Source organism: Filifactor alocis ATCC 35896 (assembly GCF_000163895.2).
GTDB classification, from domain to species: domain Bacteria; phylum Bacillota; class Clostridia; order Peptostreptococcales; family Filifactoraceae; genus Filifactor; species Filifactor alocis.
Window position 1 is genome coordinate 230,687 of sequence record NC_016630.1, and the last position, 57,671, is coordinate 288,357.

Here is a 57,671-nt window from a genome sequence, read left to right on the forward strand (position 1 = left end):
TAGATTTCATCCAAGGTGCGGTACTAATTTTATCTTTTTGATTTTGATTGTGTCTGTTTTGCTGTTTTCGTTTATTAATGTAAGAGTTGTGTTGGTCAGAAGTATCATCAAACTGAGTTTATTTCCGGTTGTTTCCGGCATTTCTTATGAACTTCTCAGAATAGCAGGAAAAAAAGATATCTTTGCTATCAAATTGTTTGTTTATCCCGGAATGTTATTGCAACGCATTACAACTCAAGAACCGGATGATAGTCAAATTGAAGTGGCAATTTCAGCTCTTTTGGCAGCAGTGGAAGAATCATAATCATGATAGTAAAATCATAAAAAATAGTAAGGAAGTTTAATGAATATTCAAGAATTATTAAAAGAGGGACAACAGTTATTACAAAGTAGTTCATCCAGTGCTTTGTTGGATGCACAATTGTTACTTATGTATGTATTACAAGTGGATAAGTTATATCTAATGATTCATTTGAACGAGGAAGTTCCGCTTGAAAAAATTGGAATATATTATGAACTGTTAGCAGAGAGAAAGCAATCTGTTCCTATTGCGTATCTCATTCATAAGAAACCTTTTTATGGAAGAGACTTTTTTGTTTCACCGGGAGTTTTAATACCAAGACCGGATACGGAAATTTTGATTGAAAAAACCTTAGATGTCATACCTGATAACAAACAAGTATCCGGAATAGAAATAGGTTGTGGAAGCGGAGCAATTTCAATCACTTTACTTTTAGAAAATCGCTTATTAAATATGGTTGCTACTGATATTGAAGCAATTCCTATTGAAATCACATCAAAAAATGCGAATTTAAACAATGTGCAGAACCGACTAAGATTAATCAAAACGGATTTGTTTAATGGGATTCCTTCAAAACAATTTGATTTTATCATATCAAACCCACCATATATTCCGTATGATGATTCAACTAAACTTATGAAAGATGTGATAGACTATGAACCGAAAGTTGCTTTGTTTGCAGAAGAAAACGGAATCTTTTTTTTTCGAAAAATACTGGAAGATGGGAAAAAATTTTTGAAAGAAGATGGTTTTGTTGCATTTGAAATTGGATGTTCTCAAGCGAAACAGATAAGAGAACTATGTTTGAAAGAAGGTTTTCATAAGGTTCTGATTCACCGAGACTTGCATGGATTAGATCGTGTTGTGATAGCGTTTAGATAAAAACTAATCAAAATGGAGGAGAATAACAAATGTTTGACAATTTAAAAGCGTTAGAAGAAAAATATGAAGAGTTAAATAAAATTGTAGCAGATCCAAGTACCATGAATGATATGGATAAATGGAAAGCGTATATGAAAGAAATATCAGATACAGAGCCAATTATTCAAAAGTATAGAGAATTTAAACAGACAAGAGATGATATTGAAGGATCTAAACAAATATTGGAAGAAGAAAAGGATGAGGAATTAAGAGAATTGGCGAAAATGGAATTGTCCGAAAAAGAAGAGCTGATGGAAAAAGTTCAAAATGAACTAAAACTACTTTTAATTCCAAAAGATCCAAATGATGAAAAGAATGTTATTGTTGAAATTCGCGGAGGAGCCGGTGGTGATGAAGCTGCACTGTTTGCAGGAGTTTTATTTAGAATGTATTCCATGTATGCATCGGCGCGTAATTGGAAAGTAGAGATGATGTCTGCGAACGAAACAGGAATTGGCGGATATAAAGAAGTTGTGTTTATGATTACAGGAAAAGGAGCCTATTCTAGATTAAAGTATGAATCCGGAGTGCACAGGGTACAACGTGTGCCTGAAACAGAATCCAGCGGAAGAATTCATACATCCACATCAACGGTTGCTGTTCTGCCTGAGGTAGATGATGTAGAAGTAGAACTTGATATGAACGATGTTAGAGTAGATGTGTTCCGTTCTTCCGGAAACGGTGGACAATCCGTTAATACTACTGACTCTGCAGTTCGTTTAACACATAAACCTACAGGAATTGTAATTTCTATGCAAGATGAAAAATCTCAGTTGAAAAACAAAGAAAAAGCGTTCAAAATTTTGAAGGCAAAGTTATATGATTTAGAGTTAGAAAAAGCACAAAAAGAATTGGCGCAAGAAAGAAAAAGTCAGGTAGGTTCCGGGGACCGTTCTGAAAGAATTAGAACATATAATTATCCTCAAGGACGAGTAACAGACCATCGTATTGGACTCACTTTATATAAATTGGAAAACTTCCTGAATGGAGACATCGATGAGATATTAGATGCATTGATTACCACTGATCAGGCAGAAAAATTGCAATCGATTTAATTGTTGGTAAATTGTGTTTTTTTGAAAGGTAAATTTATGAAGGCAAAATTGTATACAATAAAAGATGTGCATGCAGATGATGATAAAATAAAAAAAGCATCTAATATTATTCAAAATGGAGGACTTGTCATATTCCCTACAGAAACAGTATATGGACTGGGAGCAGATGCATTCAATCCGGTTGCATCAGAAAAAATATATTCCGCAAAGGGTCGTCCTTCAGACAATCCCTTAATTTTACACATATCAGATTTAGATATGTTGAACAAAATCGTAAAAAATGTTCCGGAAAAAGCCAACAAATTGATAAATCAATTTTGGCCCGGGCCACTTACCATTATCTTTGAAAAGAAAGATATTGTTTCTGATAAGATTACAGGAGGTTTAAATACGGTTGCAGTAAGAATGCCTTCAAATCCAATAGCTCTATCGTTTATTCGAAATGCAAACACGCCTATTGCCGCGCCATCCGCAAACATATCAGGAAAACCTTCGATTACTCGATGGGAAGATGCAGTTGAAGAAATGGGAAATCGTGTGGATGCAATCTTGTTGTCAGAGCCCAGCGAGATTGGTTTGGAATCAACAATTATCGATTTAACGCAAGATGTTCCTATGATTTTGAGAGTAGGAAAAATTAGCAAAACAGAGATTGAAAAAGCGATAGGATTTACCGAAATTGACAAAACTATTTTTGGAGAAAAAGATATTCCAAAAGCTCCGGGAATGAAATATAAACACTATAGTCCAAACGCGGAAGTGTTTATTGCTTCTAAAGAGAATTTTGTGGAAAAAGTAAAACAAAAATACAAAGCATCTCCTTCTTGTAATACTGTTATTTTTACAATGAATCAGAACAAATCTTATTTCAAGGATGAAAAAGTGTATCTTTTGGGAGAAACTACATTGCAAGCAGCAAAGTTTTTTTTTCATTTTTTAAGGAAAGCGGATAAAGAGGGTTATGATACGATTATTATGGAAGATATCTCTTTCGATGAAATTGGAGAAGCTGTGATGAATCGTGCTCGTAAGTCAGCCGGTAATAAATATTTATAACAAACTCAGGCTGGATAGTTTGAGTTTTATTTTTCGACATGATAATTTTTTATTTTTTCACATAGTTTCTAATTTTCAAAATAATAGAGGATTGATAAAAAATATTTTAGGAATCCTTGATAAATATATTGTATTCTTAGCTTGATATCGTTAAAATGAATAGAGGGACATATTATAGAAGTCGATTAGAGGAGGAGTGTAATGAGAATTGCTTTAGGTTCAGATCATGGAGGATACCGCTTGAAAGAGGCTATCAAAGAACACCTAACAAAGAAAGGTCACTTCGTTACAGACTATGGAACGGACAGTATAGAATCAGTTGATTATCCTGATTATGCAGAAAAACTTTGTCATGGAATTTTGAATGGAGAAGCTGACAGAGGTATTTTAATTTGTGGAACCGGGATTGGTATTGCAATAGCCGCAAACAAAGTCAAAGGAATTCGTTGTGCTACTGTATCAGATGTTTTTTCTGCAAAAAAATGTGTAGAACATAATAATTGTCAAGTTATGTCGCTTGGAGAAAGAACGATAGGATTCGGCTTAGCATTGGAATTGGCGGAAGCTTTTTTAACAGCAACATTTGAAGGAGACAGACATCAAAGACGAGTAGATAAGATTATGGAAATTGAAAATCAAAAATAATTATTCAAGGAGAGGAAAACTAATGTCTAAAGGAAATGTAATTGTAGTAAATCATCCTATGGTACAACACAAACTAACCATATTGAGAGACAAAAAAACAGGTTCTAAAGAATTTAGAGAGCTCGTAAAAGAAATCGGAATGTTTATGGTCTATGAAACAACACGAGATCTGCCTATGCAAGAGATTGAAATTGACACACCTATTTGCAAAACAAAGTCTAAAGTATTAGCAGGTAAAAAGTTAGGAGTAGTGCCCATTTTAAGAGCTGGATTAGGTATGATGGAAGGTGTTCTACAGTTGATTCCTGCTGCTAAGGTAGGGCATGTCGGATTATATAGAGATCCTAAAACACTAAAACCGGTAGAGTACTATTGTAAATTGCCACAAGATGTGGAAGAAAGAGAGTTGTTGTTAGTAGATCCTATGCTTGCAACGGGAGGCTCAGCAAGTGCAGCTATCGAACTTCTAAAACAAAAAGGCGCAAAATCTATCAAATTAGTTTGTATTGTAGGATGTCCTGAAGGGATAGAGGAAGTACACAAATATCATCCTGAAATTGATATTTATTTAGCATCTATTGACGAAAAACTAAATGATCATGGATACATTGTTCCCGGATTGGGAGATGCAGGGGATCGTATTTTTGGAACAAAATAATAGATTTGTCAATTTGAGTTATGATAAATGCTTGACATTAGTAGTGTATAACTGATATACTTATGTAGTTAATGCCGCATAGCTATGGTTTGATAAATTTGTTTCAGACAAATACCTAAGTTAGCGAGACCGTTATGAGGAGGTGCAGTATGTACGCAGTTGTAGAAACAGGTGGAAAACAATACAGAGTGCAAGAAGGCGATGTAATCCAAGTTGAAAAATTAGCTGTAAACGAAGGTGAAGTAGTTTCTTTGGATGTGATTGCTCTTGGAAAAGATGGAAAAGTTTTCGTTGGAGAAGAACTTGCAAATGTAAAAGTAAATGCAAAAGTAGTTTCTCACGGAAAAGGAAAAAAAGTTATCGTTTTCAAATATAAACCTAAAAAGGATTATAGAAGAAAACAAGGACACAGACAACCATATACGGAATTAGTGATTGAAACTGTTGAAGGTTAGGAAATATGACAAAAATTTCAATCATTGATAACCATGTATCTAAGAAATTACAAATTTCTTTAGAAGGACATTCAGGATATGCAGATGCCGGAGAGGATATTGTTTGTTCGGCAATTTCTGTTTTATCTCAGGCTATTTTCAATGGAATAACAGAAGTTCTTAAGTATGATATTTCATATAAAGTGCAAGACGGTTATTTTTATTTTGAGATTCCTGATAGCATGTTGAAACAAGACAGTCGAGTAAAAGCTTTGCTTGATACATTTGTTTTGAATTTGAAAGATTTGGAAATACAGTATAAAGACTATATTAAGCTATGTATAGAGGAGGTGCACTGATGCTTCGTATCAATCTTCAACTTTTTGCGAGTAAAAAAGGGGTAGGTTCTTCAAAGAACGGTAGAGACTCTGCTGCAAAAAGATTGGGCGTAAAGGCAGGAGATGGACAATTAGTGACAGCGGGATCTATTTTGGTTCGTCAAAGAGGAACTAAGATTCATCCGGGAACTAATGTTGGAATCGGTGGAGATGACACTTTGTTTGCAATGGTGGAAGGACATGTTAAGTTCGAAAGAAAAGACAAAAAGCGCAAACAAGTAAGTATTATTCCAGCGTAAATTAACGATAAAGAACCGAAATGTTTCGGTTCTTTTTTATATTTCATTGAGAAAATTCTTCCTATTTAAAGTGCTATGTTGTATTTGGTAAATGGAAAAAAGATAACCATTAATAGCGTGATAATGTAAAAAAATTGCGCTTATGACTATAAAATCGTGTACTCTTACAAAAAAATTCATTATCAGCGATAAAGAAACTTAGGTGTGGAAAATCATATCATAAAATTTTTGGAGAAGAAAATATCTCAATACAAAAACGGTTGGACATTGAAACAGGGAAAATAAACTTTTTATTCAAAAAATTGAGAATAAAATACTTGTTATTTTTTGATATATGTAATATCATGATAAATATATAATTTAGAATTATCTATCAATAATATTTTTGGTAAATAAACAGTGGTATTCTCTTTTAAAAGCCTGATGTTTGGTATAATAGGAGAGAGGTATTAATTTATAGAAAAGCATCGTAGTGGAAGGGGTAATCAAAATGTACAATTATTATCATTTAATGAAAACAGATTCAGATGTGTACAATATTTTGGAGGGAGAATTACAAAGACAGAAACAAAATTTGGAACTAATTGCTTCTGAAAATATTGTAAGTAAAGCGGTAATGGAAGCAATGGGCAGTTGTTTTACTAATAAATATGCAGAGGGCTATCCATTCAAACGATATTATGGTGGATGTGAATTTATCGATAAATTGGAAGTATTAGCCATTGAAAGAGCAAAAAAAATATTCGGAGCAGAGCATGCCAATGTTCAACCTCATTCAGGTTCGCAAGCAAATATGGGAGTTTACTTTGCTATGTTGGAATATGGAGATAAAGTGTTAGGTATGGATTTATCACAAGGAGGACATCTAACACACGGTTCGCCGGTAAATATTTCCGGAAAATATTTTCAATTCTTTGATTATGGGGTAGAGAAAGACACCGAAAAAATTAACTATGATGTTGTGCTACAGCGTGCAAAGGAAGTACAACCGAAACTGATTGTTGCAGGTGCAAGTGCATATTCCAGAGAATTGGATTTTAAGAAATTTAGAGAAATTGCAGATGAAGTAGGAGCATATCTTATGGTAGATATGGCACATATTGCAGGATTAGTTGCAGCAGGATTACATTCAAATCCTTGTGAATACGCCGACTTTGTGACTACGACAACGCATAAAACATTACGCGGTCCAAGAGGTGGGTTAATTTTGTGTAAAGAAGAATATGCTGCCAAAATAGACAAGGCGATTTTTCCGGGAATACAAGGCGGACCGTTGGAACATATTGTTGCTGCAAAGGCAGTTTGTTTCAAAGAAGCTATGGAACCTGAGTTTAAAAACTATCAAAAACAAATTATTTTGAATGCGAAGGCATTGGCAGGCGCTTTGGAACAAAAAGGTTATCATCTTGTATCCGGAGGAACTGACAACCATTTGATTCTTGTTAGTTTAATTGAAAAAAATATGACCGGGAAAGAAGCAGAAACAAAATTGGATGAGGCAAGAATTACTGTTAACAAAAATTCAATTCCGTTTGATCCTCAAAACTTCTTCAAAACATCCGGAATTCGTATCGGAACAGCCGCGGTAACAACGAGAGGAATGAAAGAGTTGGAAATGGAACAAATTGCAGATGCAATTGATTTGGTATTAACAAAAGATGATATCGTTTCTGCAAAACAAATTGTAGAAGAATTGACAAAAAAATACCCTATTTACGAAGAGCACGACGAAAAAATTCTTCATTGGGGACAAAATATTTGGGATAAAACAAGAAAATAATAGCATTGGAGTTTATAGATGACTATGAATAAATTGATAAAAACAGTAGCGGCAATCCATGATTTGTCGGGAAGCGGTCGTGGTTCTTTGACAACGGTTATTCCGATATTATCTTCTATGGGTGTTAGAGTTTGTCCTATGCCGACGGCTATTTTGTCAGCCACAACCGAATTTGAACATTATAGTTTTTTAGACCTTACTGATTATCTACCGGAATATATTTCCAATTGGGAAAAGAACCATATAACATTTGATTGTATCTATTCAGGATTTTTAGGTTCTTCAAAACAAATTGAAATTGTATCAAACTTCATAGACACTTTCAAAAAAGAAGATACATTGGTAGTGATTGATCCGGTTCTGGGTGACAACGGAACCTTGTACGAAACTATGGATGAACAAATGGTTTGTTTAATGAAAACATTGATAAAACAAGCACATATTATTACTCCTAATTTTACAGAAGCAAGATATTTACTGGGAGAGTCATGTAACCGGAATAGTTCTAACAAAATTTCTTTTTTTGAAATCAAAGAACGACTTACAGAACTGTCTGATATGGGTCCTGAAATTGTTGTTATAACAGGTGTTCCTGATGAAGACGATAGAAAAACGAACACAGTCGCCTATGATAAGAAGACAAATCGTTTTTGGAAAGTTTCCTGTCAATATATTCCTGCTTCTTTTCCCGGCACAGGAGATGCTTATACCAGTGTTATGATTGGAAGCTTGTTGCAAGGAGATAGCTTGCCCATTGCTTTAGAGAGGGGAGTGCAATTTATCACACAGTGTATTCGTACCAGTTATGGATTCCATTATCCTCATATTGAAGGTGTACTGTTAGAGAAAGTCTTACATTTGTTAAATCTTCCTATTATTTCGGAAAATTATGAAGAAATGTAATTCCTTTTATAAGACAGCATAGCGAAAATGTAATAGGACAGATATAATCTGAAAAATATTCTTCTTCAAATGTACTATGTATTCCATCTTCGCTTTACAAAAAAAGAGTATTTTTGAAAAAAATATTTTAGTGAGATTGCCCCTTTGAAAGAATCTAAATCGGCTTTGAAATGATGGTTTTTATATAGAAGATATACTTTCGCTTCGAAACCTTTCAAAATATTAGTTATCGCGATAACTAAAAATAAATATAAGAATTGAATTATATATTATCCCATTTTCATTATTGAAAAACATCAAAATAATAGATGTCGAAAACAAAAGGTAATAAAGTGCTATATCAAAATGCTATATCCATGAAATTATTGCTCATAATAATATATTAAATTATTATAGAAATACTTTGATTAAATAAAAAAATAAATATTTTATTGTAATATTATAAACAATATGTTATATTTGAATTCGTTACCCCATAATTTGATATGATTACAGCATTGAAATCCTTCTTTAAGTTAAGAAAGGATTAGCGTGAAAATATTGGAGGTGTAATGTGACATGTTAATCAGCGGATTCCCGGGAGTGGGAAAGACAAGAGCAAGTCAAATATTTAAGACCATGATCGATTTGGATAGTATGCAGTATACGAACAGAGAGAAATATCCATACTGTTATATTTATGATGCTATTCAGTTGAGTAAAGAGGGATATATTGTTTTGATGTCACAAGAGCTTGAGATTGTCGAATTAATATCATTGTCCGGAGAAGAATATATGATTGTATGTCCTGATATTTCGTTAAAAAATGAGTACATGATACGATATCTCAAAAGAGGTAATGTTAATAATTGGATTGATGCTGTTATGAAAAATTGGGAAACATATCTCAATAAGTTAAAAGAATATCCGAAAGAAAATGTTGTGATTCTGCAATCAGGTCAATATTTGTCGGATGTTATGATGAGCATCAGATGGAATCGTAAGTAAATTGAGATTTTATAAAATGATTTTTCAATCAGAAAATATGTAAATTTTTACATGCTTTCTGTTTAAAGACAAGCTTTTAAGGGAAATATTGGAAATAGTGAGATTTTTGTGGATTGTAACAACAATTATAAATACAAGTTTTTGATACAAATTCTATTTTGTATTGCAAAAATGGAATTTATTTGGTATAGTGGTGTGGTTAAAAATTACATAAAGGAAAGTATATATAATAATTTTTGGTATTAATTTCAGTTTCAAACATTAGTCAGAGTAAGAATTTTAGGTTTTAGATACAATTAGAAAATTTAGATGAAACAAAAATAAACTACATTATAAGAGATTCGAATAAGAGACTCGAGCAAGTGTCAAAAGGAATGAGGGTATTATGAAAGTAGGAAATATTTTAGTAAAGAAAGGCATTTTGAAACAAGAAGATATAGATTATGCAAAAGAGGTTGCTGTCGATAGAGGTATCAGTTTCAAAAATGCTCTATTGCAGGAAAATATGATAGATGAGTCACAATATCTTTCTGCTCAAGCGGAAGAGTACGGTGTAGAGTTTGTAGATTTAAGTACTTATGCTATTAATAATGCAGCTTGTAGATATCTTTCCGAAAAAATGGTACGGAAACATCATTTGATACCGATAGATATTAATTTGTCAAACAAATCTTTAATTGTAGCAATGGAAAATCCGTTCGATATTTTGGCGATTGATGATGCAAAAATTTCTTCAGGCATGAATATTGAAGTGATGCTTGCTTCAAAGAAAGAAATTATGAACGCCATCAAAAATAATTATACATCTTCCGAAGATGTTGAAAAAGCGATTGCTGAATACAACGAATCTGATGTTAGTGTAGATGTATTTCAAGAGTTTGAGTCTGCCGATGTAAGCAATGCGCCCGTTGTTCGTTTGGTAAAGTCAATTATATCCGATGCTGTTAAGAGTGGAACAAGCGATATCCATATTGAACCTTTTGAGGATAGAGTTAGAGTACGAAATCGTATTGACGGAGATTTGAAAGAAGTGCTCACCTTAGAAAAAAGCGTATCCTCTGCCATGATTACTCGGATTAAAATTATCGGAAGAATGGACATCTCTGAAAAGAGAATCCCACAAGATGGTCGTGTAGAAACCGTTGTTGATGACAGACCGGTAGATATGCGTATCTCTATCCTGCCTACTGTATATGGCGAAAAAGCCGTTATTCGTCTTTTGGATAGAGGAGGTTTAGTTGTCGGGAAAGAGCAGTTGGGATTTACTCCGAAAAATTTGGAGTTATTTGAAAAAATCATCAAGGCTCCCGAAGGGATGATTCTGCTGACAGGACCGACCGGAAGCGGTAAGACAACAACGTTATATGCAGTTCTGAAAGAATTGAACAATATCAAGAAAAATATTATCACATTGGAAGATCCGGTAGAATATCGACTGGACGGGGTAAATCAAGTTCAAATGAATGCAAAAGCAGGAATGACTTTTGCAAGCGGGCTCCGTTCCGTTCTTCGTCAAGACCCTGACGTTGTTATGCTTGGAGAGATTCGTGACGAAGAAACAGCACAAATTGCAGTTCGTGCAGCTATCACGGGTCACGTAGTATTATCCACATTGCACACCAACGATACTGTAAGTACAATTTCCCGTTTGGTTGATATGGGTATTGAATCTTATATGGTAACTTCTGCAGTTGTAGGAGTTGTTGCGCAACGTTTAATTAAGAAAATATGTCCGAAATGTAAAGAGTATTATATCCCGAGTATGGAAGAAATGATATTGCTCGGAATGGAAAAACCGGATTATCTTTGTAGAGGAAAGGGATGTAACTTCTGTGGTGGAACCGGATATTCGGGAAGAACGGCAATTCACGAAATATTAGTAATAGACAAAGAAGTTCGTACCATGGTTAACCGTGGTGAAGAAGCGGACAAAATTAAGAATGCCGCAAGAGCAAAAGGAATGATGACCTTGAGTGAGTCCGCAAAACAATTGGTAATTTCCGGAGCGACTACTGTAGAACAAATGATAAGAGTAGCGTATAGTGTGGATGAATAACAACCGATATGATAAGCAGTATCGAAAAATAAGGGTAATATTAACGTGATATTTATAAAAAAGAATTGTTTTTATAGAAAAAACAGATAATTAACAAATATATTTAAATTAAAAAAGTGGCTATTTGATTCGCTCAATTGATTAGAGATAACATCGTAACCAAGGTACAACTCATATAAACGAATAAACAAATGATGTTGCAAGGTCATAACTATATCCGGACAGATATATGAAGAACAATCAAAAGTTACATCACAATTCGAAAGGAAAGCATAGATATGATGACATTGGAACCTATTATCAGAGAAAGTATCCGAACAGGCGCTTCAGATATCCATCTTTCGGTCGGAATTCCTCCTGTTTTAAGGATTCACGGGAAGTTGGAAAAGGTAGGAAATTACAGTCTGACAGCAGAAGATACCGAAAGTTTGGCAAACGAACTTCTCAATGAAGAAGAAATGGAATTTTTTGAAGAAGAAGGTGAAATTGACGTTGCCTACACTTTTTTGGAAGTTTGTCGTTATCGGGTAAATGTTTACAGGGAACAGGGAAATTTCTGTATTGCACTTCGTACTATCACTTCTGCTATTCCTAAGATGGAGGATTTGAAACTTCCACCTGTGTTTAAGGAATTTTGCAAAAAGAAAAGAGGATTAATTTTGGTAACAGGACCGACCGGAAGCGGAAAATCGACCACTTTAGCATCCATGGTTGGATATATCAACCAAATTCGAAAAGAACATATTATCTTGATTGAAGATCCGATTGAGTATGTTCATACTCATGGAAACAGTGTCATCAATCAAAGAGAGCTCGGACGAGATACCAAGAGCTTCGCCAACGCACTTCGTGCATCACTTCGGGAAGATCCGGATGTTATTCTGGTAGGGGAAATGCGTGACTTAGAGACGATTTCGACAGCGATTACCGCTGCCGAAACAGGTCACTTGGTAATGTCCACCTTGCATACCATTGGAGCAGCGAAAACTATCGACCGTATTATTGATATTTTCCCGCCACACCAACAGTTGCAAGTTCGTTCACAATTGTCTTCTGTGCTTGAAGCCGTTATCTCACAACAATTGCTGCCAATTGCAAACAACAGAGGTCGAGTGGTAGGGTTGGAAATTATGTCTTCCACTCCGGCGCTACGCAATTTGATTCGTGAAGGAAAAACACATCAAATTCAAAATGTTATCCAAACAAATTACGGAATCGGTATGAGAACGATGGATGGTTCGTTAGTAGATTTGTTCAGAAAAGGAATTATCACAAAAGAAACACTTTTTGAATATGCAGTAGACAAAGAGTCCGTCAAAGGCTTATTGTCAAAATAAAATGATAGAATAAAGAAGGTGAAATGATGGATAAAACATTCAATTACCGTGCTGTAGATTCTGCAGGAATAGTGGTAGAAGATGTAGCGAATGCAGAAAATGAAGATGCGGTTTTGTTGATGCTTCGCGGGAAAGGATATACTCCTATCAGCATTGATGAAAAGTTACAAAGTAAAGAAATTTCTTTCGGTAATAGCGGAAAGTTAAATTTCTTAAATTGCAATATCAAATTGAACTAATTCCTCATTATCATCTAAAAGTCCTAAGTTATTTAGTTCTTCTATAAAAACTTCTATAGGAGTGCGGTAATTTAGGATTTTTCTTGGCAAATTGTTCATCCAATTCATTATCTTTATATAGTGTTCTTCTTCATAATCATTTAATGATTTTCCTTTCGGTAGAAATCTTCTGATTAGGCTATTGTGCTTTTCATTTGTTCCTCTTTCCTGGGGATTATTGGGATGACAGTAATAGATGTTTCCTATATATGTTTTTTCAAGTTCACATAATTTCGCAAACTCTAAGCCGTTATCACTTGTTATGCTTCTAAATATTTTTTGTGGTTCCTTCAATCTGTTCAATGTGTTCTTTAATGTTTCATTTACTATGGATGCTTTTCTTCTGTTTAATTTTAAGATTAGTTCCATTCGACTTTTTCTTTCTGTTATGGTTATTAATGATGCTTCTTCTTTGTTTTTCTTTGGTATTACTGTATCTATTTCCCAATTTCCAAATGTTTTTCTTGTTTCTATTTCTTGCGGTCTTTCTTCTATACTTTTTCCAAGTTTTCTTTTGTTTTCTTTTACTCGTTTTTTAGCCGGTTTTCTTTTCACTCTTAAGGGCAAATCAATAGATTTTATTCCTATTAGACCTATATCTACATAATTGTATAATGTCTTGGTGCAGACTCTTTGACCTTCATATAGCTTATTTAACTTTGCATATCCACAAATTGCATCTAACGACCATTTTTCTTCATTAAACTTTTGCTTTACAAAGTCTAAATATTTGCTACATTTCAAGGCTTTAAATTTCTTTTTGCAATTTTTTCGATTCTTCTCATATACTAACTTACCTGTATCCGGATAATATACTTGTACATCATGTATTCCTTTTATTTGAGTTACTGTACCTCTTTTTAACTCATTTCTTATGGTGTTGGATGCTCTACGAAGTTCTTTTGCTATTTTGTATGCTGAATATCCTTTATTATGCAGAAGTTGAATTTGTCCTCTTTCGAAATCGTTTAAATGTTTATTTTTTCTTGAATTTGCTGTAGTATTATTATATTCCATAGTCATCACCTTTGGTTTTTTTGTTTTGTGGTGATTCAATTATACCAAACGTGATTTTCTATGGAATTTTTTTAGTTCATTTTCATTTTACAATTAACCGAAAGTTAAATTTGAAAGATGTTATTTCATTTTGTCGACAGGAGTCAATTATGTTGAAATCAGGAATGGATTTAAATCGTTCTTTGGATGTACTGGCAAAACAATCTAAAAGCAAAAAATTAAAAAAGAATCTTTTTCATCTTTCGGATTCTGTAAAAAAAGGAACGGAGCTTTCAAAATCTATGGAAAACCAGGGCAATGCCTTTCCATACCTTCTAAAAAGAACTGTTCAAGCCGGAGAAATGTCAGGGCAGATGGCAGAAATTATTGAAAAAATGGCAGTCCATTACGAAAAAGATATGAAACTTCGTCGCAAAATCAGAGGAGCAATGATGTATCCTATCATCTTAGCATTTATCGTTGTAGCGGCGGTAGCTATCCTGTTAACACAGGTAATGCCGAATTTTGTTAAGATGTTTGAAGGTGCAGATATGGAATTACCTGCATTGACGAGATTTGTAATGAATTTAAGTGATTTGTTGGTGCACAATTGGATTTGGATTCTTCTCGTTCTGTTTGCAATTGTCTTTTTGATTAGGGTCGCACTGAAACAAAAAGAAATTCGTATTTCATGGGACAAAATCAAATTGAAACTTCCGCTTATCGGTCCGAATGTCAGTAAAATTGCAACCGCAAGATTTACCCGTACATTGTCCACGATGCTTTATAGCGGGATTCCGATGATACAAGCGCTAAGAGCTGCTGGAGAAACAACGGGTAACAAATTCGTAGAATCCAAAATTGAAGAGACGGTAGAAGGAATTGAAAAAGGGATGGGAATGACCGCGCAGCTTGCAGCTACGAATATCTTTCCACCTATGATGCTCTCTATGATAGGAATCGGAGAAGAATCGGGGAGATTGGATGAAATGCTGGAAAAGACAGCAGAATACTATGATGAGGAGATGGAAGCGGCATTAGAAGCTCTCGTTACCATGTTAGAACCTTTGTTAATTGTAATTATGGGAGTAGTAATCGGTACAATTGTTATTGCGATGTATCTTCCGATGTTTGATGTTATTAATACAATACAATAAAATAGTATAAAAACAAGCAACATGCTTATTTTTATAAATGGAACTGTAGTAACCCAATCTTATTACAGCTCGAAATAATGAAAATAAAAAGGAGAAAATTATGAAACTAAACAAAAAAAGAAAAGGATTTACTCTTGTAGAGTTAATCGTAGTAGTTGTTATTTTAGGAATCTTAATGGGTCTTGGAGCAGTTAGATATGCTGATACCAGAAAAAGTGCAAATACAAGTGTATTGCAAACAAACTACAAAACCTGCATATCTGTTATTAACCTGGAAATGGCAAAAAAACAAGGAGTACTACCAAGCAAGGATGATGGAATGAAAGCTATTAGAGCTGCCGGTATTGTAGATGGGCAACCTGTAGGGTCAAAGTATGTGTATGACGGTAAGAAACTTACGGTAACCACTACTTCTCCAAATGAATACTCAAGTCCTTTGCCAACGTTAGAATACGATTTTACTAATTAAGAAAAAGGATTGTGGATATTGTCTTAATTTATATGAGATAACATAATTTTGAGCTTAGATAAAAAATATTCAAGAGTGTATAAAGTGGGTTATGGATTGGGATAACTCACTTTTTATACTACTTGTGAAATTTGATAAATTTTAGAAATAAATTAATTATATTAAAATTTAACAAAAAAAACGGATAGAGACTCTGTATATTATTTTGAAAAATTCACATATTAAATTATAATTTTAAGTGTAATTTATGAAATATAATATATAATTTGTTAATTGTTCTATTAGATATTTGGTATTAATTTGTAAAATATTTATTCCGCAGTCAAAGATAAAAAAGAATATACAAATTTATTTGTTTATCATAATAAAAGCATAGTAGCGAGTGTAGAATCTGAAAGTTATAGTGAAACGTTACAAGTGCTGGAATATTAAAAAGATTATATCTATATGTTTATCAATAGATATGGTAACTATATACATATAATTTTAGAGAATACTATCATTATATTGTTATGAAAATATATTATAAAAAATATTATATGAAGTGTAAGGAAGTGATTGTATTGAAAATGGCAGAAAAATTCAACATTGCATTTATTGAGAAAACACAATATTTTGGAATGTGGACAGCTATACAAAAAGAAAGGAACAGTCTACTTGGCAGCATAGAACAAGGGATGAAAAAATTAAGAGCGGAACATTGTATGAATAGAAAAAAGCATAGTGGTGTGCTGTATGTATATGTTTTGGTAGTTATGTTGATGGTTGTTACATTGTCATTGATTACAGCAAGTTTGTTTGATGCAAACTTGGCCGGTGCTGCTTCTCAAAGAGACGATTTGCAACTTTATTACTATTCCAAGGCGGGTGCAGATTGGGCAGTTGATTTGATTAATACAAATAAAGAGGGATTAGATATTACCGGCGGTTCAGGGAGGAGTCTTTTGGAAGAGATTAAGACTATGTCTTATTCCGTCGGAGGTTCTACTCCTGTATGGACAGGTGCAAGTGATTTGGTGGTAGGTGGAGAAAAAGTAGGTCACTTTGAAGTGGAAGTTGACAAGGTAAAACGAAAGGTAAATAAAAATAATGAACTTGATCCTTCCGGAACAATAGAAAGAGAATATGCAAGAGTCATTTCAACCGGAAGTTATGCAGTTGGAACTAAAGTATCAAAGGAAACTTATACGATGACGGTATTGGTGCCGCTTGAAGCACCAACGGAAATTTTATACTTAGTCGGAAGAAAATAGAGGAGGAGCAGAAATGAAGCAAAAAGGTCTTACGCTTACGGAGCTGATTATTGCGTTAACCTTAGGAGTTTTGGTTATGGGAATTGGAGTACAGTTGCTTTTTGGTGCCACAAACAATTCGGTTTTTGCAACAAAAGAAAAGCAGTTGCAAGACGCTAACCGCATATTTTTGAGCTATACGGATAACGCAATAAAATATTCTACTGCAACCTTTACAGTAGCAGATAGTACATTTAATGCACCGAACAATGAGAAATTAACTCCTGATTGGAATTATATCGGATTGAAAAAGAATATTAAGGTTCCGGGTAAAATGACTCAGAGTGGGAAGGATTTAGATGTAAAAACAGCGTTGGTAGCAATCGACTACAAAGGGAAGAGCAAACCGGATGAAAGTAAATTGAAAGAAGAGGAAACTCTTATTACAATATCAGATGGCGGCTCGGAACATTATTTTGTGCAGAAAATCATTGCATTTTCCGATTTATCGAACGGAAAGGAGTTTTTGTATGATTTGAGGTTTTTCAAACCTACAATAAAAGAAGGCGGGGGATCACGAGAAAATAATAGTTTAAATTATGAGATGAAGTTAACCTTAAGCGACGGAACATCTCAAACAATTGATTACGGAACTATTGAATCCAAACTTAGTTCGTTAAATGCATTGCAAGTTGTTGACCGTGGTTCACCGAGTGATCCGGCCACTGCAATTGCTTATCGTACAGATAATGTATATCTCAAAAAAGAAGGCGCACACGGAGTAATCTCCTTGGTGTTGGATAACTCGGGAAGTATGCATACGAGAGACTTAAAGGATTCCCATGGCAATAAAGAGAGTAGGATTAATATTTTAAAAGTAGAGACTGGAAAATTGTTAAAGCTTTTAAGTACAAATAAGGCTGCTGACGTTGAACTTGTTCCTTTTGATAACAACGTGTTGGTAAGATCAGATAGAAAAGGAGGATATATTAAACCTACATTTTATTCCGCTAGTAAAGAATATCGCGAAAAAATTATTGGTTCGAATGTATATGAAGGAAAGCTGAAAGAATCGATGGATAGCTTGGGAGCTTACAGCGGCACCAATACAGGAGAAGGTTTAAGATATGCTTTTTATAGTATAGATGAAAAAAACAATGATTTATTGAGAGAACGACCTGAAGAACATTTTCGGGATTATTTGATTATTTTAGTAGATGGAGAATCAAATGCTGCAACAATTATTCCTACTTTAGAAGGAAATTATATCAGTAAAAACAAAAGTGATTTTTCTAAAAAAAAGAATACCAATCCTATTTATAGAGATAAAAATTATGACATGGATGCATTTCAAAAGCGTCAATTTAAACATTTTACAAATGTGACATATGAACATAGATTAGACAATTCATTTAATTTTAAGGAGCCAGAATTAAGAAAATATTATCAAGAAGGAAATGCTTGCGAGGTGAAAATTATTAAGCCTACAAATACAATCTATGATTCTGTAACGCAGGAACTTTCTTTGGATTATGAACATATTGTGACACAACAAAACGGCAAAGAAGAAAGCATACAAGAGGCTTATGCAAGTCAAAAAGGAAGCGGTGCATGGCTACACAATAATTGGTCTGCAGCTACAGGTAACACATATGTATCAAAAGTCGGGAAATTATATAATACTCCAGATAATTATTTGAAAAACTCTTCTCCGCAAAGTAGAAAAGCAATCAAAGATATGGTAACAAAAAAAAGAGTGTATATAATTGCTTTTTCAAGAAGTGTTTCTACTTCTGGGTTAAATGCGATTGCCGATGAGTTTTCTATCAAAGGAGATAGCAAGCGAGTATTTAGAGCAAATTCAGGTGAAGATTTATCCAAAATTTTTCAAGAGATTGGAGAATCAATCAATAACGATTTATGGATGGTCAATGGACCGAAATGGTAGGTGAGTATATGAAGAAAAACAAAGGGATGACAATTGTCGAGGTAATAATCAGTCTTGTGATTCTTGTAATTATTTCGTCAATGGTGCTTTCTGTTTCAAAGAGTTATCTTGTACAATTTAGCACAGTGAGACGGGATATTACTGCAGAAGGCTTTGGGCGTCGTGGAAATACAGAAAAAACAATAGAAGAGATTGAAAATCTGATAGCTGTCAGAAATGAAATATCTGATATTGTTTCATCGTCAGAACAACAAATAAAGTATATTGACTTAGAATTAAAAAAACCTTCTTTATCCGCAGCTGACAAGGATAAGCTTAATGATGAAAAATCACATTTAGTAGCGTTAATGGGACAAAAGAAAAAAGAAGAGCAGAATGCAAAAAAGAACTTAGAACCTTATCTGGACAAAAAGAATTCTTGGACCTACGTTAAACTGAAATTGGATTCTACAGAAATATCTAAAAAAGAAGATCCAAATGTTGATTTTGTTTATATTACATCTCCGAATACAATTACAAAGCACTCTATAACTGGTTGGGTATTTGGAACTACCTCTAGTCAAAAAATTCCTATTCTATCAGATATTGTTCGATATCTTCACTCTGACACAACGGCAAATCGAGAGCAACAGGTTGCGGATAACGTAACAGGGCAAACGTTATATGCAAAGTCAGAGTATGTACCCGGTTTTGAGAATCGAGATAACCTTGAACAGGTTGCTTGGTATCAGAGTCGACCGGGATATCATATTTTTCCATTGGATTTGAACAAATTGTCTTTGAACGATAGCGAAAAAGAAAAATTGCAAAAATTATTGGAGGGCAATGAGTTTTATCCGGTATTTCCAACAGATTATAACTATATTTCTAAGAAAGGTGTGTCAGGTCCGGGATATACAGACAAAAAAATACAAATTGCTAATACTATGGAGAACGGTTTTGTCGTATGTGGAATTCGTCCATATACCAAGCAAGGTATACTTGGTCGTTTAGTAGGCAGTACACCGATTTATATTTCGAAGTTGCCTTTTGGTAAAGATGACTATTTGTTTAGAGAAGATATCTCAATCATTAATCCGAATAAATTACTTAAAAAATACCCTCCTGATACGGCGAGCAATATTAAAGTAAAGGAATTGTATGCTTGGAACAATGAGGAAGCTTCTTCTACACAAGGGCAATTCAGTGTTCCGTTAGGGAAAGAAGGGGTACCGTATTTGCTTCAACCGGAACAGACGGGGATTATCAAAGAAAACGGAACAGAATTTGAAACAAAGTCAAGATATCTTTCTTTTGCAGGAGACACGGTCGGTGTCGTGTCACCTTTACGCGAAAAACAATTTAATTTTTTTGTAGTGTTTGGTAGAGGCTCTACTGTCAATCAGGAAGGAAATATCATCAGTATTCCGTTCTTGCGAGACAATGTTAAAGCAACTGAAATAACAGCTACAGGAAGTGGCAACGAGGTGCGAATAGATAAGGTAACGGTATTAGCAAAAATAGGATTTGATAAAATACAGTTGATTCAGCCGGAACAAGTTCTTGTGTCAAAAACCGGAAAACAATGTAAGGTAGAAGAAGAGATGCTTGCTACAAAGGATATTTCTAATGATATGAAGAAGGTTGAGTTTGGTAAAAAAGCCGGCATTTTTATGGTTGATAAGAAAAAAAATAATCTGAGTGTTGAATTGAACGGAGAGAATCTTGGAAATTTCAATGTATCGAAATGGAATCTGTATGATAATATGAATTCTTCGGTTTATTTTGGTAGTTTAGCTCAAATAGATGATGTTAAATTGTCAACGGAAGCAGCGGAAAAAAATGAATATAAGTCTGCCGAAGTCCATGTTTATGAGATGGTAGCAACAAAACCGAAAACATCCGGCGGTATAAAAGATCAGACAGATGCGTTGAAGGACAAATATGGAATTGAGTAAGTAATAAAGAGTATGAAAATAAAAATGATATTATGGAGGAATTTTGATGTTCGGAAAATCAAAAAGCATGAAAAAAAATAAAGAAACCGGTCCTCTTGAACAAGAACAAAAAAATAATCGTTCACAAGAGAAGAAGAAGCCGTTTTCTAAAAACAAAGCGAGCAAAAAGACAAAAAATAGTAAAATCAAAAACAGAACTGTTCTTTCTTTAGATTTTGGAAGTCACGAAATAAAAGGTGTCTACGGAAAAGTAGAAAACAACAAAGTGCTGGTAAATTCCATATTTAAGGGAAGTGTAGAGAACAGTTGGTATCGGGATGGCAGAGTTGAAAATATGGATGCTGCCAAGAATAATATGATTGATATCCTAAAAAAGAATAAAATAAAAAATACAGATGCTGTTTGTACGGTAGAAAGTACAGATATTATTAAGCGTGAGATTACAATCCCTAAAGTAGAAGAAAAAGATATTTTACCTCTTATCAATTATGAAATTGGTCAATATCTTCCTATTGACATTGATTCTTATGTCATACAATACAAAGTGTTGAGCGAGTTTGTTGAAAATGATTTGAATAAGTTGCAAGTGTTGGTAACTGCAATGCCAAAACCGATTGTAGAAAATTTGTTACAGCTTGTTCAAAGTTGTCAGTTAACGCCGTATGTATTAGATGTACACTTTAATTCGTTGGAAAAATTAATCCAAATGGAGATTGCTTCCGGAACAGACGGACGAAATAATTGGGATAAAAATGTAGCGTTGGTAGATTTCGGAGTACAAAAAACTAATATTACACTATTTAGCAACGGGAAATATGCTTTCAACTCTATTATTGATTACGGAGAAAAAGATTTGTATGATATTGTGAAAAGCAAATGTAATGAACCGAATCGTTTGTCTTTAGATGAAATTCACCATATCATGGATGGGATGTTTGTTTCTTTTGAACCTGAAAAAACAGAGAACATAGGAGAATCTGATGTTGAAGCAGGTCATGAAAACCTATCTCAAGAATATCCTTACTTAAATACGGAAACACCGGTTGCTCCATACGGAAATTCGGAACAAGGGATAAACAACTTTGAAATGACAAGTCAAAATACATTAACGAACGAAGTTGATAAAATTGTTCAAGAAACAGGAATTGAATCGTTAAGACAGACCTATATGAATTTCAGCAACGTGGCAGATTTGAACCAAAGTATGGTAAGAAGCATTTCACAACTTGCAGATGAAATTAATAAGACCATTCGTTATTTTGCAATGAAAAAGGTGCAGAATCAAGTGGATAAAATCTATTTGTATGGCGGAAGTTCTAAGATTAAAGGTTTGGAAGCTTTTTTGGAAAATTATTGTGATATTTCTGCAGAGAATGTACCGAGATTGTATTGTGTACAATTAAATAAAAATAGCGATTTTGATGTTTCTCAATATTTGAATGCACTTGGTGCGATTATTCGATTATAGGAGGTGGAATATATGAGAGATTTTAACTTTTTTGCCCCATATCTGAAAAAGAATAAGAAACAGTTTGATGTCGGTGCTTTTTTGAAAACGGCATTGGCGATTGTTTTGGCAGCAATTCTTGTATTGACCGCCTTTCTATATATGAGATTAAATCAACAAAAGAAGAGATTGGATCAGTTGCAAACAGAGATTGAAAATGCGGAATATCAAGCACAATACCAAGAAGCACAAAAAGCATTTTCAGAAGTAGAAGAACTGAAATTGGAAAAAGAGTTTTTTGTGCGTTTGCAAGGTGCTATGATGGAAGTACACAGGGTAAATGAGCACTTTATGCAATTCCTTGGAAAGGAAGTAATCAAGGACTTATATTTAAATGATATTGCGATCCAAAATAGACAAATTACTCTTAACGGGACAGCGCTCAGCAAACATGCGATTGCTCAATTTGAACGCGATTTAAGAAAGACAGACACCTTTGATGATGTAAAAATTACAGAAATTCATAAAAAAGGCGATTCAGAAAATTATTATATGTTCAATATGGTGGTAAAATCAAAGTTCGGAGAACATTCGGGAAATGCTACACAAGTAAATCAAACAGATACAAACTCAATGACAAAAAATGCAGGAGGTGAAAACGATGAAGTCAAAGACAAAGAAAAAGACACAAAAGAAAATAAGTAAGAGAGAAGAAAATTTATTGTTAGGATTGGCTATTGTCGTTATTGTTGCACTGTATTACTATACGGTTGCAGGAAATTTAATGGGAAAAACCTCTGCATTGGGCAATGAAATCCAACAATTTCAGGAAACCAAAGAACAAATGGATACTGTAATTGCACAATCAGAAATAAAACAAACGGAAGCTGAAGAGCTTAAGACGGAAATTTTTCCGATTGCAAAAAAATATTTTGGAAAAACGGAACAAGAAGAGTTTATTATGCAAATCAACCGCTTGAATCAAGCGAGCGGATTGGATATTGTTTCTATTCAATTCTCTGAATATGCATCTATTTCTCTAGACGGAGAGACGCAAGATGCAAGTTCAGAAGAAGCAAATACTGATGAAACAAACACAGAAGAAACAGATTCTACTTCAGGGGAGACTGTTTCAACAGAAGGTGCAGATACTGCAGAAGGACAAGCGAATACAGAAAAACCAAATGAACAATTAAGTGTTGATGTAAATCATTTGATGGACAATAAGGAAAGTTCTGAATCAGAAGAAGAAGTTGTAGACAGTAATATTAAATTAATGCAAGCTCAAATAGAGTTCAAAGGAACCTATGCTCAGGTTTTGAAATTATTGCACGAAATTGACAACAATCCTAAAAATATTATTTCCAGTGAGTTGACAATGGCAAGAGAGGGAGATGCAATTCACGGGGAAAAAGAAACTAAAATGACAGGAAATATTCGTTTGAGCTTTTATCAGGTAACAGATGTCGATAAATATGTGCAGGCGGTTCCGGGAGTATTAGATACGCTTCCGCTACCAAAATCCGGACGCATCAATCCATATCTATCTTATTCATGGGCTTGGAAAAAAGATGTTCCGGCTTCATCTGATCCGTTAAACATTATTCCAAGCGGAGTAAGACCACCAAGCGACACAGTTCCAAATAAAAAGTCAAACAAAAAACAAACTATACCGTCCGGCAAAAAATGGGGTTCGAAGGTAAGTTTGAAAAATAAAGAAATTTTCGGATTTGAAAACGGAGATATTGTCGTAAAAGGAAGCGGTCCTCAAATAGCAGTACAGGGAGAAATTACAGATGGTAATTTTGCAAAAGGAAGTAAAGCAGGAAGATTAACTTATGCATTTACAGGAAATACAGATGGAGAAAAGGCATATATTGATTTGACTTCTTCTAATATTACAATCAAACAAAAAGTAGAAGGAATCGGTTTTTCGGTATATTCTGATAAAGAACTTCCTCATGAAGTCGGTTTGCGTATGACGGATGCAAACGGTCAAGAATATCTGATTGTTTTTGCAAAAGAAATCTCATGGACAGGATGGAAAGAGATTCTGTATGATTTGCATGGAATAAAAAATTATCCGATTAAAATTGATGGAATTTATGTGGAAGGAAAAAAAGATTCCGGAGCATTGGAAGGTTCTTTGATTTTTGATAATATATTTATTAATGTATTGCAATATGAATAGAGCTAAATTGAATTAAATTAAACTGGAGATATTTTGATGATATTTTTGAAAGCAATAATTTTTGCGTGTGTAATTTGTTTTTTAGAAAATTTAATCATATGCCTGGTATGGAGGAAATCTTCTTCTTTGATGTTTGAATTTCTTCCATATCTCCTTGCTTTCTTTAGTTTATCGCTTTTGTTTTTTATAAAAATACTACCGTATCATCCTGTTTGGTTGTTATTACCAATCGGAATGCAAGCTTTGCTTGTTGCAGGTACTAACTCTCTTCTGGAAAGAGGGGTTCATTATTTTGGAAACAGTGAGAAAGAATCTATTTTTTCTTTTCCGGAACTATCTTTCTTTAACATGAAAGATAGAGTGGCTGAATCTATAATTGCAATGGGATTTTTGCGAGAAAAGAATGAAGATGATTCAGAAACTGAGTCGGAAAAGAAAAATTCTTCAGAAGGAACCTCTCAGAAAGAACAGGATATTTTAGAGGGTGAATCTGAAGAAACAAAAGAATTTGTAACAGAATCAGAGTGTAGCGGTTTATCTTCTCAAGCTACGGAACAGTTGAGTGCCTCTAACATGACTTCTCAAGAAAATACTGAGTCCACAGAAGAAGAGCCTGAAAATAGTGTACAAGATGCTTCTTTAGACGAACAGGAAAACGAAAGTTGTGAAATATTGTTTTTGCAGGCAGATATTTTTTTCGTTCAGGGAGAGATAAAAGAAAATAAAAAAATCTTGTTTTATATTTTTGATAAATATGCCGATACTGAGGTTGGTAATCGAGCGAAGAAGGAATTATTAAGATTGTATGGTGAGGAAGTTTTTCTTGAAGAAAGACTGAATATAGAATGATAATAGAAAGGACAGTGAGTCGTATGTTAAGACCGGACACGATGCCTACAGTTATTATTAGTGTAGAAGAAGGAATAAATTGTGGGAATGTTGAACAAATTTTGTTTAATAGAAAAAGAAAATGTATTGATAGTTTTGTTGTTTCAAAACTTGATGAAAACGGAATTCCATTAACAGAAGATGATGTAGATTATGTTCTTCCTTTTTCAGATTTGGAAGGAATGGGAGATTATGCAATTATTATTATGCGTGACTCTGTAATTCTTAAGAAAAAAGGACAGGTTGAACGAAAAGAAGTGTATCTTGGGAAAAGCACCTTAATAGGAGACATTGTTGTTTCGTTAAAGGGAAATAAGGTTGGAACAGTCGTAGATTGTGAATTTTCGGAAGAAGGAGATATTTCGTCTATCTTTGTAGAATTAACAAAAAGTGAAAAAGTAGAGCGATTTGATGCTTTTAGCGTGATGAGTATCGGGAATGGTATTGTTATTGTAAGAACTACCGAACAGGATGTTTCTCCTTTCAAAAAAAATGATGTTGTTCAAGATTTTGTTCGCACGAAAGAAAATCCTGAATATAGTTACATCAAACATGATTGGAATATGAAATCTGAAGAAACAGATTTATCTGTTGTTCCGGCAGTTGAACAAACAGAAGCTTCAGATGTTGAAGACAAGGCGGATGAAATTACACAATTTATCCCTAAAATGGAAGTTGTAAAAGAAGTTGAGACGAAAGAACTTTCTGAAACAGAGGAAGAGATAGAACATACACTTGAAAATAACCTTAAATTCCATAGAGTAGTTGAAGAAGAATCTGTTCAAAATGATGTAATGCCTGTTGAAAATGATACTATATGTATTGAAGAAGAAACCGCTCAAGATGAAGTAGTGCAAATTGTAGAAAATTCGTCTGAAATCAAAACAGAGCCTGCTGAAGAAGCGGCAGCTCAAGATGAGGCAGAACATATTGAAGAAAAAAAGGATGAAATCACAGTTTCTGAGCGTCGTCGTCATCCTAAAGCTAATCAAGGGTTAGTGGAAGATAATCAATTAATTCAAAAATTTATTGATAAACAAAAAGTATTATTGCTTGGTCGTGTATTAACAAGAGATATTTTAGATGCTGAAGGTAATGTTTTGTTAATGAAAGGTACAAAAATTACAGAAGATATTTTTGATATCGCAAGACAATCAAGAAAAGATGCTATCGTTGAAATGGCAATGTTTTCTGCATAATATAGAAAAAAGATATAATAGGTTACTTTATGTAAAGACGGAGGTACAGACATCGGATTGTTTGTAAAATGTTTCTTATGAAAAAGTTAAGTCAAATAAAAGGGTTGTTCGCTTTTGTTAGTATGTGTATTTTTACAGTATTAGGTTTATTTCTATTCACTGTCGGACAACCCGGAGAAATGAAAATAGGAATAGAGGAGCATTTTTATCATATTGCAAGCAAAGAGGATTTGGATGCTGAACTTCAAAAAAATTTTCCTACCGGTTTTTATTTAAAAACAGTCTATGATGTAGAAAAATCTATGTTTGTTCCATTTTCAGAGTTAGGAGTTTCGTATTTGTCTCCAAAACAAGAGAAATATGTTAATTTTTTTCTTGAACATAAGACATTATATAAAGTATGGAAAGCAATCCCTGTAAAAAAAAGTTTGGAACCAATACAAATTTCACAACAAAATTTGTACTATGATAAAGAAACATTGAATAAATCTATTTCTGAACAATCAGAAAAATTTCGTTCTTCTTCAGAAGATGCGTTTTTGATGCAAATTGATGGACAAATTCAGGTAATACCGGAAAAAAATGGATTTCAGGTGATTACTGATGATTTAGCGGATACCCTTTTAGAAGCAATTGAAAATCAGAATTATGATAATGTTTTTGTGACCGGAGAGTTGCTTTTTCCGGATTTCAAGACCTCCGATATTTCTAAATATAAATTATTATTAAATCAAATTGTATCAGATCAGTTGGAAGATACTTCTGTGCAAGATAATTTATTGTATATTTTTTCTTCTTTAAATAATATGCGTATTCCATTTGGACAACAGTTGACTGTTTCAAACAACGTAGAGAACAGAATTGCTGTTTTATCGGAAAAAAGCTTGTTTGATGAAAAGACAAAAAAGGAAGTTAATCAATTGTTCGACCATCTTTTTGATTCATTGAAACAAAAGGGCTTTATTATAGAACAATATCAGTCTGATACGATATCCATCGGAGAACAAGTTGCCGGAAATCATTTGTGTCCTGTGCTCAAAATAAAGAATAATAAATACAAATCTATTATTTTTAGTTGTTATATTAAAGACAATCAATTAAATTTATTGGTTATAGCGGAGAAGTAAAATGGAAATTTTGATGTTGATAATGATATTTTATATAGGAACATGTTTCGGTAGTTTCTATAATGTGGTAATTGATCGTTTGCCAAGAGAAATTAATTTTGTGCATGGTCGTTCTTATTGTCCAAGTTGTAAACATTCTTTGAGTACAGTAGATTTATTTCCAATCATCAGTTTTTTATTTCTAAGAGGAAAGTGCCGATATTGTAAGACTTCTATTCCAATCCGAAGCTTATTAATTGAAATTTTGAGCGGACTCTTGTTTTTTCTTTCATTTTACAAATATGGTTGGACAAGTTTCACTTTAATTCAAGTTGTGTTTTGGGGAATGTTGATGATTGTCGGTTTCATAGACTATGATACAATGTATATCTATGATGCCATGTTGTTATTCTATTTCATTATTTTTGGAATATATTATGGGATAGCGGATTTTGCAAACATATGGATGCATATAAAGGGTGCTGTATACTGTTTTGTTATCTTTTCTGTTATTTATTTTTTAGCAAAACTGTATTACGGTCAAGAAGCATTCGGATTCGGCGATGTGTTGTTAAATGGAGTGTTAGGATTTTATTTAGGTAGTCATAATACATTTTTAATTTGTTTTCTACCTTTTTATGTCGCAGCTGTAGATTTGCTGTTTCAAAGAATATTTTTTAGAAACATTTCTTTAAATAGGGAAGTTTCTTTTGGACCATATATGTGTATTTCAGCTTGGATAATTTCTTTGTACGGAAAAGAAATCTATATATTTCTTGGAAAATATTTGAGTATATTTGGAGGAGTATAATTAAAGATATGAAAAATAAAAAAATGATATCAATAGGAATGTTTTTTGTAGTGTTTTTTTGTTCTACAATCTTCAGTTTTGCTGAAACAAGAACATTACTTACAAAAAATGGAGGAGAAGTTAATCTGTTTGAAAAAACGGAGAAAATTGAAAAAACTGTAAAAAAAATAGATGGGACCGCTCAACAAACTGTTACAAGCAATCTTTCACTTGAGCAGAAAAAGATTGCTGATAATAAGTTAATTGCAGATAATTCAAATATTATCACCTGTAGCGATTTGGGAGAAGATGCTTATAATATTATAAATACTGATTTTTTGTTGAAACCGAGCGATGTATCTGAACATTTTATTAACAATCGCCTACAAGGAACCGCTTTGGAAGGATTGGGCGGAGCATTTAAAAGAGCTGAAGAAAAGTATGGTGTAAATGCACTTTTTTTGGTTTCTTTAGCAATGCATGAGTCTAATGTAGGAAGAAGTAGAATTGCAAGAGATAAAAATAATCTCTTCGGGTTTCAAGCATATGATAGAAGCCCATACTCTTCTGCCGGAAGATTTATGTCTAGAGAAGCTTGTATCGATCATGTAGCAGGATATATCTCGAGAAATTATTTATCTCCATCCGGGAAATATTTCCATGGATATAGTATAGAATCTATGAATGTTTGTTATGCAACAGACAAAAATTGGAGTCAAGGTATTAAAGCAAGATTAAATCAATTATTGTTAACATATTAATTGTTGACATATTAAGAGATTGGAGGAGGAGTTTTGTGAAAAGATTATTTACTAAAAAAATCCTAACTTTCGTTGTTATGTTAACAGTTTGTACCGCTTCTACTTATTCTTATGCATCGACAGTATGGGATGACAGTGGAGCAAAAAAAATTGATAGCGGTATGACTTTGCAACCAAAAAGTCAAAATACCAAAAAGACGACAGAAGCAAAAAAGGATACTTCAACAAAATCAGCCGACAAGAAAGAAGAAACAAAAAAGGAACAACCGAAAACAATTTCTCAAAATAAAAATCATAAAAAAAGTGAGACTCAAGAAGCAATTGAATTTGCAAAACAAAGAGGATATGCATATATAGACAAATCCGGAAAGTTTTTACCAAAGAAAAATATTCAGCGATATGAATTTATTTATATGGTAAATAGAGCATTTGGATTTAAAAAAACAAAAAAAGTTAATTTCGTGGATGTGAAAAAAACAGATTTTTATTACAATGATGTGTCTATTACAATGGGCGCGGGGTATCTGTACACATTTAAGAAAAATACTGTATTTGGTCCAAAAAAATATTTTTATCGTTGGGAATTACCTCATATTTTAGGTAAAGCAATGAACATGAAGCTTTCAGAGAAAAGTTCGAAAACTTTAATGAAATATTCTGACGGAAAAAAAGTTCCTAAAAGTGCAAGAGGTTCTGTTTCATATTTTATTGAAAAGGGTTGGATGAAACCAAAATCTAAAAAGAATTTTGGAACACATGATATATTAACAAAAGAAGAAATGGCATATGTTTTATATCAACTTCACAAAGAAGGATATATCAAGTAATATAATCTACATCAACAGTAACATACTTATGAGATTTGTTTCTATAAAAAATCGTCCTTAATAAAGGATGATTTTTTTATACCATATGAATAATATACTGTGCGTTATAGGAAGAAACTTCTAATTAATAGATGAACCTATCAAACTTACTAATTATGATTTATATCCACATATACAATTTTTATAATATTGTCCTTTGGATATAGTATAAAAGTAAAATTAGGAGTATATTATAGAAAGCAATTCGAAAGATAAGTAATAAAAATAAGCAACAATATGAAATTAGATGCTTAAAAAAGTACAGTGATTATTTATTAGGATTATTTTATTGTGATGAAGGGACAGTTTTATGCCGAAGTTTAATTTAACAACCTCATATCAACCTACCGGAGATCAACCGAAAGCAATAGATGACATGGTAAACTCCATTCAACAAAAAAATAAATTTCAAACCTTACTGGGAGTAACGGGGTCCGGAAAAACATTTACTATGGCAAATATTATTCAACAAACTCAAAAACCGACATTGGTAATTGCACATAATAAAACCTTAGCGGCACAATTATATTCTGAGTTTAAAGAATTTTTTCCAAATAATGCAGTAGAGTATTTTGTTTCTTATTATGACTATTATCAACCGGAAGCATATGTGCCTTCATCAGATACTTATATTGAAAAAGATGCCAGCATCAATGATGAGATTGATAAATTAAGACACAGTGCAACGGCAGCGGTCATTGAAAGACGAGATGTCATCATTGTTGCTTCTGTTTCATGTATCTACGGTTTGGGTGACCCTGATGACTATCGATATATGATGGTTTCGTTGCGTCCTCAAATGATAAAAGATAGAGATGAAGTAATTAAACAATTGGTAGAAATTCAGTATGAACGAAATGATATTAATTTTATTAGAGGGACATTTCGAGTAAGAGGCGACATTTTAGAAATTATGCCCGCTAACACCGATATCAAAGGGTTGAGAGTAGAGTTTTTTGGTGATGAGATTGAACGAATTGTTGAAATTGACCACCTTACAGGAGAGATTATCGGAGAATTGAGACAGGCGTCAATCTTTCCGGCTTCTCACTATGTCACCACAAAGGAAAAACTGGAGCAGGCTATTGTAGGTATTGGAAAAGAATTACAGGAACGATTGCAATATTTTCGTGAAAATAATTTTTTATTGGAAGCTCAAAGACTGGAGCAACGTACCATGTATGATATTGAAATGTTGAGAGAAATCGGAACTTGTAAAGGAATTGAAAATTATTCCAGACACTTAACCGGAAGAAAAGCGGGAGAGAGAGCTTTTACACTGATGGATTTCTTTGATGATGACTATTTGATTATCGTAGATGAGTCTCATGCTACCATTCCTCAATTAAATGCTATGTATTCCGGAGATAGAGCAAGAAAAGAATCTTTAATTGATTATGGTTTCAGACTGCCTTCAGCAGCAGATAACAGACCGTTAAAGTTTGAAGAATTTGAAGGAATGATAAACCAAATTCTTTTTGTATCTGCAACACCCGGAAAGTATGAGATGGAACACTCAAGCTGTTTTGGAGAGCAAATTATTCGTCCAACGGGATTGTTGGACCCTGTAATAGAGGTAAGACCTATTGATGGGCAAATTGACGATTTGTTGCATGAAATTCAAAATACGGTACAAAAAAATGAAAGAGTGCTTGTAACTACTTTAACCAAGAAAATGGCAGAAAGTCTTACGGATTATCTAAAACAGGCAGGTATATTGGTAGAATATTTACATTCTGATGTAGAGACTTTGGAACGAATTCGACTCATCCGTAATCTGAGATTAGGAGAATTTCATGTTTTGGTAGGTATCAACTTGTTGAGGGAGGGATTGGACATCCCTGAAGTTTCACTTGTGGCAATTTTAGACGCAGATAAGGAAGGATTTTTGAGATCAGAAACCTCCATGATTCAGACAATAGGTCGAGCTGCCAGAAATGCTGATGGTCGGGTAATTATGTATGCAGATACAATTACAAAGTCTATGAAGAGTGCTATTGATGAAACAAGTAGAAGACGTGAAATACAGAATCGGTACAATGAAGAACATGGGATTGTTCCTAAAACAATCAACAAGGAAGTTCGACAAGAAATTTCGATGTTAGTTGCAGAAAAAGAAGAAACTTACAGTGTGAAAGAAGTTATTTCCAGACAAGAGTTGATAGAAAAAATTGAAGTTCTAAAAGAGCAGATGTTAGAAGCGGCAGAGAATCTAAATTTTGAACAAGCTGCTATTTATAGAGATTCTATTTTACAATTGGAAAAAAAGTTAAATCATTAAGGAGTCATTATTTTGAAATTGAACAAAGATAAAATTATTATTAAGGGTGCCAATGAAAACAATTTAAAAAATGTGGATTTGGAACTTCCAAGAAACAAATTTATTGTATTTACGGGATTATCCGGTTCAGGGAAATCTTCGCTTGCGTTTGATACGATTTATGCAGAAGGACAAAGGAGATATGTTGAAAGTTTATCTTCTTATGCAAGACAATTTTTGGGAAAAACAAATAAACCGAATGTAGAGTATATTGAGGGACTGTCTCCTTCTATTTCAATTGATCAAAAAACTACTTCTCATAATCCCAGATCTACGGTAGGGACAGTAACAGAAATATATGACTATATGAGGTTGTTATTTGCAAATGTCGGAATTGCCCATTGTCCTATCTGTGGCGATGAAATTAAAAGTATGACAATTCAAGAAGTTGTAGATAAAGTCATGGAATTACCTGAAAGAACCAAAATACAAATTATCTCTCCGGTAATTCGTAGTAAAAAAGGAAAACACGAAAAAGTATTGGAATCTATCAAAAAAGAAGGATTTATCCGTATCAGAGTAAATGGGGAACCGAAAGAGATTACAGATGAAATAGAATTGGAAAAAAACAAAAAAAATTCTATTGATGTTATTGTTGACAGAATCGTGATTCGAGCTGATATCGAGAAAAGATTGGCGGATTCTATTGAGATAGCAGTAAATATGTCGGGTGGAATGGTAAATATTGCTATTGTTGATGGAGAAGAAAAATTGTATTCAACAAAATTTTCCTGTTCAAAGCATGATGTGACGATTGAAGAAATCTCTCCAAGAATGTTTTCTTTTAATGCTCCTTATGGAGCATGTCCTACTTGCAACGGACTGGGCTTTATGAGTCAAATTGATCCGGAACTGGTTATTCCTAATAAAACATTAAGTCTTAGAGAAGGTGCAGTAGAGCCGTGGATGACATCCGATAAAAATCATGAAGAATCCTATTATTTTAAGATGATTAAAGTCTTGGCAGAAAATAATAATATTTCCCTGGATACTTCATATCAAGATTTGCCGACATGGTTCCAAAAAAAATTATTATATGGAACATCGGAAATGCTCACTTTTTCGTTTGAAAGTAAGTTCACAGATGAAAAAAAAGAATATAATGCTCCTTTTGAAGGTGTCATTCCTAATTTAGAGAGAAGATTAGTAAATTCTTCGTCAGAACTGATTCGTGAAAAAATGCAAAAATATGTTATAGAGAAAGCATGTCCGGATTGCATGGGCACAAGATTGAAAAAGGAAGTTTTAAGTATTACTGTAGGAGATAAAAATATTTCTGAATTAACCAATCTTTCGGTAGAAAGCCATTTGGAATTTCTTGAAAATCTAAAATTGAGTGAAAAGAACGCTTTTATTGCAAAAGAAATTTTAAAAGAAATCAACAATCGTTTAACTTTTTTAAAGGATGTAGGTTTAGAATATCTTACTCTCAGTAGAAAAGCATCCACTTTGTCAGGAGGAGAATCTCAGAGGATTCGTTTAGCAACTCAAATCGGTTCTGCTTTGGTGGGAGTCTTGTATGTATTGGATGAACCAAGTATCGGCTTACATCAGAGGGATAACGATAGATTGATTCATACTTTGAAAAATTTAACCGCAATCGGAAATACTCTCATTGTTGTGGAACACGATGAAGATACTATGCATGCAGCAGATCAAATTATCGATATCGGTCCGGGAGCAGGTATTCATGGTGGACAAATTATTGCTCAAGGTACAGTGGAAGAATTGAAGCAAAATTCAAATTCCATCACCGGACAATATCTAAGCGGTAAAAGAAGAATTGCTATTCCTAAAACAAGAAGGATGGTTGATACAGAAAAACAAATTACCATTATCGGAGCGGCAGAAAATAATTTGAAAAATATTACGGTATCGATTCCTTTGGGTGTATTTACCAGTATCACCGGTGTGTCAGGCAGCGGTAAAAGCTCATTGATTAATGAAATTTTATACAAAGCAACCGCTGCAAAAATCAATCATTCGAGAGAAAAAGCAGGAAAATATAAACAAATAACAGGATTAGAACATATTGATAAAGTGGTAAATATTGACCAATCACCTATCGGAAGAACTCCACGCTCCAACCCTGCAACTTATACAGGTGTATTTGATTTTATCAGAGATGTTTTTGCCGAAACGCAAGAATCGAAAGCAAGAGGATATAAAAAAGGAAGATTTAGCTTTAATGTCAGCGGTGGCAGATGTGAAGCATGTAAGGGAGACGGTATTTTAAAAATTGAAATGCACTTTCTTCCAGATGTATATGTTCCATGTGAAATATGTAAGGGAGACAGATACAATCGTGAAACATTAGAAATAAAATATAAAGGAAAATCGATTTCAGATATTCTCAATATGAATGTAGAAGAAGCGTGTTCATTTTTCGAAAATATTCCAAAAATAAAACGAAAATTAGACACATTAATGGAAGTAGGATTATCTTATATCACGCTGGGTCAACCTTCCACTGAATTATCCGGTGGAGAGGCACAACGGATTAAATTAGCAGCAGAGCTAAGTAAAAAAGGAACAGGAAACACATTATATATTTTGGATGAGCCTACCACAGGACTTCATATGGATGATGTCAGCAAATTGCTTAGTGTATTGCAAAAATTAACTGATAACGGAAATACGGTTGTTGTTATCGAACATAATTTAGATTGTATCAAGGTTTCAGACTATATTATAGATTTAGGCCCAAATGGTGGGAATAATGGTGGAGAAGTGATTTTTGAAGGAACTCCGGAAGAAATCATACACTGTAAACACTCTTATACAGGAGAATATTTAAAAAAATATATAGATTATGAGGAAAAATTAGTATGATAATTGAAAAAATAGTAAAAACAAAAAATCGATATCATTTATTTTGCTCAGAAAATAATGAAATTACAGTTACGGAAGATTTGTTTTATCTATTAAATTTAACGGTTGGAAAAGATTTGGCTATGATTGACAACTGGAATGAAAAATTGGAAGAAGATAGGGTCAGACAATGTTTTCAGTCTGCCATTCAAAAGTTGAATTGTTCTATGTTGTCCGAAATGCAACTAAAAAGAAAGTTGGAAAAAGAAAACTTTGACATCTCTCATATCAAACAAGCGTTACTGAGATTAAAGGAATTAAACTTTATCAATGATAAGTTGTTATCTGAAGAATTGATTAGAAGTGCGGAAAAGCAAAATTTATCAAAGAAACAAATTGAATCGAAATTGTTCCAAAAAGGAATTCAAGAATCTGTTTGGAAGGAACAGATGGAACAAGAAACTTCAGAAGAAGGAGAAATAGCGAAAGCATACGCATTCTGTTGCAAAAAAATAAAAAGCTATAGAAGCAAAACAAAGGAAGAAATCCGAAAAAAATTATACTATTCTTTAAATTATAAAGGTTTTTCCTATTCTGTTTCCAATAAAGCAGTTTCAAAGATATTAGATGAAACTATTTTTGAAGAAAATTCATAATGATATCATTATTGTGATATAATAAAAAAGTTATAGATTTATAGAAGTTGATTGTCTGTTTATAGCAATGAAAGAAATGGGGATTATTTTGAAAAAAGAACAAATTAGAAATGTTGCAATTATCGCACACGTAGACCATGGAAAAACCACTTTAGTAGATTCTTTGTTGAAACAAAGCGGTGTGTTTAGACAAAATCAAGAAATAGAAGAACGTGTAATGGATTCCAATGATTTGGAAAAAGAACGCGGAATTACAATTCTTTCAAAAAATACAGCTGTAATGTACGGAGATGTCAAAATCAATATTATTGATACTCCCGGACATGCTGATTTCGGTGGAGAAGTAGAGCGTATTTTAAAAATGGTAGACGGAGTGGTATTAGTTGTAGATGCATTCGAAGGGCCGATGCCTCAAACAAAATTTGTATTAAAGAAAGCATTAGAATTAAATCTTCCTTCTGTTATTTGTGTTAATAAGGTGGATAGACCGGAAGCAAGACCGAATGAAGTAGTAGATGAAGTATTGGACTTGTTTATTGAATTAGACGCAAATGAAATACAATTAGATTCACCATTTATTTTTGCATCTGCTAAAAAAGGGATTTCCGGAACGGATGCAGATCAGTTGCAAGACAGTATGAAACCATTATTTGAAGCAATTATCGAAAATATTCCATGTCCAAATGGAGATGAAGACGGGTTAACTCAAGTTTTGATTTCAACAATTGATTATAATGAGTATATCGGAAGAATCGGGATTGGAAAAGTTGAAAGAGGAAGCGTGTCTATCGGTGAAGATCTTTGGGTTTCAAACTACGAAAATCCTGATAAATCATATAAAGTCAGAATAGGAAAACTATACGAGTATGACGGATTGAAGAGGGTAGAGATTGAAGAAGCCATTACCGGAAGTATCGTTGCAATATCCGGAATCGAAGATATAGAAATTGGGGATACCATTACTTCTATCGATGATAAGCAGCCGCTTCCTTTTGTAAAAATTTCCGAACCGACATTGGCTATGACTTTTTCTGTTAATAACGGACCTTTTGCAGGTCAAGATGGAAAATATGTCACTTCCCGACAAATTCGCGCAAGACTACACAAAGAGTTGAATACAAACGTTTCTTTGAGAGTAGAAGATACCGATTCAGCTGATTCTTTCAGAGTAGCAGGGCGAGGAGAATTGCACTTGTCTATTTTAATGGAACAAATGCGACGTGAAGGATATGAGTTGATGGTATCCAAACCGGAAGTGTTGATGAAAAAAGATAAAAATGATAAATTGATTGAACCGATTGAGAGAGTAATTATTGATGTTCCTGAAGAATTTATGGGAGCAGTAATTGAAAAATTAGGTGCAAGAAAAGGCGAAATGGTCAATATGGTACAGTCTAAGGGTGGATATACCAGAATTGAATTTTTGATTCCAACTCGAGGAATGATTGGATATCGTTCTGAATTTTTGACTGACACCAAGGGAAACGGCATCTTAAATACACTTTTTGAAGGTTACGAACCGTACAAAGGAGAAATTCCGAGAAGAAGCCAAGGTTCTTTGGTTTCTTTTGAAACAGGAACAGCTGTAGGATATGGGTTGTATAATGCTCAAGAACGTGGAATTTTATTTGTTTCGCCGGGAGATAAAGTTTATGAAGGAATGATTGTCGGAGAAAATGCTAAACCGATGGATATTGATGTCAATGTATGCAAGCGAAAACAAGCCACCAATATGAGAGCGTCCGGTTCTGATGATGCTTTAAGACTATCTCCACCAAAAAAGATGTCTTTGGAGGAAGCGTTGGAATTTATAGAAAAGGATGAATTGGTAGAACTAACTCCTAAAAATATGAGAATCAGAAAAAGAATATTAGACAAACAACAAAGAGCAAAACAAAGAGCAAAAAATTTATAATTTGTTTCAAAGTTTAATAACTTCACTAACCATTCAAGTTGTTTCAGTTAACACAATACTGAAAAATAGATTTCTTTCACATTACAATTTATGACATTTTAATCGAGTTTTAGTATTAGAACAGATGATAACTAATTTCTAATGTAAACGTTAGGAATTTGTAAAAAAAATGTAATAATTTCCCTCAATTCTTGAAAAAGCAAGATAGCTGTAGTATTATGACAATGGTTACAAAATAATTACAAAATAAAAATAGAGTAGTCTATGATTATTTTTAGGAGGATATTTTATGAAAAGACACGGCAGTCTGTCAAAACGTTTGAGTGTCATATTATGTACAGGAATGTTAATTGGATTTTTACCGGGAGAAATTTCAGCAAATCAAAATATAGTTGATCCCGATGTTTCTTATTTAGCTCAAGATGAAGCGGAATTGTATTATGAAACTTCTTCAAAACAAGTAATTTCTTTACTATCAAAAGGTGATAGCGTTATTGTTACTGACAAAGGGAAAGAATATTCAAAAGTTCTACTGGAAAACGGTCAGTCAGGATATATAAAAAATGAATTGTTAACGGATAGTATTAAAGTTTCAGAAGATGAAGATTCACAAGAAGCTACTTCCAGAGGTTTGTTTCGAGATAAAAAAATTGAAAACAAAAATAGTGCTTCTCTTATTTCTTTTGCAAAAGGGAAATTAGGTTCTCCATATTCTTATGGTTCCAGGGGACCAAATAAATTTGATTGTTCCGGTTTCGTTGGATATTCTTACGAAAAAGCTCTTGGTATAAAGTTGCCTAGAGATTCCAGATCGATGAGTGTGACAGGAGTTTCTATTAAAAAAAGTGATCTTCAAGAAGGAGATTTAGTATTTTTTCATACCGGTGGCGGAAACAGAGTTTCTCATGTAGGAATTTATATAGAAGATGGAAATTTTATTCATGCTTCTTCAGGTAATGTTCAAAAGGTAATTATCTCCAATTTGAATTTCGGATATTATGCTAAGTGCTATCATTCTGCAAAAAGAGTAATAAAATAATTATTCAATTTCATAGATTAATGTAACAGACTGAATACTGATTGATGATAAAAGTTAATCCTGGTACAGTCTGTTTTTATATTGATGAATCATTTTGGATATGAGATATAATTAGTAAAATTTTATGGTATAATGTACAGCGAAGTGTATCATGAATTACATATCAATTAGTTAGGATGTTCTATATATGAAAAAAGAAAAAAAACAAAATGTAGATTATGGAAATAATAGTATCAGTTCGTTAAAAGGTCCTGATAGAGTGAGGTTACGCCCGGCTGTTATTTTTGGGTCAGACGGAATAGAAGGGTGTCAACATGCTATGTTTGAAATTCTTTCTAATGCCATCGATGAGGCAAGAGAAGGAAATGGGACTAAAATAAATGTTATTAGACACAGCGACTTTTCTGTTACAATAGAAGATTTCGGACGAGGTGCTCCCTTAGATTTTAATGAAAAGGAAAATAGGTATAACTATGAACTTATTTTTGAAGAGTTATATGCCGGGGGAAAATACAATACAAATCAAGGGAAAAACTATGAGTATTCATTGGGACTAAACGGTTTAGGTTGTTGCGCCACACAATATTCTTCTGAATATATGGATGTAAAAGTAAAACGGGACGGTTATCTTTATCAAGTTCACTTCGAAAAAGGGTATAGCATCGGAGGCCTTAAAAAAGAAAAAGATTCTTCTCCCGGAACCTATACAAAAATTAAATTCAAACCGGATACAGAGGTATTCACGGATATCAATATCACTTTAGAATTTTATTGTGACACATTAAAAAGACAAGCAGTAATAAATAAAGGGGTATCTTTTCATTTGTTTGATGAAATTTCAAACAGTGAATTCAGCTATTGTTATGAAAATGGGATTGTTGACTATGTAAACGAACTGATAGGTGACAATTATATTTCTTCTCCACACTCTGTTTCTTTAGAAACTAAAGGAAGAGATCGTGAGGACAAGCCTTTTTATAAACTCAAAGCAGATATTTGTTTTGCTTTTTCTAATGAAGCAAATCGTTTAGAATTCTATCATAATTCCAGCTATTTGGAACATGGAGGTTCTCCTGAAAAAGCGACCAAATCTGCATTTGTGTCAGCTGTAGATTCTTATATCAAAAAATTAGGAAAATATTATAAGAATGAAAAGAAAATTTCATTTTCAGATATAGAAGATAGTTTACTTCTTGTTATCAACTCATTTTCAACAATGACTTCTTATGAAAATCAAACAAAAAAAGCGATTACCAATAAATTTATTCAACAAGCTTTAACAGATTTTTTGAAAGAACAGTTAGAAATCTATTTTACTGAAAACCAGCAAGAAGGTGAAAAAATTATCGATCAAATTCTTGTGAATAAGCATTCCAGAGAAAGTGCCGAAAAAACAAGAATGGCTATCAAAAGAAATTTAAAAACAACATTTGATCCATTGACTCGTATCAAAAAATTTGTCGATTGTCGAACAAAAAATCCGGATGAAAGAGAATTGTATATTGTGGAAGGTGATTCTGCTTTAGGTTCATGTAAACAAGGGCGAAATTCCGATTTTCAAGCAATTATTCCAATCCGAGGAAAAATATTAAATTGTTTGAAATCAGATTCTGCACGTATTTTTGCAAATGATATTATAACTGATATTATCTCTATTCTCGGAACAGGTGTTGAGATGAACAGTAAACATCTAAAAGATATCGCTGACTTCAATATGGATAACCTTCGTTGGAACAAAATTATTATTTGTACAGATGCCGATGTAGACGGATTTCAGATTAGAACACTCCTTTTGACAATGTTTTACATGCTGACTCCTACCCTGATAGAGAAGGGATATATTTATATTGCAGAATCGCCTCTCTATGAAATTTCTTCTAAAAACAAAACTTATTTTGCATATTCTGAAAAAGAAAAAGAAGCGATTCTATCTAAAATAAAAGGTTCCTACCATGTTCAACGTTCAAAAGGACTTGGAGAGAATGAGCCGGATATGATGTGGGAAACAACAATGAATCCGGAAACAAGAAGATTAATACAAGTAACTGAATATAATCCCGAAGATACTAAAATAGCATTTGATACTCTACTTGGAGATGATCTTCAAAGCAGAAAAGAGTATATTGAAAACTTTGGTCATTTATATTTAGAACAAGTAGATGAAATGTAGGTAGTTAAATAAGGAGTTTCTATGAAACAAAAAACAAAAAAAAATTCTACACAGAAATATATTGAAACGAATAAAAGAACAGAAAATATAGTGGACACATTAAAACAAAATTACATGCCATATGCTATGAGTGTTATCGTATCTCGTGCCATTCCTGAAATTGACGGATTTAAGCCATCTCATAGAAAGTTGCTCTACACAATGTATCGTATGAATCTACTAAATGCCAATAGAACAAAATCTGCTAATATTGTCGGACAAACTATGAAACTTAATCCACATGGAGATTCTGCAATTTATGAGACAATGGTTAAATTATCGCGCGGAAACGAATCTTTATTACATCCCTATATTGATTCAAAAGGAAATTTTGGAAAATCCACATCCAGAGATATGCAGTTTGCAGCTCCCAGATATACTGAAGCAAAGCTAATGCCTCTTTGTAAAGAACTTTTTGGTGAAATAGAAAAAAATACCGTAGATTTTGTAGATAATTATGATTCTACTATGAAGGAGCCGGTATTGTTACCTACTACTTTTCCGAATATTTTGCTAAAAGCCAACAAAGGAATCGCTGTAGGAATGGCAAGTTCCATTCCAAGTTTCAATCTATCAGAAATATGTAACTATACTATCGCATATCTTAAAGATATAAATTGTAACATGTTTGATTTTATTTTAGGTCCTGATTTTCCATCCGGAGGAGAGTTGTTGTTTGATGAAGAAGAAATGAAATCTATTTACGAAACGGGTCGTGGAAGTTTCAAATTAAGAGGAAAATATCGTTATTTAAAAAAAGAACAACTTATCGAAATTTATGAAATACCATATACTACTACCGTAGAAGTCATCATTGAAAAAATAATAGACCTAATCAAAGACGGTACTTTAAGAGAAATTACGGATATTCGTGATGAAACGGATTTAAATGGGCTTAAAATTACGATAGATGTTCGAAAGAATGCAGATGTTGAATCCATGATGGGGAAAATATTTAAATACACCACTTTGGAAGATTCATTTAGTTGTAATTTTAATGTTTTGATAGATAACAAACCTAAAATATTAGGAATCAAAGACATTATTTTTCATTGGCTGAATTTTAGAAGACAATGTATTGTAAGAAGAACATTAAACGAAATGGAAGACAAGAGTAAAAGGTTATTTTTGTTACAAGGATTAGAAAAAATCATCTTGGATATTGATAAGGCAATTGCTATTATTAGAAACACAGAAAAGGAGATTGACGTCCTTCCGAATTTAATGAATGCCTTTGCAATTGAGGAAAAGCAAGCTGAATATATCCTTGAAATAAAACTTAGAAACTTAAATAAGGAATATATCTTAAAAAAAATCAGCGAAATTAAGGAGTTGGAAGAAGAAATTACGAAATTAGAAGAAATATATCATTCCCAAAAATTACAAGATAAGCTGATTATTTCTGAGTTAAAAAAGATTATAAAAACTTACGGTCAAGAAAGAAAAACGACCATAGTATCAAAAAAAGATGTTGTCGTATATTCAAAAGAAAATTTTACAGAAGATTATGCTGTAACGATGTTTTTAACGAAAGACGGTTATCTCAAAAAAATACCCGAACTCTCCCTTAGAGCGTATTCTGAACAAAAATTAAAAGACAACGACTCCATTCTACAACAAATAGAAATGAACAATACAGATGTTTTTATGCTGTTATCTACAAACAACGTACTATATCAAGTAAAAGTAAGCGATTTAAAAGACACGAAAGCATCTTTACTGGGGTTATTTCTCCCTAATTATTTAAAAATGGAAGAAAATGAAAGAATAATACAAATGATTTTTCCTGAAGAGTATGAAGGATATATGGTGTATTTTTTTGAAAATGGAAAAGTTGCTAAAATTAACTTTTCTTCTTATCAAACAAAATCGTTCCGAAAAAAATTACAAAATGTATATTCTACACAGAGTCCGTTGGTTGACTGCTTCCATATCAAGAAAGATGAAACATTTGTTATTTTTACAGATAATTATCGTTGTCTTTCTATCGACACTTCATCCATTCCTGAAAAGATTAGCAGAAGCAGTCAAGGAGTAAAAGTGATTAATCTAAATAAAAATGCAAAAGTAGAAAGAATAGAATTATTGGAAAGTGATGACAGAGAATGGGATTTTTGTAAGACAAAAACGATTCCGTCTTCTGCAAAGAAAAATAAGCGATTGACCACAATTTCTTTCTTATAAAATAAAAAGGAGAACCATTTCAATGGAACCATATTATGTTTATTCCAATTTCCTAAAGGAAAAATATGGAGAAAAAGTATATAGAATCCCAATTAACCTCCCGTTAACTTGTCCGAATCGAGATGGGAAAATCGGAGTAGGCGGATGTACATTCTGTGGAGATGTAGGAGTAGGTTTTGAAAGTAGAAATAATCTGGAATCTGTTGAGGAGCAATTACAAAAAAATATAAACTATATAGGATCTAAATATCATGCCAAAAAGTTTATTGCTTATTTTCAAAACTATACCAATACGTATGTAGAACAATCAAAATTTGAAGAATGTATTTTATCTTCTATTAGAGAAGATGTTGTTGAAATTGCAATCTCGACAAGACCGGACTGTGTTACAGAAGAACAACTCAAATTCTTAAAAACTGTAAATGACAGATATCATATTGAAATCAATATGGAATTAGGTCTGCAAACTGTGAATTATCATACACTAAAAAATATAAACAGAGGACATACTCTGGCAGAATTTATCGATTGTATCATTCGATGTAAAAAGTATGGTTTTCAAACCACTGTGCATATGATTTTGAATCTTCCTCAAGACTCAAAAGAAGATGTGATTGAAGGCGCTAAAATTTTATCTGCTCTTGAAGTTAACGGAGTAAAACTTCATTCGCTGTATATTCCGAAAGGGAGCATAATGGCTCAAGAATATGAAAGAGGACAGTTTCAAATAGGAACTATGGAAGATTATATCGAAAGAGTGGCATTCTTTTTAAGCTATCTATCACCTGATATTGCAATACAACGTCTTATCGGTCGTGCTCCCGAAAAAGATGTTATTTCATGTAATTTCAATACTTCTTGGTGGAAAATAAAAGATTATATCATAGAATATATGAATCAGAACAATTTATATCAAGGATGTTACTTTAACTATTTAGGTGGAAAAATCACAAAATAATTTCGTATATTATAATCATACATTACTATAAATATTCCGTTTTTTGGATAAAATTATATTTTTTATGATATTTAGAAAGAGTTTTTAATATTTACCATTAAAAAACTTGAACATTTTATAAAAAAATCGTATAATCGTTTTGTGTCGAAATATCAATTTTTAAGGGGGATATTATGAAAAAAATTTATGAAGGAAAAACAAAAGATGTTTTTGACTTGGAAAACGGAAATTATTTGTTAAAATTCAAAGACGATGTTACCGGAGTAGACGGAGTATTTGATCCCGGTGCAAATGAAGTAGGTCTTAGGATAGAAGGAGCCGGAAAAGCCGGATTAAAATTAACTAAGTTTTTTTTCGAAAAGATAAATAATGCAGGGATTGCTACTCACTATGTTGATTGTAATATAGATGAATCTAATATGACTGTTCTTCCGGCACGAGTTTTTGGAGAAGGTGTTGAGGTTATTTGTCGTTATAGAGCAGTTGGAAGTTTCTTAAGACGATATGGAAAATATGTTAAAGAAGCGACTCCATTGGATGCTTATGTAGAAGTTACACTAAAAGATGATGATAGAAATGATCCCCTTATTACTGATGATGCTTTGGATATGCTTGGCATCTTAACAAAAGAAGAATATGCTACTTTAGTTTCTATGACAAAAAAAATCGGAGCTATCGTAAAAGAAGAATTGGCAAAAAAAGAGTTGGAACTATACGATATTAAATTTGAATTTGGAAGAGTAGGAGAAGATGCTCATATTGCTCTGATTGATGAAATATCCGGTGGAAATATGCGTGCTTATAAAAATGGAGAGTATGTAGAACCGTTAACTTTGGAGAAGATGATGCTTTCTTAATGGTAAAACATTAATTGTATCTATCAAAATAAAAAGAATCTTATTGATACAATATTAATAAGATTCTTTTTCAATCTAGAAATTGAGTTAACAAAAGCATAGAAAAGAAAACATTTTATTTTATTACAAAATATCGTATAATAGGTCACATATGGTGGTCTATACATAGGTCACATCATTTTTTATGTAAGTAGAAATGGAGGGAACAGATTGAAAGCGGTAATCACAGTAATTGGAAAAGACAGAGTAGGGATAGTAAGTCAAGTTTCCCAAAAAATAGCTGAATGTCAATTGAATATTTTAGACATCAACCAAACTTTAATGGAACAATACTTTACTATGATTATGTTGGTTAATTTGGAACAATCAAAACATGATATTGCAACATTATCAAATATTTTTTCTGATTTAGGAACAGAAATGGGACTATCGATAAGAATTCAACACGAAAACTTATTTGACTCGATGTATCATGTATAGGGGGATTTTTATAATATGAATCGATTTAATATTCAAGAGACGATTAAAATGCTCGATGAACAAAATTTGGATATCAGAACAGTTACTATGGGAATTTCGTTATTGGATTGTTGTGATTCTAATGCTGAAAGGTCTTGTACCAAGATTTATGATAAAATTACTTATTTAGCAGAACATCTTGTATCTACTTCTGATGAAATTGGAAATAAATATGGTATAAAGGTAGTTAACAAACGAATTTCTGTTACACCTATTTCTTTAATTGCAGGAGCTACCAACGAAACAAACTATGTTTCATTTGCAAAAGTTTTAGACAAGGCTGCAAAGGAGACAGGAGTAAATTTTGTTGGAGGTTTTTCTGCATTAGTCCATAAAAAAGCAACACAAAGCGATATGATATTAATGAACTCCATTCCGGAAGCCCTCTCCGAAACAGATTTGGTTTGTTCCAGTGTCAATGTAGGAAGTACAAAGACAGGAATTAATATGGATGCTGTAGCGTTGATGGGAAGGATAATAAAACAAACTGCCTATCTAACAAAAGAAAAAGATAGTTTAGGGTGTGCAAAACTTGTTGTTTTCTGCAATGCAGTAGAAGATAATCCTTTTATGGCAGGTGCATTTCATGGAGTAGGAGAAGGGGATAATAGCATCAGTGTAGGGATTAGTGGCCCCGGTGTAGTGAAGTCGGCTCTTGAAAAAGTAAAGGGAGAAAGCATTCAAGTAGTATCTGAGAAAATCAAGCAGACTTCTTTTAAAATTACAAGAATGGGTGAGTTGATTGGAAAAGAAGTTGCTCAACAATTAAATTTACCTTTTGGAATCGTAGATTTATCATTGGCACCAACTCCTGCGATAGGTGATAGTGTTGCCAGAATTTTAGAAGAAATCGGTTTGGAACAGGTCGGAACACATGGTACGACTGCCGCACTGGCATTACTAAACGATGCGGTCAAAAAAGGGGGAACAATGGCTTCTTCCAACGTTGGTGGATTAAGTGGTGCGTTTATTCCGGTAAGTGAAGATGAAGGCATGATTGCTGCAGCGGAAAATAAAACGATTTCATTAGATAAATTGGAGGCTATGACGTGTGTTTGCTCGGTAGGATTAGATATGATTGCTATTCCGGGAGATACTCCGGCTGAAACAATCTCTGCCATCATCGCAGATGAAAGTGCAATCGGCATGATTAACCAAAAAACCACAGCGGTTAGAGTGATTCCGGTGTACGGAAAAAAGGAAGGTGAAGTTGTGGAGTTCGGCGGATTATTAGGATATGCACCGATTATGAAAGTGAATTCGGCAAAAAGCAATCTCTTTATTGAGCGTGGAGGATTTATTCCTGCGCCTATTCACAGTTTTAAGAATTAATAGCATGAGAGTGTATTTAAAATTTTGAACAATATCATAATCTAAAAAAGATGTCTTCAATGGTACTCTTTGAAAACATCTCTTTTTGTATATAGAAAAAATCCTACGTGTAATAACGCAGGATTAAAATACTCACAATTGTTCAATATTCTTCTAACTATACTTGTTGGTTCGTGTATACCTCTTGGATATCATCATCATCATCCAACATATCCAAAAGCTTTTCCAGTTGTTTTACTGCAGAGCCTTCCACTGCCGTATAAGTTTGAGGAATCATACTCACTTCAGCAGATAGAATATCATATCCTTTGGTTTGGATTGCATCTTTTACTTCATATACGGATGATGGATCAGTGTAAATTTCAAATCCATCTTCTTCAGATAAAAAATCTTCTGCACCTGCTTCTAACGCAACTTCCATCAAGCTATCTTCAGAAATATCATCTGATTTTTTAATCAATATGATACCTTTTCTGTCAAACATGAAAGAAACGCATCCTGATGTTCCCAAATTTCCACCATTCTTATCTAAATAATATCTTACATTTCCGGCAGTCCTATTCTTATTATCTGTAAGAGTCTCAATAATCATAGCAACTCCACCGGGACCATAACCTTCGTATACAATACTTTCAAAGTTTTCTGAATCTCCTGCACCTGTTCCTTTTTTTATGGCACGTTCAATATTATCATTAGGCATATTCATCGCTTTCGCTTTTTCAATTGCAGTTTTTAAGGAAGCATTATATTCAGGATCAGGTCCACCTTCTTTCACGGCAACTGTAATCAAACGCGCATATTTTGTAAATACAGCAGCTCTTTTTGAATCTTGCTTATTTTTTCTACCTTCGATATTATGTATTCTTCCCATAAGCTCCTCCTTGTCTTTATTTATTACAATTATGAATTATACAACAATATACTCTTTTCATCAACACAAAAATAATTTTTAGATTATATTGTCTATATTTTCAAAAATACATTAAATCATGATATAATGTAATGAAATAAAGTTTTTATATAAAGGGGTCTTGATTTTATGAAAAAGATTTTACTGAATGGAATAGATGGAATAAGGGAAGATGAGATTATATCCACGTTAAAATATTTTAACCTGGATCAATATGCGTCAAAAATAACTTCTTCTGATTTAAATCAAAAGGTAGGATACTGTCTTGGAATTGATGGATACGTAAAAGAGAACCACAACTTCTCACAAGATGTTTCTAAAATTGAGTTTGTGTTTTTAGCAGGATTAGATCGGGAAAGTGTTATGAATATCATAAATTATATGAGAGAACATGATATTAAAAGACCAATTTTTTCTATGATTACTCCAACAAATATCGATTGGATTTTAGGAAATTTAATAGAAGATGTTTATGAAGAACATCTCATGATGACACAAGGAGGGGAGTCCGGTAAATAGCGATTTTTCTTCTACTAAAAAATTTGTTGTTTTAGAAGATGAGGGAATGCGATTGGATCAATTTATTTCTTCAAATCTTCCAAGTATATCTCGTTCTTATATCCAAAAGTTGATTGACGAAAAACGAGTACTTGTGAATGGAAAATACGAAAAAAAAAGTTTTTTGCTAAAATCTTTTGACAATATTGAAATTTACATCCCTGAGCCTAAAAGTATCGAAATTTCTCCTGAAAATATTCCGCTGAATATTTTATTTGAAGATAAAGATATTTTGATTGTAAATAAAGAAAAAGGAATGGTTGTTCATCCTGCACCGGGAAATTATTCTCACACGTTAGTGAACGCCATTTTATATCATTGCAAAGGTAATCTTTCTGAAATCAACGGATATATTCGACCTGGTATTGTTCATCGGATTGATAAAGATACATCCGGAATATTAGTGATTGCAAAAAATAATGATGCTCATCAATTTCTTTCTGAACAATTTAAGGAACATTCTATTCAAAGAGAATATCAATTAATTACTTTCGGAAATATTAAAACAACTCATTTATCTATCGAACAACCGATTGGACGAAACCCAAAAAACAGACTTCAAATGGCTGTAGTTCCTAACGGAAAACCTGCCATTACACATTTAACTGTCATTGAAAATTTTAAAGATAAAACATATTTAAAAGCAAGATTGGAAACCGGTAGAACTCATCAAATCAGAGTACATTGTACTTATATAGGCCATCCTTTACTCGGTGATTCTTTATACACTAATAGAAAGTGTGAATATCAATTGCAAGGTCAGACATTACATGCAGGATATTTAGGTTTTGTTCATCCGACGAGCAAGAAATTTATAGAATTTTATTCGCCTTTGCCCGAATATTTTTCTCACATTTTACGAAATGAAACATTAAAACTTCAAAAGTAATCTATTTCTATAAAATAATCGGATATTAATAATTTTTCAAAATTATTTTACATTAGGAGGTTATCTTTATGAACAAAAAGTTAAGTAAAAGAAACGGATTTACACTAATTGAAATTATTATTTCTATTACACTACTGTTACTCATTGCTACATATGGTATGCTGAAATATCAAAATGTGAAAGAAAGTGCTCAGCAAAAATTAGATATTGCAAGTGCTGTCAGTTTTGCAGAAACATTGGAATTAGCATTGATGGATAATCCGAATTGTTTTAACGATAAGCAAATCATACAATCAAATGATCCTATTGTAACAAAATACACTCATTCCATCCTTGCTGCAAAAAGCAAAAAGTACTTCGGTCCGTTCACTGCGACCATAAAAAAATCATCCGCTGATGAATACAGCTTTGAAATTACAGCAAATAATAACAAAGTTTATCCACAGGAAGAATCAGGAAATAACAATACAAACAGTATGGGTAAAACAAAGGAGTAGTATGGAAAAAATACAGGTATTGTATGAAGATAATCATGTTATTGTGGTAGTCAAACCCTACAGAATTCCATCACAAGAGGATAACTCCAATGATACTGATATGCTTACCATCGTAAAAGAGTATATCAAGGAAAAGTATCAGAAACCCGGAAATGTTTTTGTCGGGTTGGTACATCGATTGGACAGGGTCACCGGCGGACTTATGGTTTTTGCAAAAACATCAAAAGCTGCAAGTCGTTTATCCGAACAAATACGAACCAATCAAATTGAAAAAAAATATTTAGCTGTTGTTCATGGAAGTCTTAAAACATCATCCGGTCAATTGGAAGATTTTATAAAAAAATCTTCTTCTAAAAATATTGTATCTGTCTGTTCTAAACATGATAAAAATGCTAAAAAATGTATTCTCAACTATCATGTTATATCTTGTTTACCGGATTATTCTTTGATAAATGTCCATCTTTTAACAGGAAGATCACACCAAATTAGAGTTCAGTTTTCATCAAGAGGTCATTCTATTGTTGGAGATGTAAAATATGGTTCTGCTGAAAAACTGAGAGGTCACATTGCATTATGGGCATATAAGCTATCTTTCTTTCATCCGACCAAAAAAGAAAAAATGGAATTTACTTACTTTCCGGGGGGCCATCCGTTCAATTTGTTTCATATTTAACGTCTGTTAATAAGTAATATTATTTTCTATAATATTTCGAATGCTTTTATAATATCCTGTTTAATGATATAATTAGGAACAATAAACTCAGAAAAGGAGTGTTTTGACGTCATGAGTATATCTTCTCTAAAATCATATAGTGCCTTGCTAAAGACAAAAGGGATTAAGCCATCTTTTCAAAGGGTAAAAATTATGGAATTTCTTCAAAACAATCATATTCATCCCTCTGTAAATGACATCTACTTTGCACTCATTAAAGAAATTCCTTCGCTATCTAAAACAACAGTATATAACACTCTAAACTTAATGAAAGAATGTTCATTAGTAAAGATATTGAATATTGATGAAACAGAAGCTCATTATGACATCAATACTCATCCACACGGTCATTTTATGTGTACGAAATGTGGAGAAATCTGTGATATTGATACCAAATTAGATGAAGGTTCTTGTAACCTTTTAGATGGATATATTGTAGAACATATTGAATTTACATTGTTTGGAATCTGCCCCAAATGTAGACATAGGTGTAGTTCCAATTAATCAGTATTTGTATTTATCTACCATATTACTTACAAAGGAGCATATTTATGAATTTTAAAAAATTAGTATATACATTATTACAGAACATTTTATCTACAAATAACGAGATTGACATCGAATCTCTAATTGAAGTCCCTGCTAATCCGGAAATGGGAGATTATTCATTTCCTTGTTTTAAACTGGCAAAACTGTATAGAAAAGCACCAAATCTAATTGCTGAAGATTTGGTAAAACAACTGCCTGATACAGAAGAATTTGAGTCTATAAAGGCTATTTCCGGCTATATCAATTTTACTATCAATAAAAAATTACTTGCAAAACAAGTGATAGAAACCGTGTTGTCTGAAAAGGAAAATTATGGAAAATCTGATTATGGAAAACATAAAAATGTGATAGTGGAGTATTCTTCTCCAAATATTGCAAAACCTTTTCATATCGGACATATCAGATCTACTGTAATAGGCCACGCTTTAGACAGAATTTATCAATCTGTAGGCTTCAACACGATAGCAATTAATCATCTTGGTGATTATGGGACCCAATTTGGAAAATTGATTGTAGCCTTTAAAAAATGGGGAGATCGTTCAGTCATAGAGAAAGACCCTATCAATGAATTGTTAAAATTATATGTGAAATTTCATGAAGAAGCAGAAGTCCATTCTGAGTTAGAAGATGAAGCCAGAGAATGGTTCAGAAAATTAGAAGAAGATAAAGATCCGGAAGCGGTACAATTATGGCAATGGATTAGAGATATTTCTCTAAAAGAATTTGACAAAGTTTATAGTATGCTTGGAATTGAGTATGATTCACTAGCCGGTGAAAGCTTTTATTCCGATAAAATGCCTGCCATCATAGAACATTTGGAAAACATGAATCTTCTTACTGATTCTCAAGGTGCTAAAATTGTAGATTTAGAAGAGTATGGTATGCCACCTGCATTGATTAAAAAGAAAGATGGATCTACACTATATATTACTCGAGACTTAGCAGCGGCAAAATACAGAAAAGACACTTATGATTTTTATAAAAATATTTATGTAGTCGGTGCTCCTCAAGAGTTACATTTTAAACAATGGAAAAAAGTTCATGAGCTAAGTGGATATGACTGGGCAAATGACTGTATACATGTTGCATTTGGAACAGTCTCTTTAGAAGAGGGTGTGTTATCTACAAGAAAAGGAAGAGTAGTATTTTTAGAGGATGTATTAAACAAAGCTATTGAAAAAACAAAAGATATCATTCAACAAAAAAATCCTAACTTGGAAAATTTAGATGAAGTTGCAAAACAAGTAGGTGTTGGAGCTATCGTATTCCAAGAACTGTCAAATACAAGAATCAAAGATTATACTTTTTCATGGGATAGAGCATTAACCTTTGAAGGAGAAACAGGTCCTTATACCCAATACACCCATGCAAGATGTTGCTCACTATTAGAAAAAGCAAATGTTGATTTAAACACAGATATAGATTTTTCTATTCTTTCTACAAATAATGATGCAATGAAGGTTATTAGAATCATGAGCTCTTTTGAAGATGTATTATTGCGTTGTGCTAAAAAATATGAACCTCATCACTTAACCAGATTTGTATTGGATGTATGTCAAGCTTTCAATAAATTTTACCATGACAATCCTATATTGACTGCAAATGAAAAAGAAAAGATTGCTTATCTTTCTTTGGTACAAGCGAGTCAAATAGTAATCAAAAATGCACTTTGGATTTTAGGAATGGAAGCACCAAGAAAAATGTAATTTAATTTGATGTGAATAGTTTGAGGATTCTTAGAATATGACTGAACAAAAATATATGAATACAGTTTATTATGGAAACGATGAGTTAGTGTATTTGACAACAAGAGCATTATTTTATGATAAACAAAAAAATATAATTTCTATCAATAAAAATCGTTATGTTGACGAATTAAAATTATACAAGCATCTAAAAAAAAAGGGAGTAGGGAGTTTATTAAGCTCTCTAATTCCCATTATATTAGTAAACAATTCTATTGAAACATCTTTTGCTGCTACTTCTCTTTTCTTTCAATGGATAAAGAAGGGGATTACTGTAGAAGAATATGCGTCTATATACCTGTTATGTACGCTGGTGCAAAATAACACAATAGAGAAGGATGATATTTTTAACATTACTCACAATAATGTATTTGATAAACAAGATACAATTCTATTAGAACGTTTGAAAATTAATCTTATCCTTCAATTTGAATCTATTGTAATTCAAATGTTAACCTTTTTAGAACCTGCAAATTTATCATACAACGAAAATTTACTTCTTCATTTGAATGAGGAAACAACACAAACACCTAACAGAATGTGTGAATATTTCTTAAAATTAAAGAATCATCAAATAAATGCACCTGACTACCAAGGGAGCTTTGATATTGGTAAAATTTTCAATTTAAATCAGGGAGATTGTATCAATGATTCTTTATTGGGTCAATTGTCCGTTTCTTCTAAATCAGAAAATGAATTGGAATTAGAAACAAAACGTGGAATTGTCGTATTATGTCGCAACTAATTTTAAATATCATCTATTGTTTCTCTTCTGATTCGTCTTCAATATAATCGATATTTTCGATTATATTTTTTTTTACATTTTTTTTATGAGACGCATAAATTTGTGTTGTTGTTACATTATCATGGTCTAATAAATTCTGTACATCATAAATAGAAAAACCTCTTTCTATGAGAGAACTTGCAAGTGTAGATCTTAATTTATGTGGAGAATATCCTTCATTGTCTCCTAAAACAATCGAAGTATATTTTTTTATCATCTGCCTGATTTGACGACCGGTCATTCGCTTTCCTTGAAGAGATAAAAAAAGAGGATCATTCTCATCATTGATAATTATATGATTTCTCTCTAAATTGATATATTGAAGGATTGAATGTTCGATAGTATCATTAAATGGCATCAATACTTCTTTTCCGCGTTTTCTGAATACAAGAATTTCCTTTCTTTTAAAATTAATTGAGGTGATATTTAATTGTTCAAGTTCTGATAATCGCAAACCAAGAGTAATAAATATCATAATAATAGCTTTATCTCTATATTTTGTTTTTTCCCAATAAATTTTTTCATGATTTGTTAAACCTATACCTGTATTAATAACATGAATCAATTCGTTTGTCTCATCTATAGATAATCTTTTTATTGCATCAGGATTCAATTTTGGCATTTTTATCGGATTAAATCCATCAATCAAATTATGTTTCATTTGTTCATTCCTAAATAAAAATTTAAATAGAGATGTTAGAGAAGACTTTTTTCTGGAAAGTGATTTATTTTGATTTTCAAATATTACCACCGTATCTTCTTTTTTAACTTCATATTTTCTACAATATTCTCCAATATAATAATTAATCTCTCTTGCAGTGATGTTTTTTAAATCGCTTTGTTTAATTTGTTTAACAGATGAATATTCAGTCTCAAAAAACTTTGAATCAATTAAATATTCAAAGAAAGAATAGATATCTATCAAGTATGCATACCTGGAAGAAATGGATACAGAGCCTTTCAAAAAAATAAAATAATCTCTGAAAAATGCTGGAAATTGAATCTCAAGTTCTTCACATTTTTTCATCATAGAATATTCTTTTTCTAAAATATTATGAGGTTTACTTGATTTACTATTTATTTTCATACCCATTTAGAACCACCTTTACTTTTTTACATAACTATTCCCAAAATATACATTTAAGGAATAGTTATGTTCTTTTACAAAGATAATAACAATATTATATCATTCAGTCAAACAGTTTCTTATTTAAAAGAATCTCTACTACACTCCTGTAACATTTCCTTTATATACATATCCTTTTTTAGGAGAAATGGTAATGATTTGTCCATCTTCGATTTTTGCTACAATATTTTTTGCACCTACAATTACGGTCTTTCCTAAACTTAAGCCGACAATTGCAGTATGATTAGTTAAACCTGATTCTTCTACAACAATGGCGGATGCATTTTCCATGTAATCAACCATTTCTTTTTCTGTATATTTTGCAATCAAAATATCATTTTTTTGAAAATCTCTTAAATTTTTTCTAGCAACTCCGATAATTGTCTTATCTCCTATTCCAATTCCCTGAGATAATATTTCTGTTACAACATGGACTTTAATTAAATTGGTGGATCCCGTTTGTCTGGTAGGAACCCCTGCCGTAATAACAACAATATCTCCCGGAAAAATTAACCCTTTAGAAATAGATGCATTAATTGATAAATCAAATAATTCATCGGTTGAAACTGTAATTTTATCTATATTAACAGGAAGAATTCCCCAAACAATTCCCATCTGTCTTGCTACAACGGGAGAATGCATAATGCCAATAATCATTTGATTAGGTCTGTAGCTAGATACCATTTTTGCAGTATATCCGGATTCCGTTGCAGTAATAATAGCTTTTGCTCCAATATCATTGGCAGTTGTACATGTAGCATGGCTGATAGCATTTGTAATGTTCATTTCTCTTGCCATAGACTTTTCCAATAACATGTTTTTATAGTCTAAATTTTCTTCTGTTTTAATGGCGATATTATACATCATTTTGACAGACTCTATCGGATATTTTCCTGAAGCAGTCTCTCCTGAAAGCATAATTGCATCTGTTCCGTCATAAATTGCATTTGCAACATCTGTTACTTCTGCACGTGTTGGTCTGGGATTTCTCATCATAGAATCTAACATTTGGGTAGCTGTAATAACAGGTTTTGATAAAAAATTGCATTTTTTTATGATTCTTTTTTGAACAATAGGAATTTCTTCTGTTGGGATTTCAACTCCTAAATCTCCTCTTGCAAGCATTATACCATCAGAAACCATCAAAATATCATCTATATTATCGATTCCTTCTTGATTTTCGATTTTTGAAATAATTTGAATGTATTCAGCATTTTCTTGTTCCAATATTTCTCTAATAGATAGCACATCCGATGCTTTTCTTACAAAAGATACAGCTATAAAATCAATCCCATTTTTAATCCCAAAAATAATATCCTCCCTATCTTTTTGAGTAATAGCAGGTAAATTTATTTTTACATTCGGAACATTAATCCCCTTATTATTTTTAATAATTCCGGCATTCTGAACTTCACATACGATTTTTTCATTCGATACTTCCACTACCAACATAGAAATCAATCCATCATCAATTAAAATGATATCATCTTTTTTGACATCATGAACCAGATGCTTGTATGAAACAGAACATTTTGTATGATCTCCTATGATATCATCCATATATAAGGTAAACAGTTGTCCTGTACTTAACTCTACTTCTTCCTTACAAAAAATACCTGTTCTTATCTCAGGTCCCTTCGTATCTAACAAAATAGCGATAGGTTCATTTAATTCTTCTCTAACTTCTTTTATGATGTCTATTTTTTTTTGGTGTTCTTCATGACTTCCATGAGAAAAATTTAATCTACATACATTCATTCCATTTTCTGCAAGCAATTTTAAAACTTCTTTTTTTCCACTTGACGGCCCTATAGTACACACAATTTTTGTTTTTTTTAGCGGATTCATACAAATTTATCCCTTCTAATAATTTTTTTGTTTCTAAGATCTTAGTTATTTCAAAATTAAATGGACAATACTTTTGACAAGTTGTACATCTCTCTGTTAAATCTCTTTTTTGAACGAAGAGCATCGTTTATATCCATATCCATAATCTGATTATCTTTTACTCCAACCACTCTATTTGTGATATTATTCAACAGAAGATCAACTGCTCTATTTCCCATCATACTTCCTAAGAGTCTATCTCTGGAGGAAGGATTCCCACCACGTTGAACATGTCCTAATATTGTCGTCATGGTATCAAACCCTGTCAAATGATTGATTTCTTTTGATATAAACTCTGTGTTCCCAACTCCCTCTGCTACAACAATAATACTCTGTTTTTTTCCTCGATTGTTGCTTTTTATTAATTGTTCTGCAATTTGACTCAAATCGTATTGTACCTCCGGAATTAAAATTGCCTCCGCACCTCCGGATAAACCTGCATACAATGCGATATCACCACATCTTCTACCCATTACTTCAACAATAGTTATTCTTTCATGCGAAGATGTTGTATCACGTAATTTGCTCATAGCTTCAACAACTGTGTTTACTGCCGTATCAAATCCAATTGTAAAATCTGTATATGCCAAGTCATTATCAATGGTTCCTGGAATTCCTATTGTTGAAAATCCATATTCTGTCAAAGAAGTCATACCTCTAAAACTACCATCTCCACCTATTACAATCAGTCCATCTATCTGAAATACATTTAACAAATCGACTGCACATTTTCTGCACGATTCTTGATTCTGGAATTCCAAGCATCGTGCAGAGCGCAACACAGTGCCTCCTCTATGGATAATATCTCCTACAAAAGATACATTTAATTTTATAAAATCTCCTTCTATTAGACCTTTGAACCCTCTTTGAACTCCATATACTTCTACATTATTATAAACGGCTGTTCTAACTACCGCGCGAACAGCGGCATTCATTCCGGGAGCATCTCCACCACTTGTTAAAACTGCAATCCTTCTCATAATATCTCCTTACATCTTTGTTTTCACATTATCTTTACCCGCAATTATTTTCAACTTATCTATAATATCACTTCCATATTCAATTCTATGGAATCCTTGCATCTCAAAAGCTTTTCTACTGTCTGAATCAAAAAATATCACATGATCTTTTCCGGGATATTTTTTGATAAATGTTTGAATTTCATTTAATCTATAAGAG

53 protein-coding genes (2 of these 53 running past the window's edge) are annotated in these 57,671 nt (G+C 32.8%); 47 read left to right on the plus strand and 6 right to left on the minus strand.

Features of this window, described 5'->3' with window-relative positions; genetic code table 11:
• The 15 genes from HMPREF0389_RS00975 to HMPREF0389_RS01045 all read left to right on the plus strand — a co-directional run.
• On the plus strand, positions 1–304 hold the 3' end of the coding sequence (locus tag HMPREF0389_RS00975; RefSeq protein ID WP_014261872.1) for a DUF1385 domain-containing protein. 584 nt of this gene lie to the left of the window's left edge; 304 of the gene's 888 nt are visible here — the last part of the coding sequence; its start codon lies off the left edge, out of view; its stop codon occupies positions 302–304.
• Between the two features lie 39 nt (positions 305–343).
• Positions 344–1,183 (plus strand): peptide chain release factor N(5)-glutamine methyltransferase, encoded by an 840-nt coding sequence (prmC, locus tag HMPREF0389_RS00980; protein WP_014261873.1) that lies wholly within the window; start codon positions 344–346, stop codon positions 1,181–1,183.
• A gap of 29 nt (positions 1,184–1,212) precedes the next feature.
• Positions 1,213–2,277, plus strand: a complete 1,065-nt coding sequence (prfA, locus tag HMPREF0389_RS00985; protein WP_014261874.1) for a peptide chain release factor 1 — start codon at positions 1,213–1,215, stop codon at positions 2,275–2,277.
• Between the two features lie 36 nt (positions 2,278–2,313).
• On the plus strand, positions 2,314–3,333 hold the full coding sequence (locus tag HMPREF0389_RS00990) for an L-threonylcarbamoyladenylate synthase (RefSeq protein WP_014261875.1): 1,020 nt from the start codon (positions 2,314–2,316) through the stop codon (positions 3,331–3,333).
• Positions 3,334–3,534: 201 nt separating this feature from the next.
• Complete coding sequence (gene rpiB, locus HMPREF0389_RS00995) at positions 3,535–3,978, plus strand: ribose 5-phosphate isomerase B (protein ID WP_014261876.1); 444 nt, start codon at positions 3,535–3,537, stop codon at positions 3,976–3,978.
• Between the two features lie 22 nt (positions 3,979–4,000).
• Positions 4,001–4,636, plus strand: coding sequence for a uracil phosphoribosyltransferase (gene upp / locus HMPREF0389_RS01000; RefSeq protein ID WP_014261877.1), 636 nt, complete (start codon positions 4,001–4,003; stop codon positions 4,634–4,636).
• 149 nt (positions 4,637–4,785) lie between these two features.
• Entirely contained in the window at positions 4,786–5,091 is a 306-nt protein-coding gene (rplU, locus tag HMPREF0389_RS01005) for a 50S ribosomal protein L21 (RefSeq protein ID WP_014261878.1), read from the plus strand.
• Positions 5,092–5,096: 5 nt separating this feature from the next.
• Complete coding sequence (locus tag HMPREF0389_RS01010) at positions 5,097–5,429, plus strand: ribosomal-processing cysteine protease Prp (RefSeq protein WP_014261879.1); 333 nt, start codon at positions 5,097–5,099, stop codon at positions 5,427–5,429.
• Complete coding sequence (rpmA, locus tag HMPREF0389_RS01015) at positions 5,429–5,707, plus strand: 50S ribosomal protein L27 (RefSeq protein ID WP_014261880.1); 279 nt, start codon at positions 5,429–5,431, stop codon at positions 5,705–5,707. The genes HMPREF0389_RS01010 and rpmA overlap by 1 nt, the downstream gene beginning before the upstream one ends.
• Before the next feature lie 490 nt (positions 5,708–6,197).
• Positions 6,198–7,487 carry a serine hydroxymethyltransferase gene (locus tag HMPREF0389_RS01020; protein ID WP_049770190.1) on the plus strand — a complete coding sequence of 430 codons (1,290 nt, stop codon included), beginning with the start codon at positions 6,198–6,200 and terminating at the stop codon, positions 7,485–7,487.
• A gap of 18 nt (positions 7,488–7,505) precedes the next feature.
• Positions 7,506–8,390, plus strand: a complete 885-nt coding sequence (locus HMPREF0389_RS01025; protein ID WP_014261882.1) for a pyridoxamine kinase — start codon at positions 7,506–7,508, stop codon at positions 8,388–8,390.
• A gap of 558 nt (positions 8,391–8,948) precedes the next feature.
• Positions 8,949–9,377 (plus strand): hypothetical protein, encoded by a 429-nt coding sequence (locus tag HMPREF0389_RS01030; RefSeq protein ID WP_014261883.1) that lies wholly within the window; start codon positions 8,949–8,951, stop codon positions 9,375–9,377.
• A 385-nt stretch (positions 9,378–9,762) separates the two neighbouring features.
• Positions 9,763–11,433, plus strand: a complete 1,671-nt coding sequence (locus tag HMPREF0389_RS01035) for a GspE/PulE family protein (RefSeq protein ID WP_014261884.1) — start codon at positions 9,763–9,765, stop codon at positions 11,431–11,433.
• Between the two features lie 281 nt (positions 11,434–11,714).
• Entirely contained in the window at positions 11,715–12,770 is a 1,056-nt protein-coding gene (locus tag HMPREF0389_RS01040; RefSeq protein WP_041250917.1) for a type IV pilus twitching motility protein PilT, read from the plus strand.
• Between the two features lie 26 nt (positions 12,771–12,796).
• Entirely contained in the window at positions 12,797–13,009 is a 213-nt protein-coding gene (locus HMPREF0389_RS01045; RefSeq protein ID WP_014261886.1) for a hypothetical protein, read from the plus strand.
• On the opposite strand, the gene HMPREF0389_RS01050 is transcribed toward HMPREF0389_RS01045, so the two are convergent.
• Positions 12,983–14,065 (minus strand): IS30 family transposase, encoded by a 1,083-nt coding sequence (locus tag HMPREF0389_RS01050; protein ID WP_049770186.1) that lies wholly within the window; start codon positions 14,063–14,065, stop codon positions 12,983–12,985. The genes HMPREF0389_RS01045 and HMPREF0389_RS01050 overlap by 27 nt on opposite strands.
• A 50-nt stretch (positions 14,066–14,115) precedes the next feature.
• Between HMPREF0389_RS01050 and HMPREF0389_RS01055 the strand changes: the two genes are divergently transcribed.
• From HMPREF0389_RS01055 to HMPREF0389_RS01175, 25 genes are all read left to right on the plus strand, one after another.
• Positions 14,116–15,201 carry a type II secretion system F family protein gene (locus HMPREF0389_RS01055; RefSeq protein WP_014261887.1) on the plus strand — a complete coding sequence of 362 codons (1,086 nt, stop codon included), beginning with the start codon at positions 14,116–14,118 and terminating at the stop codon, positions 15,199–15,201.
• Positions 15,202–15,301: 100 nt separating this feature from the next.
• Positions 15,302–15,670: a prepilin-type N-terminal cleavage/methylation domain-containing protein gene (locus HMPREF0389_RS01060; protein WP_014261888.1), complete on the plus strand. Its 369-nt coding sequence runs from the start codon at positions 15,302–15,304 to the stop codon at positions 15,668–15,670.
• A 563-nt stretch (positions 15,671–16,233) separates the two neighbouring features.
• Positions 16,234–16,923: a hypothetical protein gene (locus tag HMPREF0389_RS01065; RefSeq protein WP_041250736.1), complete on the plus strand. Its 690-nt coding sequence runs from the start codon at positions 16,234–16,236 to the stop codon at positions 16,921–16,923.
• A gap of 13 nt (positions 16,924–16,936) precedes the next feature.
• Positions 16,937–18,850 carry a VWA domain-containing protein gene (locus HMPREF0389_RS01070; RefSeq protein ID WP_014261890.1) on the plus strand — a complete coding sequence of 638 codons (1,914 nt, stop codon included), beginning with the start codon at positions 16,937–16,939 and terminating at the stop codon, positions 18,848–18,850.
• Positions 18,851–18,858: 8 nt separating this feature from the next.
• On the plus strand, positions 18,859–20,787 hold the full coding sequence (locus HMPREF0389_RS01075; protein WP_014261891.1) for a prepilin-type N-terminal cleavage/methylation domain-containing protein: 1,929 nt from the start codon (positions 18,859–18,861) through the stop codon (positions 20,785–20,787).
• Positions 20,788–20,833: 46 nt separating this feature from the next.
• Positions 20,834–22,255, plus strand: a complete 1,422-nt coding sequence (gene pilM / locus HMPREF0389_RS01080; RefSeq protein ID WP_041250738.1) for a pilus assembly protein PilM — start codon at positions 20,834–20,836, stop codon at positions 22,253–22,255.
• A 12-nt stretch (positions 22,256–22,267) separates the two neighbouring features.
• On the plus strand, positions 22,268–22,939 hold the full coding sequence (locus HMPREF0389_RS01085; RefSeq protein WP_014261893.1) for a PilN domain-containing protein: 672 nt from the start codon (positions 22,268–22,270) through the stop codon (positions 22,937–22,939).
• Complete coding sequence (locus HMPREF0389_RS01090; RefSeq protein WP_041250739.1) at positions 22,896–24,425, plus strand: hypothetical protein; 1,530 nt, start codon at positions 22,896–22,898, stop codon at positions 24,423–24,425. Before HMPREF0389_RS01085 ends, HMPREF0389_RS01090 begins: the two co-directional genes overlap by 44 nt.
• A gap of 126 nt (positions 24,426–24,551) precedes the next feature.
• Positions 24,552–25,274, plus strand: coding sequence for a hypothetical protein (locus HMPREF0389_RS01095; protein ID WP_156775223.1), 723 nt, complete (start codon positions 24,552–24,554; stop codon positions 25,272–25,274).
• Positions 25,271–26,512, plus strand: coding sequence for a hypothetical protein (locus HMPREF0389_RS01100; RefSeq protein ID WP_041250740.1), 1,242 nt, complete (start codon positions 25,271–25,273; stop codon positions 26,510–26,512). Before HMPREF0389_RS01095 ends, HMPREF0389_RS01100 begins: the two co-directional genes overlap by 4 nt.
• A gap of 77 nt (positions 26,513–26,589) precedes the next feature.
• Complete coding sequence (locus tag HMPREF0389_RS01105; RefSeq protein ID WP_169308499.1) at positions 26,590–27,639, plus strand: peptidoglycan binding domain-containing protein; 1,050 nt, start codon at positions 26,590–26,592, stop codon at positions 27,637–27,639.
• A 1-nt stretch (position 27,640) separates the two neighbouring features.
• Positions 27,641–28,429, plus strand: coding sequence for a prepilin peptidase (locus HMPREF0389_RS01110; protein WP_014261898.1), 789 nt, complete (start codon positions 27,641–27,643; stop codon positions 28,427–28,429).
• Between the two features lie 8 nt (positions 28,430–28,437).
• Positions 28,438–29,169: a glucosaminidase domain-containing protein gene (locus tag HMPREF0389_RS08675; RefSeq protein WP_014261899.1), complete on the plus strand. Its 732-nt coding sequence runs from the start codon at positions 28,438–28,440 to the stop codon at positions 29,167–29,169.
• A 35-nt stretch (positions 29,170–29,204) separates the two neighbouring features.
• Positions 29,205–29,996 carry an S-layer homology domain-containing protein gene (locus HMPREF0389_RS01120; RefSeq protein ID WP_014261900.1) on the plus strand — a complete coding sequence of 264 codons (792 nt, stop codon included), beginning with the start codon at positions 29,205–29,207 and terminating at the stop codon, positions 29,994–29,996.
• 349 nt (positions 29,997–30,345) lie between these two features.
• Positions 30,346–32,316, plus strand: coding sequence for an excinuclease ABC subunit UvrB (gene uvrB, locus HMPREF0389_RS01125; RefSeq protein ID WP_014261901.1), 1,971 nt, complete (start codon positions 30,346–30,348; stop codon positions 32,314–32,316).
• Positions 32,317–32,334: 18 nt separating this feature from the next.
• Positions 32,335–35,187 (plus strand): excinuclease ABC subunit UvrA, encoded by a 2,853-nt coding sequence (gene uvrA / locus HMPREF0389_RS01130; RefSeq protein WP_014261902.1) that lies wholly within the window; start codon positions 32,335–32,337, stop codon positions 35,185–35,187.
• Entirely contained in the window at positions 35,184–35,822 is a 639-nt protein-coding gene (locus HMPREF0389_RS01135) for a regulatory protein RecX (RefSeq protein ID WP_014261903.1), read from the plus strand. The genes uvrA and HMPREF0389_RS01135 overlap by 4 nt, the downstream gene beginning before the upstream one ends.
• Positions 35,823–35,889: 67 nt before the next feature.
• A complete protein-coding gene (gene typA / locus HMPREF0389_RS01140; protein ID WP_014261904.1) occupies positions 35,890–37,737 on the plus strand; it encodes a translational GTPase TypA in 1,848 nt (615 codons plus the stop codon).
• A gap of 289 nt (positions 37,738–38,026) precedes the next feature.
• On the plus strand, positions 38,027–38,776 hold the full coding sequence (locus HMPREF0389_RS01145; protein WP_014261905.1) for a C40 family peptidase: 750 nt from the start codon (positions 38,027–38,029) through the stop codon (positions 38,774–38,776).
• A gap of 187 nt (positions 38,777–38,963) precedes the next feature.
• A complete protein-coding gene (locus HMPREF0389_RS01150; protein ID WP_014261906.1) occupies positions 38,964–40,946 on the plus strand; it encodes a DNA gyrase/topoisomerase IV subunit B in 1,983 nt (660 codons plus the stop codon).
• A gap of 21 nt (positions 40,947–40,967) precedes the next feature.
• Positions 40,968–43,169, plus strand: coding sequence for a DNA gyrase/topoisomerase IV subunit A (locus HMPREF0389_RS01155; RefSeq protein WP_014261907.1), 2,202 nt, complete (start codon positions 40,968–40,970; stop codon positions 43,167–43,169).
• 22 nt (positions 43,170–43,191) lie between these two features.
• Positions 43,192–44,127: a TIGR01212 family radical SAM protein gene (locus HMPREF0389_RS01160; protein ID WP_014261908.1), complete on the plus strand. Its 936-nt coding sequence runs from the start codon at positions 43,192–43,194 to the stop codon at positions 44,125–44,127.
• Between the two features lie 173 nt (positions 44,128–44,300).
• Positions 44,301–44,984: a phosphoribosylaminoimidazolesuccinocarboxamide synthase gene (locus HMPREF0389_RS01165; RefSeq protein ID WP_014261909.1), complete on the plus strand. Its 684-nt coding sequence runs from the start codon at positions 44,301–44,303 to the stop codon at positions 44,982–44,984.
• A 210-nt stretch (positions 44,985–45,194) separates the two neighbouring features.
• A complete protein-coding gene (locus tag HMPREF0389_RS01170) occupies positions 45,195–45,464 on the plus strand; it encodes an ACT domain-containing protein (RefSeq protein ID WP_014261910.1) in 270 nt (89 codons plus the stop codon).
• 15 nt (positions 45,465–45,479) lie between these two features.
• Positions 45,480–46,835, plus strand: a complete 1,356-nt coding sequence (locus HMPREF0389_RS01175) for a PFL family protein (protein WP_014261911.1) — start codon at positions 45,480–45,482, stop codon at positions 46,833–46,835.
• Between the two features lie 157 nt (positions 46,836–46,992).
• Here the strand turns inward: HMPREF0389_RS01175 and HMPREF0389_RS01180 are convergent, their stop codons facing one another.
• Positions 46,993–47,706, minus strand: a complete 714-nt coding sequence (locus tag HMPREF0389_RS01180; protein ID WP_014261912.1) for a YebC/PmpR family DNA-binding transcriptional regulator — start codon at positions 47,704–47,706, stop codon at positions 46,993–46,995.
• 168 nt (positions 47,707–47,874) lie between these two features.
• Between HMPREF0389_RS01180 and HMPREF0389_RS01185 the strand changes: the two genes are divergently transcribed.
• The 7 genes from HMPREF0389_RS01185 (at position 47,875) to HMPREF0389_RS01215 (ending at position 53,440) form a co-directional block, all read left to right on the plus strand.
• On the plus strand, positions 47,875–48,264 hold the full coding sequence (locus HMPREF0389_RS01185) for a DUF3783 domain-containing protein (RefSeq protein WP_014261913.1): 390 nt from the start codon (positions 47,875–47,877) through the stop codon (positions 48,262–48,264).
• Between the two features lie 46 nt (positions 48,265–48,310).
• Positions 48,311–49,192 (plus strand): RluA family pseudouridine synthase, encoded by an 882-nt coding sequence (locus HMPREF0389_RS01190; RefSeq protein WP_014261914.1) that lies wholly within the window; start codon positions 48,311–48,313, stop codon positions 49,190–49,192.
• A 68-nt stretch (positions 49,193–49,260) separates the two neighbouring features.
• Positions 49,261–49,689, plus strand: a complete 429-nt coding sequence (locus HMPREF0389_RS01195; RefSeq protein WP_014261915.1) for a prepilin-type N-terminal cleavage/methylation domain-containing protein — start codon at positions 49,261–49,263, stop codon at positions 49,687–49,689.
• A 1-nt stretch (position 49,690) separates the two neighbouring features.
• Positions 49,691–50,362 carry an RluA family pseudouridine synthase gene (locus HMPREF0389_RS01200; protein WP_014261916.1) on the plus strand — a complete coding sequence of 224 codons (672 nt, stop codon included), beginning with the start codon at positions 49,691–49,693 and terminating at the stop codon, positions 50,360–50,362.
• A 111-nt stretch (positions 50,363–50,473) separates the two neighbouring features.
• Positions 50,474–50,905: a Fur family transcriptional regulator gene (locus HMPREF0389_RS01205; protein WP_014261917.1), complete on the plus strand. Its 432-nt coding sequence runs from the start codon at positions 50,474–50,476 to the stop codon at positions 50,903–50,905.
• A gap of 47 nt (positions 50,906–50,952) precedes the next feature.
• Positions 50,953–52,656 (plus strand): arginine--tRNA ligase, encoded by a 1,704-nt coding sequence (argS, locus tag HMPREF0389_RS01210; protein ID WP_014261918.1) that lies wholly within the window; start codon positions 50,953–50,955, stop codon positions 52,654–52,656.
• 37 nt (positions 52,657–52,693) lie between these two features.
• Entirely contained in the window at positions 52,694–53,440 is a 747-nt protein-coding gene (locus HMPREF0389_RS01215; protein WP_014261919.1) for a hypothetical protein, read from the plus strand.
• 13 nt (positions 53,441–53,453) lie between these two features.
• Here the strand turns inward: HMPREF0389_RS01215 and HMPREF0389_RS01220 are convergent, their stop codons facing one another.
• The 4 genes from HMPREF0389_RS01220 to HMPREF0389_RS01235 form a co-directional block, all read right to left on the minus strand.
• Positions 53,454–54,572 (minus strand): tyrosine-type recombinase/integrase, encoded by a 1,119-nt coding sequence (locus tag HMPREF0389_RS01220; RefSeq protein ID WP_014261920.1) that lies wholly within the window; start codon positions 54,570–54,572, stop codon positions 53,454–53,456.
• Positions 54,573–54,704: 132 nt separating this feature from the next.
• Complete coding sequence (gene pyk / locus HMPREF0389_RS01225; protein WP_014261921.1) at positions 54,705–56,453, minus strand: pyruvate kinase; 1,749 nt, start codon at positions 56,451–56,453, stop codon at positions 54,705–54,707.
• Between the two features lie 56 nt (positions 56,454–56,509).
• Entirely contained in the window at positions 56,510–57,472 is a 963-nt protein-coding gene (gene pfkA, locus HMPREF0389_RS01230) for a 6-phosphofructokinase (protein ID WP_014261922.1), read from the minus strand.
• A 9-nt stretch (positions 57,473–57,481) separates the two neighbouring features.
• Positions 57,482–57,671, minus strand: partial view of a DNA polymerase III subunit alpha gene (locus tag HMPREF0389_RS01235; protein WP_014261923.1) — the 3' end only. Its footprint extends 3,266 nt past the window's final position; only the last 190 of its 3,456 coding nucleotides appear in the window; its start codon lies beyond the right edge, outside the window; its stop codon occupies positions 57,482–57,484.

Coding starts and splice junctions, on each gene's coding strand:
- prmC (WP_014261873.1), top strand. CDS start 344: ATGAATATTCAAGAATTATTAAAAGAGGGACAACAGTTATTACAAAGT.
- prfA (WP_014261874.1), top strand. CDS start 1,213: ATGTTTGACAATTTAAAAGCGTTAGAAGAAAAATATGAAGAGTTAAAT.
- HMPREF0389_RS00990 (WP_014261875.1), top strand. CDS start 2,314: ATGAAGGCAAAATTGTATACAATAAAAGATGTGCATGCAGATGATGAT.
- rpiB (WP_014261876.1), top strand. CDS start 3,535: ATGAGAATTGCTTTAGGTTCAGATCATGGAGGATACCGCTTGAAAGAG.
- upp (WP_014261877.1), top strand. CDS start 4,001: ATGTCTAAAGGAAATGTAATTGTAGTAAATCATCCTATGGTACAACAC.
- rplU (WP_014261878.1), top strand. CDS start 4,786: ATGTACGCAGTTGTAGAAACAGGTGGAAAACAATACAGAGTGCAAGAA.
- HMPREF0389_RS01010 (WP_014261879.1), top strand. CDS start 5,097: ATGACAAAAATTTCAATCATTGATAACCATGTATCTAAGAAATTACAA.
- rpmA (WP_014261880.1), top strand. CDS start 5,429: ATGCTTCGTATCAATCTTCAACTTTTTGCGAGTAAAAAAGGGGTAGGT.
- HMPREF0389_RS01020 (WP_049770190.1), top strand. CDS start 6,198: ATGTACAATTATTATCATTTAATGAAAACAGATTCAGATGTGTACAAT.
- HMPREF0389_RS01025 (WP_014261882.1), top strand. CDS start 7,506: ATGACTATGAATAAATTGATAAAAACAGTAGCGGCAATCCATGATTTG.
- HMPREF0389_RS01030 (WP_014261883.1), top strand. CDS start 8,949: ATGTTAATCAGCGGATTCCCGGGAGTGGGAAAGACAAGAGCAAGTCAA.
- HMPREF0389_RS01035 (WP_014261884.1), top strand. CDS start 9,763: ATGAAAGTAGGAAATATTTTAGTAAAGAAAGGCATTTTGAAACAAGAA.
- HMPREF0389_RS01040 (WP_041250917.1), top strand. CDS start 11,715: ATGACATTGGAACCTATTATCAGAGAAAGTATCCGAACAGGCGCTTCA.
- HMPREF0389_RS01045 (WP_014261886.1), top strand. CDS start 12,797: ATGGATAAAACATTCAATTACCGTGCTGTAGATTCTGCAGGAATAGTG.
- HMPREF0389_RS01050 (WP_049770186.1), bottom strand. CDS start 14,065: ATGGAATATAATAATACTACAGCAAATTCAAGAAAAAATAAACATTTA.
- HMPREF0389_RS01060 (WP_014261888.1), top strand. CDS start 15,302: ATGAAACTAAACAAAAAAAGAAAAGGATTTACTCTTGTAGAGTTAATC.
- HMPREF0389_RS01070 (WP_014261890.1), top strand. CDS start 16,937: ATGAAGCAAAAAGGTCTTACGCTTACGGAGCTGATTATTGCGTTAACC.
- HMPREF0389_RS01075 (WP_014261891.1), top strand. CDS start 18,859: ATGAAGAAAAACAAAGGGATGACAATTGTCGAGGTAATAATCAGTCTT.
- pilM (WP_041250738.1), top strand. CDS start 20,834: ATGTTCGGAAAATCAAAAAGCATGAAAAAAAATAAAGAAACCGGTCCT.
- HMPREF0389_RS01085 (WP_014261893.1), top strand. CDS start 22,268: ATGAGAGATTTTAACTTTTTTGCCCCATATCTGAAAAAGAATAAGAAA.
- HMPREF0389_RS01090 (WP_041250739.1), top strand. CDS start 22,896: ATGAAGTCAAAGACAAAGAAAAAGACACAAAAGAAAATAAGTAAGAGA.
- HMPREF0389_RS01100 (WP_041250740.1), top strand. CDS start 25,271: ATGATAATAGAAAGGACAGTGAGTCGTATGTTAAGACCGGACACGATG.
- HMPREF0389_RS01105 (WP_169308499.1), top strand. CDS start 26,590: ATGAAAAAGTTAAGTCAAATAAAAGGGTTGTTCGCTTTTGTTAGTATG.
- HMPREF0389_RS01110 (WP_014261898.1), top strand. CDS start 27,641: ATGGAAATTTTGATGTTGATAATGATATTTTATATAGGAACATGTTTC.
- HMPREF0389_RS08675 (WP_014261899.1), top strand. CDS start 28,438: ATGAAAAATAAAAAAATGATATCAATAGGAATGTTTTTTGTAGTGTTT.
- uvrB (WP_014261901.1), top strand. CDS start 30,346: ATGCCGAAGTTTAATTTAACAACCTCATATCAACCTACCGGAGATCAA.
- HMPREF0389_RS01135 (WP_014261903.1), top strand. CDS start 35,184: ATGATAATTGAAAAAATAGTAAAAACAAAAAATCGATATCATTTATTT.
- typA (WP_014261904.1), top strand. CDS start 35,890: ATGAAAGAAATGGGGATTATTTTGAAAAAAGAACAAATTAGAAATGTT.
- HMPREF0389_RS01145 (WP_014261905.1), top strand. CDS start 38,027: ATGAAAAGACACGGCAGTCTGTCAAAACGTTTGAGTGTCATATTATGT.
- HMPREF0389_RS01150 (WP_014261906.1), top strand. CDS start 38,964: ATGAAAAAAGAAAAAAAACAAAATGTAGATTATGGAAATAATAGTATC.
- HMPREF0389_RS01155 (WP_014261907.1), top strand. CDS start 40,968: ATGAAACAAAAAACAAAAAAAAATTCTACACAGAAATATATTGAAACG.
- HMPREF0389_RS01160 (WP_014261908.1), top strand. CDS start 43,192: ATGGAACCATATTATGTTTATTCCAATTTCCTAAAGGAAAAATATGGA.
- HMPREF0389_RS01165 (WP_014261909.1), top strand. CDS start 44,301: ATGAAAAAAATTTATGAAGGAAAAACAAAAGATGTTTTTGACTTGGAA.
- HMPREF0389_RS01175 (WP_014261911.1), top strand. CDS start 45,480: ATGAATCGATTTAATATTCAAGAGACGATTAAAATGCTCGATGAACAA.
- HMPREF0389_RS01180 (WP_014261912.1), bottom strand. CDS start 47,706: ATGGGAAGAATACATAATATCGAAGGTAGAAAAAATAAGCAAGATTCA.
- HMPREF0389_RS01185 (WP_014261913.1), top strand. CDS start 47,875: ATGAAAAAGATTTTACTGAATGGAATAGATGGAATAAGGGAAGATGAG.
- HMPREF0389_RS01190 (WP_014261914.1), top strand. CDS start 48,311: ATGCGATTGGATCAATTTATTTCTTCAAATCTTCCAAGTATATCTCGT.
- HMPREF0389_RS01195 (WP_014261915.1), top strand. CDS start 49,261: ATGAACAAAAAGTTAAGTAAAAGAAACGGATTTACACTAATTGAAATT.
- HMPREF0389_RS01200 (WP_014261916.1), top strand. CDS start 49,691: ATGGAAAAAATACAGGTATTGTATGAAGATAATCATGTTATTGTGGTA.
- HMPREF0389_RS01205 (WP_014261917.1), top strand. CDS start 50,474: ATGAGTATATCTTCTCTAAAATCATATAGTGCCTTGCTAAAGACAAAA.
- argS (WP_014261918.1), top strand. CDS start 50,953: ATGAATTTTAAAAAATTAGTATATACATTATTACAGAACATTTTATCT.
- HMPREF0389_RS01215 (WP_014261919.1), top strand. CDS start 52,694: ATGACTGAACAAAAATATATGAATACAGTTTATTATGGAAACGATGAG.
- HMPREF0389_RS01220 (WP_014261920.1), bottom strand. CDS start 54,572: ATGGGTATGAAAATAAATAGTAAATCAAGTAAACCTCATAATATTTTA.
- pyk (WP_014261921.1), bottom strand. CDS start 56,453: ATGAATCCGCTAAAAAAAACAAAAATTGTGTGTACTATAGGGCCGTCA.
- pfkA (WP_014261922.1), bottom strand. CDS start 57,472: ATGAGAAGGATTGCAGTTTTAACAAGTGGTGGAGATGCTCCCGGAATG.